The sequence below is a fragment of the Stenotrophomonas sp. BR163 genome, assembly GCF_047520985.2.
Taxonomy (GTDB): domain Bacteria; phylum Pseudomonadota; class Gammaproteobacteria; order Xanthomonadales; family Xanthomonadaceae; genus Stenotrophomonas; species Stenotrophomonas sepilia.
In genome coordinates, this window is sequence record NZ_JAXBRE020000002.1 from 1 (window position 1) to 56,693 (window position 56,693).

The 56,693-nt window shown below is 66.4% G+C and carries 48 protein-coding genes and 4 pseudogenes; 28 read left to right on the forward strand and 24 right to left on the reverse strand.

What is annotated here, in order from left to right:
* Positions 1 to 41 precede the first annotated feature (41 nt).
* On the reverse strand, positions 42 to 1,022 hold the full coding sequence (gene moaA / locus ACM0PY_RS01350; protein ID WP_235646684.1) for a GTP 3',8-cyclase MoaA: 981 nt from the start codon (positions 1,020 to 1,022) through the stop codon (positions 42 to 44).
* Positions 1,023 to 1,436: 414 nt separating this feature from the next.
* Between moaA and ACM0PY_RS01355 the strand changes: the two are divergent.
* A pseudogene (locus tag ACM0PY_RS01355) lies at positions 1,437 to 1,673 on the forward strand (hypothetical protein); the annotation flags it as partial.
* 19 nt (positions 1,674 to 1,692) lie between these two features.
* Here ACM0PY_RS01355 and ACM0PY_RS01360 read toward each other — a convergent pair.
* The 4 genes and pseudogenes from ACM0PY_RS01360 to ACM0PY_RS01375 form a co-directional block, all read right to left on the reverse strand.
* On the reverse strand, positions 1,693 to 2,079 hold the full coding sequence (locus ACM0PY_RS01360; protein ID WP_134972021.1) for a hypothetical protein: 387 nt from the start codon (positions 2,077 to 2,079) through the stop codon (positions 1,693 to 1,695).
* Positions 2,080 to 2,320: 241 nt separating this feature from the next.
* Positions 2,321 to 2,710 carry a hypothetical protein gene (locus tag ACM0PY_RS01365; RefSeq protein ID WP_069138359.1) on the reverse strand — a complete coding sequence of 130 codons (390 nt, stop codon included), beginning with the start codon at positions 2,708 to 2,710 and terminating at the stop codon, positions 2,321 to 2,323.
* 494 nt (positions 2,711 to 3,204) lie between these two features.
* The gene (locus ACM0PY_RS01370) at positions 3,205 to 3,420 is read right to left on the reverse strand and encodes a hypothetical protein (RefSeq protein WP_049413534.1); all 216 of its coding nucleotides are present in this window, start codon (positions 3,418 to 3,420) and stop codon (positions 3,205 to 3,207) included.
* 439 nt (positions 3,421 to 3,859) lie between these two features.
* A pseudogene (locus ACM0PY_RS01375) lies at positions 3,860 to 8,169 on the reverse strand (RHS repeat-associated core domain-containing protein); the annotation flags it as partial.
* 278 nt (positions 8,170 to 8,447) lie between these two features.
* On the opposite strand from ACM0PY_RS01375, the pseudogene ACM0PY_RS01380 reads away from it, so the two are divergent.
* Positions 8,448 to 8,576, forward strand: a pseudogene (locus ACM0PY_RS01380) (alpha/beta fold hydrolase); the annotation flags it as partial.
* A gap of 35 nt (positions 8,577 to 8,611) precedes the next feature.
* Here the strand turns inward: ACM0PY_RS01380 and ACM0PY_RS01385 are convergent.
* On the reverse strand, positions 8,612 to 9,406 hold the full coding sequence (locus ACM0PY_RS01385) for an AraC family transcriptional regulator (protein ID WP_180886188.1): 795 nt from the start codon (positions 9,404 to 9,406) through the stop codon (positions 8,612 to 8,614).
* 70 nt (positions 9,407 to 9,476) lie between these two features.
* Here ACM0PY_RS01385 and ACM0PY_RS01390 point away from each other — a divergent pair, with 70 nt between their 5' ends.
* From ACM0PY_RS01390 to ACM0PY_RS01435, 10 genes and pseudogenes are all read left to right on the forward strand, one after another.
* Positions 9,477 to 11,447 (forward strand): FUSC family protein, encoded by a 1,971-nt coding sequence (locus ACM0PY_RS01390; protein ID WP_258013460.1) that lies wholly within the window; start codon positions 9,477 to 9,479, stop codon positions 11,445 to 11,447.
* A 4-nt stretch (positions 11,448 to 11,451) separates the two neighbouring features.
* Positions 11,452 to 11,661, forward strand: a complete 210-nt coding sequence (locus ACM0PY_RS01395; protein ID WP_005416886.1) for a DUF1656 domain-containing protein — start codon at positions 11,452 to 11,454, stop codon at positions 11,659 to 11,661.
* A 1-nt stretch (position 11,662) separates the two neighbouring features.
* A complete protein-coding gene (locus ACM0PY_RS01400; protein WP_180886157.1) occupies positions 11,663 to 12,547 on the forward strand; it encodes an HlyD family secretion protein in 885 nt (294 codons plus the stop codon).
* Positions 12,544 to 13,980 (forward strand): efflux transporter outer membrane subunit, encoded by a 1,437-nt coding sequence (locus ACM0PY_RS01405; protein ID WP_180886159.1) that lies wholly within the window; start codon positions 12,544 to 12,546, stop codon positions 13,978 to 13,980. Before ACM0PY_RS01400 ends, ACM0PY_RS01405 begins: the two co-directional genes overlap by 4 nt.
* Before the next feature lie 135 nt (positions 13,981 to 14,115).
* Positions 14,116 to 14,463 carry an RcnB family protein gene (locus ACM0PY_RS01410; RefSeq protein WP_021204235.1) on the forward strand — a complete coding sequence of 116 codons (348 nt, stop codon included), beginning with the start codon at positions 14,116 to 14,118 and terminating at the stop codon, positions 14,461 to 14,463.
* A 72-nt stretch (positions 14,464 to 14,535) separates the two neighbouring features.
* Positions 14,536 to 14,757: pseudogene (locus ACM0PY_RS01415) on the forward strand (nuclear transport factor 2 family protein); the annotation flags it as partial.
* 117 nt (positions 14,758 to 14,874) lie between these two features.
* Positions 14,875 to 15,549 carry a response regulator transcription factor gene (locus tag ACM0PY_RS01420; protein ID WP_019659910.1) on the forward strand — a complete coding sequence of 225 codons (675 nt, stop codon included), beginning with the start codon at positions 14,875 to 14,877 and terminating at the stop codon, positions 15,547 to 15,549.
* The gene (locus tag ACM0PY_RS01425) at positions 15,546 to 16,778 is read left to right on the forward strand and encodes a HAMP domain-containing sensor histidine kinase (protein ID WP_134972030.1); all 1,233 of its coding nucleotides are present in this window, start codon (positions 15,546 to 15,548) and stop codon (positions 16,776 to 16,778) included. The genes ACM0PY_RS01420 and ACM0PY_RS01425 overlap by 4 nt, the downstream gene beginning before the upstream one ends.
* Before the next feature lie 59 nt (positions 16,779 to 16,837).
* Complete coding sequence (locus tag ACM0PY_RS01430) at positions 16,838 to 17,224, forward strand: diacylglycerol kinase (RefSeq protein ID WP_134972032.1); 387 nt, start codon at positions 16,838 to 16,840, stop codon at positions 17,222 to 17,224.
* Positions 17,225 to 17,297: 73 nt separating this feature from the next.
* On the forward strand, positions 17,298 to 19,109 hold the full coding sequence (locus tag ACM0PY_RS01435) for a phosphoethanolamine--lipid A transferase (RefSeq protein ID WP_180886161.1): 1,812 nt from the start codon (positions 17,298 to 17,300) through the stop codon (positions 19,107 to 19,109).
* On the opposite strand, the gene ACM0PY_RS01440 is transcribed toward ACM0PY_RS01435, so the two are convergent.
* Positions 19,013 to 19,609 carry a M14 family metallopeptidase gene (locus ACM0PY_RS01440; RefSeq protein WP_414609415.1) on the reverse strand — a complete coding sequence of 199 codons (597 nt, stop codon included), beginning with the start codon at positions 19,607 to 19,609 and terminating at the stop codon, positions 19,013 to 19,015. The two genes, ACM0PY_RS01435 and ACM0PY_RS01440, sit on opposite strands and share 97 nt — an antisense overlap.
* 146 nt (positions 19,610 to 19,755) lie before the next feature.
* Here ACM0PY_RS01440 and ACM0PY_RS01445 point away from each other — a divergent pair, with 146 nt between their 5' ends.
* The 5 genes from ACM0PY_RS01445 (at position 19,756) to ACM0PY_RS01465 (ending at position 24,396) form a co-directional block, all read left to right on the forward strand.
* Entirely contained in the window at positions 19,756 to 20,409 is a 654-nt protein-coding gene (locus ACM0PY_RS01445; protein WP_180886163.1) for a DUF3348 family protein, read from the forward strand.
* A 10-nt stretch (positions 20,410 to 20,419) separates the two neighbouring features.
* Entirely contained in the window at positions 20,420 to 22,684 is a 2,265-nt protein-coding gene (locus ACM0PY_RS01450) for a DUF802 domain-containing protein (protein ID WP_180886165.1), read from the forward strand.
* Complete coding sequence (locus tag ACM0PY_RS01455) at positions 22,681 to 23,319, forward strand: OmpA family protein (protein ID WP_005409939.1); 639 nt, start codon at positions 22,681 to 22,683, stop codon at positions 23,317 to 23,319. Before ACM0PY_RS01450 ends, ACM0PY_RS01455 begins: the two co-directional genes overlap by 4 nt.
* On the forward strand, positions 23,309 to 23,686 hold the full coding sequence (locus ACM0PY_RS01460; protein ID WP_180886167.1) for a DUF2894 domain-containing protein: 378 nt from the start codon (positions 23,309 to 23,311) through the stop codon (positions 23,684 to 23,686). The genes ACM0PY_RS01455 and ACM0PY_RS01460 overlap by 11 nt, the downstream gene beginning before the upstream one ends.
* Positions 23,687 to 23,931: 245 nt before the next feature.
* The gene (locus ACM0PY_RS01465; RefSeq protein WP_134971896.1) at positions 23,932 to 24,396 is read left to right on the forward strand and encodes a YrhA family protein; all 465 of its coding nucleotides are present in this window, start codon (positions 23,932 to 23,934) and stop codon (positions 24,394 to 24,396) included.
* A 101-nt stretch (positions 24,397 to 24,497) separates the two neighbouring features.
* Here ACM0PY_RS01465 and ACM0PY_RS01470 read toward each other — a convergent pair whose 3' ends face one another.
* From ACM0PY_RS01470 to ACM0PY_RS01510, 9 genes are all read right to left on the reverse strand, one after another.
* Positions 24,498 to 25,256: a 2,3-dihydro-2,3-dihydroxybenzoate dehydrogenase gene (locus ACM0PY_RS01470; RefSeq protein WP_180886169.1), complete on the reverse strand. Its 759-nt coding sequence runs from the start codon at positions 25,254 to 25,256 to the stop codon at positions 24,498 to 24,500.
* Positions 25,257 to 25,267: 11 nt separating this feature from the next.
* Entirely contained in the window at positions 25,268 to 29,137 is a 3,870-nt protein-coding gene (locus tag ACM0PY_RS01475) for an enterobactin synthase subunit F (RefSeq protein ID WP_180886171.1), read from the reverse strand.
* Entirely contained in the window at positions 29,134 to 29,391 is a 258-nt protein-coding gene (locus tag ACM0PY_RS01480) for a phosphopantetheine-binding protein (protein WP_019659922.1), read from the reverse strand. The genes ACM0PY_RS01475 and ACM0PY_RS01480 overlap by 4 nt, the downstream gene beginning before the upstream one ends.
* On the reverse strand, positions 29,391 to 30,023 hold the full coding sequence (locus ACM0PY_RS01485; RefSeq protein ID WP_049465418.1) for an isochorismatase family protein: 633 nt from the start codon (positions 30,021 to 30,023) through the stop codon (positions 29,391 to 29,393). Before ACM0PY_RS01485 ends, ACM0PY_RS01480 begins: the two co-directional genes overlap by 1 nt.
* Positions 30,023 to 31,675 (reverse strand): (2,3-dihydroxybenzoyl)adenylate synthase, encoded by a 1,653-nt coding sequence (locus ACM0PY_RS01490; protein ID WP_414609414.1) that lies wholly within the window; start codon positions 31,673 to 31,675, stop codon positions 30,023 to 30,025. The genes ACM0PY_RS01485 and ACM0PY_RS01490 overlap by 1 nt, the downstream gene beginning before the upstream one ends.
* Positions 31,672 to 32,865, reverse strand: a complete 1,194-nt coding sequence (locus ACM0PY_RS01495; protein WP_180886175.1) for an isochorismate synthase — start codon at positions 32,863 to 32,865, stop codon at positions 31,672 to 31,674. Before ACM0PY_RS01495 ends, ACM0PY_RS01490 begins: the two co-directional genes overlap by 4 nt.
* Positions 32,862 to 34,058: an MFS transporter gene (locus tag ACM0PY_RS01500; RefSeq protein WP_180886177.1), complete on the reverse strand. Its 1,197-nt coding sequence runs from the start codon at positions 34,056 to 34,058 to the stop codon at positions 32,862 to 32,864. The genes ACM0PY_RS01495 and ACM0PY_RS01500 overlap by 4 nt, the downstream gene beginning before the upstream one ends.
* 154 nt (positions 34,059 to 34,212) lie before the next feature.
* Positions 34,213 to 34,524 (reverse strand): DUF3817 domain-containing protein, encoded by a 312-nt coding sequence (locus tag ACM0PY_RS01505; protein ID WP_032129991.1) that lies wholly within the window; start codon positions 34,522 to 34,524, stop codon positions 34,213 to 34,215.
* Positions 34,525 to 34,649: 125 nt separating this feature from the next.
* A complete protein-coding gene (locus tag ACM0PY_RS01510; RefSeq protein WP_180886179.1) occupies positions 34,650 to 35,585 on the reverse strand; it encodes a TIGR03571 family LLM class oxidoreductase in 936 nt (311 codons plus the stop codon).
* A 66-nt stretch (positions 35,586 to 35,651) separates the two neighbouring features.
* Here ACM0PY_RS01510 and ACM0PY_RS01515 point away from each other — a divergent pair, with 66 nt between their 5' ends.
* From ACM0PY_RS01515 to ACM0PY_RS01535, 5 genes are all read left to right on the forward strand, one after another.
* Complete coding sequence (locus ACM0PY_RS01515) at positions 35,652 to 36,101, forward strand: GNAT family N-acetyltransferase (protein WP_180886181.1); 450 nt, start codon at positions 35,652 to 35,654, stop codon at positions 36,099 to 36,101.
* Positions 36,102 to 36,197: 96 nt separating this feature from the next.
* Positions 36,198 to 37,718 (forward strand): thioredoxin family protein, encoded by a 1,521-nt coding sequence (locus ACM0PY_RS01520; protein ID WP_180886183.1) that lies wholly within the window; start codon positions 36,198 to 36,200, stop codon positions 37,716 to 37,718.
* Positions 37,719 to 37,899: 181 nt separating this feature from the next.
* Positions 37,900 to 38,529, forward strand: coding sequence for a superoxide dismutase (locus ACM0PY_RS01525; protein WP_180885347.1), 630 nt, complete (start codon positions 37,900 to 37,902; stop codon positions 38,527 to 38,529).
* Positions 38,526 to 39,104, forward strand: a complete 579-nt coding sequence (locus ACM0PY_RS01530; protein ID WP_180885349.1) for a flavin reductase family protein — start codon at positions 38,526 to 38,528, stop codon at positions 39,102 to 39,104. The genes ACM0PY_RS01525 and ACM0PY_RS01530 overlap by 4 nt, the downstream gene beginning before the upstream one ends.
* Entirely contained in the window at positions 39,101 to 39,436 is a 336-nt protein-coding gene (locus ACM0PY_RS01535) for a tetratricopeptide repeat protein (protein ID WP_053498539.1), read from the forward strand. Before ACM0PY_RS01530 ends, ACM0PY_RS01535 begins: the two co-directional genes overlap by 4 nt.
* Positions 39,437 to 39,441: 5 nt before the next feature.
* Here ACM0PY_RS01535 and ACM0PY_RS01540 read toward each other — a convergent pair whose 3' ends face one another.
* The gene (locus ACM0PY_RS01540) at positions 39,442 to 40,590 is read right to left on the reverse strand and encodes a fatty acid desaturase family protein (RefSeq protein ID WP_005416924.1); all 1,149 of its coding nucleotides are present in this window, start codon (positions 40,588 to 40,590) and stop codon (positions 39,442 to 39,444) included.
* An 11-nt stretch (positions 40,591 to 40,601) separates the two neighbouring features.
* Positions 40,602 to 41,672 carry a ferredoxin reductase gene (locus ACM0PY_RS01545; RefSeq protein ID WP_180885351.1) on the reverse strand — a complete coding sequence of 357 codons (1,071 nt, stop codon included), beginning with the start codon at positions 41,670 to 41,672 and terminating at the stop codon, positions 40,602 to 40,604.
* Positions 41,673 to 41,764: 92 nt separating this feature from the next.
* Here ACM0PY_RS01545 and fabR point away from each other — a divergent pair, with 92 nt between their 5' ends.
* From fabR to ACM0PY_RS01560, 3 genes are all read left to right on the forward strand, one after another.
* Complete coding sequence (fabR, locus tag ACM0PY_RS01550; protein WP_180885353.1) at positions 41,765 to 42,421, forward strand: HTH-type transcriptional repressor FabR; 657 nt, start codon at positions 41,765 to 41,767, stop codon at positions 42,419 to 42,421.
* Between the two features lie 277 nt (positions 42,422 to 42,698).
* Complete coding sequence (locus tag ACM0PY_RS01555; RefSeq protein ID WP_180885355.1) at positions 42,699 to 44,858, forward strand: TonB-dependent receptor plug domain-containing protein; 2,160 nt, start codon at positions 42,699 to 42,701, stop codon at positions 44,856 to 44,858.
* Positions 44,848 to 45,396 (forward strand): thioredoxin-like domain-containing protein, encoded by a 549-nt coding sequence (locus tag ACM0PY_RS01560; protein ID WP_180885357.1) that lies wholly within the window; start codon positions 44,848 to 44,850, stop codon positions 45,394 to 45,396. The genes ACM0PY_RS01555 and ACM0PY_RS01560 overlap by 11 nt, the downstream gene beginning before the upstream one ends.
* A gap of 78 nt (positions 45,397 to 45,474) precedes the next feature.
* Here the strand turns inward: ACM0PY_RS01560 and mntR are convergent, their stop codons facing one another.
* Entirely contained in the window at positions 45,475 to 45,939 is a 465-nt protein-coding gene (mntR, locus tag ACM0PY_RS01565) for a manganese-binding transcriptional regulator MntR (RefSeq protein WP_180885359.1), read from the reverse strand.
* 117 nt (positions 45,940 to 46,056) lie between these two features.
* Between mntR and ACM0PY_RS01570 the strand changes: the two genes are divergently transcribed.
* On the forward strand, positions 46,057 to 47,388 hold the full coding sequence (locus ACM0PY_RS01570) for an Nramp family divalent metal transporter (RefSeq protein WP_180885361.1): 1,332 nt from the start codon (positions 46,057 to 46,059) through the stop codon (positions 47,386 to 47,388).
* A 118-nt stretch (positions 47,389 to 47,506) separates the two neighbouring features.
* Here ACM0PY_RS01570 and ACM0PY_RS01575 read toward each other — a convergent pair whose 3' ends face one another.
* The 4 genes from ACM0PY_RS01575 to ACM0PY_RS01590 all read right to left on the reverse strand — a co-directional run bounded on the left by ACM0PY_RS01575 (position 47,507) and on the right by ACM0PY_RS01590 (position 51,813).
* Positions 47,507 to 47,833 (reverse strand): thioredoxin family protein, encoded by a 327-nt coding sequence (locus tag ACM0PY_RS01575; RefSeq protein WP_058982346.1) that lies wholly within the window; start codon positions 47,831 to 47,833, stop codon positions 47,507 to 47,509.
* Positions 47,805 to 48,272, reverse strand: a complete 468-nt coding sequence (locus tag ACM0PY_RS01580; RefSeq protein WP_180885363.1) for a flavodoxin — start codon at positions 48,270 to 48,272, stop codon at positions 47,805 to 47,807. Before ACM0PY_RS01580 ends, ACM0PY_RS01575 begins: the two co-directional genes overlap by 29 nt.
* Positions 48,273 to 48,297: 25 nt before the next feature.
* Positions 48,298 to 49,338, reverse strand: a complete 1,041-nt coding sequence (locus ACM0PY_RS01585; protein WP_061479853.1) for a ribonucleotide-diphosphate reductase subunit beta — start codon at positions 49,336 to 49,338, stop codon at positions 48,298 to 48,300.
* Positions 49,339 to 49,449: 111 nt separating this feature from the next.
* Positions 49,450 to 51,813 (reverse strand): ribonucleoside-diphosphate reductase subunit alpha, encoded by a 2,364-nt coding sequence (locus ACM0PY_RS01590; RefSeq protein ID WP_180885365.1) that lies wholly within the window; start codon positions 51,811 to 51,813, stop codon positions 49,450 to 49,452.
* 431 nt (positions 51,814 to 52,244) lie between these two features.
* Between ACM0PY_RS01590 and ACM0PY_RS01595 the strand changes: the two genes are divergently transcribed.
* Both ACM0PY_RS01595 and ACM0PY_RS01600 read left to right on the forward strand, forming a co-directional pair.
* Positions 52,245 to 53,222, forward strand: a complete 978-nt coding sequence (locus tag ACM0PY_RS01595; protein WP_180885367.1) for a zinc-binding dehydrogenase — start codon at positions 52,245 to 52,247, stop codon at positions 53,220 to 53,222.
* A 233-nt stretch (positions 53,223 to 53,455) separates the two neighbouring features.
* Positions 53,456 to 56,083 carry a TonB-dependent receptor gene (locus tag ACM0PY_RS01600; protein WP_180885369.1) on the forward strand — a complete coding sequence of 876 codons (2,628 nt, stop codon included), beginning with the start codon at positions 53,456 to 53,458 and terminating at the stop codon, positions 56,081 to 56,083.
* Between the two features lie 85 nt (positions 56,084 to 56,168).
* Here ACM0PY_RS01600 and ACM0PY_RS01605 read toward each other — a convergent pair.
* Positions 56,169 to 56,693 (reverse strand): TonB-dependent receptor domain-containing protein (locus ACM0PY_RS01605; RefSeq protein WP_495493231.1); only part of this gene is annotated, 525 nt, incomplete at its 5' end.

Below are 56,693 nucleotides of genomic sequence, written 5' to 3' on the forward strand. Positions count from 1 at the left end.
CATGTGGAAGGCCGCATTCAATTCCCCACTCATCGTGTTGCTCATCCTCCGATCGAGGCCAGGTGCGGGGTCAGCCCGGTCTGGCCCTGGTGCAGTCCATGCCCGGCCGCTTTCAGGCCAAGCTGGGGGATGATGCGTGCCAGCAGCGCGTCGTGGTCCTCGTCGCGCTGCAGCAGCGGGCGCAGCGGCACGCCGAACTCCCCGAACAGGCACAGCCGCAGGTCACCCTTGGCGGTCACCCGCAGGCGGTTGCAGCCCTTGCAGAAGTCACGCGAATACGGGGCGATGATGCCGATGCTGCCGCGATGGTCGGGGTGGCCGAACTCGCGCGCCGGGCCGGCATCGGCGGCGCGCGGGCGCTCGTGCCAGCCAGCGGCCAGCAGCTGCTCGATCACCCGATCGGCGCGCAGGTGGTGGCGCTGGAAATAGGCTTCGTTGTCGCCGGTGCGCATCAGTTCGATGAAGCGCACGCTGAAGGGGCGGTCTCGCAGGTAATCCATCCACTGCGGCAGCTCGTCGTCGTTCAGGCCACGCAGCAGTACCGCGTTGAGCTTGATCGCTTGCAGGCCCAACGCCTGCGCCAGGGCCAGGCCCTGCTGGATTTCCGGCAGGCGGTCGTGCCCGGTGATGGTGTGGAAACGCTCGCGCTGCAGGCTGTCCATGCTCACGTTCAGCGCGGTCAGCCCGGCCCGGTGCCAACCCGGCAAGCGTCGCGGCAGCAGCGTGCCATTGGTGGTGATGGCCACCTTGCGGATGCCCGGCACCGCCGCCACGGTGGCGATGATCTCGTCCAGATCCTTGCGCAGGCTGGGCTCGCCACCGGTCAGGCGGATCTTGCTCATGCCCAGTGCGGCAAAGGCCCGCACCAGGCGGCCGATCTCCTCCACCTGCAGGAAACGCGGGTGGCCATCGGCCTGGTAGCCGTCGGGCAGGCAGTAGCTGCACCGGAAGTTGCAGGCTTCGGTGAGCGACAAGCGCAGGTACGGAAAGCTGCGTCCGAAGCTGTCGGTGAGTTGGCTCATGGCTGTTCCGCCTCCTGGTACCACCCTGCAGCCCTGCCCCTGAACGGGTTGTCGACCCCAGCCCGCAGAGTGCGCTGGGGCGTTGAAAGCGTCAACCCGGGACAGCCCGCAGCTGAATTGGCACCGCCTGTCGTGATAGGCCCTCCCCGCCCGTCCCGTTCGCCGTGACAACCTCGACACCTGTCGCAGATTGCACGTTGCGGGCGGATCACTACGCCAGCCAGCACTGGCGGGGCTTAACAGCGTAGGACAATGTCAAAAGCGTCTCCAATCGAGTGATGTTTGCAACTCATCTGATTGGCATTGCACAGCGCCAGGGGCTCAGATGGCGTGCCACCGGAAAAGGGTGGCCGGGCTTCGAACACCCGAGTTGATGTTGATGTATGCGCTTGCCAGCCGGCGCCACCTTAGCGTGGCGCCGGCTGGCAACCGGAGCGGCATCAGCTGCCCGGGCGCTGCTTGGCCCTGGCCGATGCCGATTGTGCGTTAACCGGGTTGCGGGTGGTGCTGGAAATGCTGCTGGCGGCGGAACGCACCCGGCAGAACGGCGAACCCGGGCAGTACGTGGGCGACCGGGTGATGGAGGGATTGGTCATGGCCTGCCAGTCGTTGTGCGCCCAGGCGGTGGGGCGGTTGCAGCCCGAAGGGTGAATGCCATGCGCAATGCCCTTCAGCGAGAACCGCCTTCCACCCGACATGCCAGCGGCGTAGCGCCCTTCGCCGAGGGAATCGCGAGTACCTTCCAGCGCTCGGCCAAGGTGCGTTCGACGCGAACAGAAAATGACCGTGCCTCGGCGGGCATCTTCCCTTCAGAGAAGCCGATAGCTATCTCGAAACGATCCAATCCGAGGTTCCCCGCCTCCAGTCCTGAGCCATCTTCCCGCTTCACTCCGACGTAGACGACAGGGCGCTTCACGTCCACCTTTGCCCTGGCAAGCTGGCGATCCAATTCAGCGCTGCCATCGAAGTACTGCATTCCTTCGTCCTTGGCGATAGAGCTGAGGGTCTGCTTGAACCGATTCACGCCCTCCTGGTCATGCACGCAGAACTGGATCATCTTGAAGGGCCGCTTTCCTACAGCCCGTGCGCCGCCAGAGAATCCAAGTCCGACTCCAATCAGAAGTAGTGCTGTCAGGATCCTCATCATCAAGGCCCCAATTTGCAGAGTGTGGCAGCCAACGTCGCCGCAGGGCCAAAAATCATGACCCCAAGGACATCTCCGCTCGGTCTTCTCAGGCGCCTTCCGCCGGATGAGGGAGACCTTGTCGGGGGTGAGGAATCTGGGCACGGAATGTCCTTCAGCGCACTGCACCCGCCATCGGCAGATGCTCGATCCGCCATGTCCTGGCGTAGATGAGAATTACGCTTCCGGTCGAGGTGGTCTCGATACGGAAACATTTCAGGCCGGACAACGGATAGCCGACCGCCTTCCAACGATCAAGAAGATGAGCAAGCCCCGGCTCGTCGTCCTCGACCCTGGCGAACTCTATTCCCTCCTCCCCCAGTACGCCGAAGTTCATGAGCGCCGAGCACCCGTAGGCTTCCGAGAAGCAGACGGTTGCCTGCCGGCCGTCCGGCCAGCGCACGTGGACCTTTACCTCGTCGCATACGCCAGGTTTGCTCCTGTCAATGTTGATGGCCAGCAACGTGGCGTCACACCATTCGAGCAAGTTGAAATCTTCATTCATCCACTGGAATCCGTCAGATGCATACCACGGAGGTGCGACCCCGGTCGCCCCTTCCTCTCTCTCACCGCTCCTGAAGCTCCCCAAGATTGAGATCCCGGGCATAGGACCGCCGACTACTGATCTGCACCGGCTTGGACGCGAACCTCCGGCCGTCCCTGCATTCAACGGCGAATTGCTAGCTCTGGGGTTCCGGCCCTGCAACGACCATCATGGGGACCGAGAATGTGCTTCCAACCGGTTTCGACGAAACTACACCTTCGCCCTCCCCGAGCATGCTCAGCTCACAATCGAGAGCGCGAACGTCACCCTGACCTGGCGGCACGCTTCCCGAGACGCGCACGATCATATCGCCACCCAATGTTGCACAGCCGGCCAGAACCAGACCGGCCATGACAGCTGCGGCACACCTCACCTTTGGCATCCTCGGATCCTCAGTACGCACTGCGACGTCTCACGCCGATAGCCATTCAGGTACGCATCAACCGAGGCGGAGCTTACCGATTGGCTTTCACTCCTTTAATAATAATTGCCATAAACATGCCGCAGATCAGGAGCGACCCCAGCGCCATTGGCAACATTACAAAATAATCGCCCCTCTCAAGGTGGCCAATCGCATACGCCTTCAATACAAGATAGGACGAGGACCTCAAGAAGATTAGCGCAAAGAACAACAAACCAAGCCAATTAAATATTTTCTTGCGCATATGCATATCATCTCCATTATTTGCAATTGCACCCGGACCCACCCGAAACATCCTTCACCGCCTTCATGGCATCCAGTGCATCCTTGTCAGTGGCTACGCGTTGCAACAGTTTCCGTGTGGCCTTAAGGTGACCGCTGAACGTCAAGCCAAACGACAACAGCTCTCCCGTCTTCGCGCCAACTGGCCCCAGCAACTCCCCGCCCACCTCGGTGTAGATGGATTCTCTTTCCTTTCCATCTTGAGCGGTTTGTATCGCTGACACTCCATCGTACGCCGTTGCTCCACCATTCACCATTACCAGGAATCCGGGGATTGCAACTTCGGGCTGCAGAGACAAAACACCGGCAATGGTTGCTCCTGCGCCATTCACAGCTTCCAAGCCTCCAAAGGTGACGTCTGCCACACCGAACGTCATGCCTAAGTAGTCGACGCACTCGCAGGGACACAAACCAAGTGGATCTATCAAAGACGACGGGACGCCACCTGCGTATCCGTATGTGCTGATCCCGCCCCTGAGTCCAATGCGATCACTCTGCGAATACCGCCCCACTGCAGGGTCGTATTCCCGCTGGTAGTTGTAGAACAGCCCACTCGCATCCGTCGCCTGCTGGCCCGGGAAGCGCAGCGCCAGTTCGAACGCCACACCATCGCCATCTGGATCGGCACTTGGGATCTGGTTGCCGAACACCTCGCTCTTGTTGCTCCACTCCCAGATCGCCACATCACGCACCGGATCGATCACCACGCGCGGCGTGCCCAGATGATCCGGCTGCACGTAGGCAAGTTCCGGCACGCCGGCGCTCGGCACGCTGATCAACGCCACCGGGTAGTTGTCCAGCCAGATGGCCTGCTGCTGCGCCTGGCCCGTGGCCGAGTAATTGCCCAGCCACTGCCCTGCTTCGTCGTACAAGGTGATCCGTGCTGCGCCACCGGCCGGGGTCCGCAGAACGCGTTCACCGCGGTGGTTGTAACCGTAGCTTTCCAGTACGGCATTGCCCTGCTTCACCGCGTTCATGCGGTTGGCGTCGTTGTAGATGAACGTCTTGCCGCCGATGCTGGTGGTGTTGCCCACTGCGTCATGGTTGCGCGCTTCGCCGTCCACGGCGGTCAGCCGGTGACTGGTTGCGGGGTAGGTGTAGCTGGCGGTGCCTACCGAGGTGGTCAGCGCGGTGCGATTGCCGGTGGCGTCGTAGGCATAGGTTTCAATCGGCGTGCCGGTCGCGCCGTCCTGGGTCTGGGTCAGGCGGCCCAGCGCGTCGTAGGCGTACTTGGCGAGTACCGTTGAGCCTGTGCCGTTCTTCAGCTCGGTGATCGAACCGACCGGGTCATAGCCATAGCCGAGCGACAGGCCGCCTGCGGCCGGGTCATGCACCGCCTGCGGGCGGTAATCCAGATCCAACGGACGCTGCAGCTGGCGGCCGTTGCCGTAGGTCCAGCCCGTCGCCGGGCCGAAGGCCGCGTAGGTCACGTTGTTCACCACGATCTGGCGCGCCTGGCCGGGGCGGGTCAGACCGATCTGGCTGATGCGCCCTTGGGTATCGCGCACGTAGTCGGCCACGCTGCCGTCGGGGTAGGTCAACGCACTCAGGCGACCCGACTTGCTGTAAGCATAGCGTAGTGTGCTGGCAACGCCGTTGACGGTCTGCACCTTGCGGGTGACCTGGCCGAAGCGGTCATGGCAGTACTGGGTGCTGCCATTGGCATGCAGCACCTGCCCCAGGCGTCCCTTGGCAAAGCGCTCGTCGGTGGCACAGGCGGCCGGCGCCACGTCATAGCTGTAGCCCACGTCCAGATTGGGGTCCGGGTAGGCAATGCCGATCAGGCGGTTGAGTGCATCGTAGTGATAGGTAGCGGTGACGCCACGTGCGTCGGTGGCCGTCTTGCGGTTGCCGGCGGCGTCCACGGTGTAGTTGCTGGCGCCACTGTCCGGGCTGACTTGCCCGGTCAGATCACCGAAGCCGTTATAGGCATAAGTGGTGTGCAGGCCCTTCGGGTCGGTGACCTGGGTGACCTGGTCCAGCGCGTTGTACTGGCTGCGGATCTCCGCCGCCACGCCGCCGACGTCCTGCAGAGTCTGGGCCAGGCGGTTCAGCGGGTCGTACTGCTGGCTGGTCACACGCTGCAGGGCATCGGTCACGGTCTGCGGGTTGCCGTTGGCATCGTAGGCAAAGCCGGTAGCGTGATTGCCGGCGCCCTTCAGTGCGGTCAACTGGCCGAGCGTGTTGAACGTCCGTGCCAGGGTACGGCGCAGGGTGCCGCCAGTATCCAGCGTGTCTTCCTTGAGGCGATTGCCGGCATTGTCCAGCGTGTAGTTAATCGTGTTGCCCGCGTTGTCCTCGATGTCGGTCAAGCGCAGCGCAGCATCGTAGACGTAGGACACGCTGCTGCCATCCGGCTCGGTGATTCTCTGCACCTGGCCGGTTGGCCAGTAGCTCAGCTGGGTGACCCGATCCTCGGCAGTGGTCGCGCCGCGCACGGTGACCGAGGTTGGCCAGCCGCGGGCATGGTAGGTGTAGTCGGTGACCACGCCGTTGGCATCCTTGACCGACAACGGCCGCCCGAACGCGTCGTAGGCCAGAGTCTCGACCGTCTGGCCCAGCGCATTGGTCACGCTGCGCAGGTCGCCCTTGCGATAGGTGCAGGCACCTCCGATCGCGCACCCTGCATCATCCGCCGAGTAATAGGCATAGGTAACGGCATCGGCCACATCCGTGCGCGGGCCATCCACACTCTTCAGCAGCCCCTCCACCGGGCAGCTGCCTGCCGCTGCCACATCAGCGGCTTCGCAGTACGTGTAGCTGGTGATGCGCGTCTGACCGGAAGCGGTGTCGTCACCGTGTTGGCCGTCGGCTGGCGTCGGGAATTGAAGGCCGTGCGGGTTTCGCGGCTACCGATCCGGGTGGTCAGGACCGCATTGGTTTCGACGTCGCGCGCCGTGGTCACCACACGCTGCTCGGGCAGGCCGAACGCTTCGGTCACGGTATGGATGCTGACGGCACGACCGCTCACCGGATCGGAACCCTGCGCATAGGTGTGCTTGGTCTGGATACCGCGGCGATCGGTGTAGGTATCCAGGCGCCGGCGGAAGTCGACACTCTGGTCGTAGTAGGTCCGGCTGACGGTTCCCTGCGAATCCGTCAGGCCGGTTACCTTGCGCGACGGCGCGGTGTCGCCGCCAGGTGTCAGGGTGTAATCGGTCTGCCGCCCCAGCGCGTCGGTCACCACCGCACCACCATTGGGGCTGTAGGCCAGTGTCACGCCATCGGCACCGCCGGCATGCTGACTGGAGATCACACGACCGATGGAATCGTAGGTAAAGGTGCTGTAGCGGCGACCGTCCTCGGCGGTGATGCCGGTCAGGTGCTGGGGGAAGTCCTGGTTCTCGTAGTGATATGTCCGCACACCACCACCCGCATAGGTCACCGTGGCGACCTGGTTCTGCGGCGTGTAGGTATAGGTGGCGAGCGCAATGCCTTCGACCAGCACCGAACTGATCAGCGCCTCATAATCGTTGGACTGGTAAACGAACTCCAGTGTGCGGCCACTGCTGTGGGTGACCGCCGCAAGGCGATCGCTGTCGTCGTAGATGTAGGTCAGCGACGTGCCATCCTGGAAGCGCTTGGCTGCAAGACGCCCGTCCACGCCGAAGGTAGAGATGGAATCCGCCGAGTACAGTGTCCAGTTGCCGTTCTGGACCAGACGGTCACCACTGTCGTCGTCCACCTCATAGGCTTGCCCGATTTTCTTGAATGCACGCTGGAAACCGGTACTTTCAATGATGCCCACACTGTCAACGCCATCCAGTGCCAGGTGGGCGCCCAGCGAATGGGTCCAGCCATAACCGAAGCCACCGGATGAGGTGGAGATGCCGGAGTGATAGAAGCGCGTCAGCGCGATCCAGCCCAGATCGAAGTCCGGCGCGATCTCGTACTTCTCGCCCGTTTTGACATCACATGGGTTGCCGACATTGCCGTCGCAGGTGCCGCCGTTGGAGGCCGGGTCCTTGTCGGGAATCGGACTCATGTTCGCCGCTGTATCGTTGCGGGACATGGGGCAGTTACCGTTGCCGCCGTCCTTGTCGCACTTCTGCGACTTCGATGTGATGGTCGCAACGAATTCTTCGCTGACGCAGGCGTTGTGCTTGTTGGACCACTGTGTGAGGGGAATCGGGCAGTTCAAGCGCCGGGTACGCGCGACCGCCACCGTTCCGGTGTACGGCGTGCAGGGTGATTCAGCCGTGTTGTTGCCAGCCATGGAAGTCAGATCGTAGTAGCGCGACTCGATGACACCTTCCTGATCGGGCGAAGCTGCAAACCACTCGCCTGACGGAGTTACCGCTGCACCGGGGCACACGGGATTGCTGGCTTGTTCGTCCGCAAGAAAATCGGCAACCATCGCCTCTTCCGTCGGAAATATGTCACGCCCTATGTAGGACCAGTCCGGGTCGGAGGGCTGCGACTTCCCCATCCAGTAGGTGATCGACGTATTGCCGTTCAAGTCCACAACTTTCGACTTGATCTTGTCGACAGACTGCCAGCCGAACTGGAACTCCGGCGGGAATGGACTGGGTGCGGGAAGGCTCTTGATCGCCTGCACCGCCTGCTGCTGGGTCTTGTACTGCGTCGAATTGCCGCCGGGCTGCGAAATGCGCCACGTAATCTTGCTTTCCTGCGCATGCGCCACAGCAGGGGCGAAGCAGCCGAGGGCAACAATCGCCAGCGCGGCACGCGAGAGGGTCTTCAGTCGTTCCAACATCCCTGTTCTCCTTCCTGGACGAACACAGCGCCGGCGGGAACGAGAACGCGGAGCTGAGCCCACGCGTCGTGCATCGGATCGTCCCTGGTCCGGAATGCGGCAGTGCCACATGCCGCCCTTATCGTCGAGGACGCTTGCACATTCAAGTGTGGAGTCGCGTAACCGGTCACAGATTCAAGCATCGGTGGCCATTCAGCGGCCTACGCCGGGCTCCCATGACTTCCTCTACAGGGAGTCCGTGTTCATAGCTCACAAAACTACCAGCACAATCTCCCACACACGCCCTGCTCTTCCCGGGCTTCACGCGCGGCTCGCACCGCTACCTGGCAACCGGCCTCACCCTCCAGCGCGAGGAACCCGCTGCGGTGGTGGCCGCGATTCAATCGGTCTCCGACACCTCGAAGTAGCAGTTCCAGGCAACGGCTTCGCCCGTTGTTCCCCGCTACTGCCCGCGCAGCCGAACCGCGAAATACCGCGCCGGGGAAAGGCCAAGCGCTTTCTTGAACATCGTGATGAAGGCCGTTACCGACTCATAGCCCAGCGTCTCGGAAACGCGTTGTACCGGTGCACCGGCGGCGAGTTCCCGAATGGCGATGAGCAGGTGCAGTTGCTGCCGCCAGCGCCCGAAGGACAGTCCCGTTTCCCGTTCGATGAGCCGGGTCAACGTGCGCTCGCCCAGGGCCAGGCGCACGGCCCACTGGCCGATGGTGCTGCGATCTGCCGGATCCGCCGACAGCGCCGCCGCCAACGCCCGCACCTTCGGGTGAGGGCTGACCGGCAGCGACAGGTGCTCGGCCGGCATCTGTACCAGCTCGTCCAGCAACACCCGCGCCAGCCGGTCGGTGTGGCTGCCATGCGGATAGTCCAGCGGCGCGTCGGCCAGGTGCAGGATCATCTCGCGCAGCATCGGGGAGATCCCCAGCGTCACGCACTGCGCCGGCAGGTCGACGACGCCGGGCTCGACGAACAGGTAGCACAGGCGCGCGTTGGCGGTGGCGCGATTGCTGTGCGGCATGCCGCCCGGGATCCAGACGCCACACTGGGGCGGCACGATCCACAACGCATTGGCCACTTCGCAGGTCACCGCGCCATGCAGCGCAAGAATGAGCTGGCCCTTGCGGTGCTCATGCACGGGAATTTCCGCGTCGTGCTCAGCCACCTGCAGGCGGCTGGCGACCGCCGGGCGATCGGTCTCGTCCGGGTCCAGGTCAAAGCCGGGGAGCGAAATGCGAGCCATTCTCACATTGACCGGTTTTAGCGATTGGCTGTCATTGTAGCGAAATTCGCCAGTGCGGCCGATCACTAGCATGAGCCGCATGCACTCCCCCACCCCTGCCCGTCCCCGCGTGTTCCAGGCATTCGCCAGGTTGAAAAGCCCTACCCTCAGGACCGATCAGGAGGCGGTGCTGTTCTCGCTCAAATGCCTGCTCGCAGCGTCGCTCGGACTGTATGTCTCTCTAAGGATCGGTCTGAATCGCCCGTTCTGGGTGATCGGCACGGTCTATCTGGTATCGCAGCCCCTGTCCGGGGCGACCCTCAGCCGCGGCCTGTTCCGCCTGCTGGGTACCGTGGGCGGGGCCGTCGCCACCGTCGTGCTGGTGCCACGTTTCGCCAATGCCCCCCTGGTGCTGAGCGCCGCACTCGCCACGTGGATGGCGCTGTGCCTGTATCTGGCGATGCTCGACCGCACGCCGCGTGCGTATGCGTTCCTGCTGGCCGGCTATACCACCAGCCTGATTGGGTTTCCTGCGGTGATGGTGCCGGGAGACGTGTTCACCGTCGCCATCACGCGGGTGCAGGAAATCGCCATCGGCATCCTGGCGGCTACGCTGGTACATGGGCTGGTGCTGCCGCGCCGGGTTTCGTCGCGCGTGCACGCACGGGTTGCTGCCGTGTTGGATGATGCGGAACGATGGACACGGGACATGCGCGCCGGTGCATCGGACACGGTGCTGGCGACGGACCGCTCGAAAGTGGCCGCCGACCTGCTCGAGCTGCATGTGCTGTCCATCCACCTGCCCTTCGACAGCGCCCACGGCGTGACCCAGGTGCAGATCCTGCGCGCCGTGCATGACCGGATGCTGGACGTCCTGCTGCTGTCCAGCGCGGTGGAAGATTCCATCGCACGGCTGCGCTCACCACAGGCCAGCGCCATGGATGCAACAGGCTGGCGCGATCTGCTGCGGGCCTGGCTGGTCGCGCAACAGGCCGAGCTCGACCTGGCCCACGCCGACTGCCGCGTGCTGCAGGCACAACTGTACGTTGCCCGCCCCGACTGGCGTCGGCATGTACCTGCCCGCCTTGCGCGACATGTGCAGGGTGCGGTACTTCACCGGGATCATCGGCTTGCCCTGAGCAGCGCGCTGGGCGCGTTCGTCGGCATACTGCTGAGCTGCGTTCTGTGGATCGTTACCGGCTGGTCGGAGGGCGCCACGGCGGTGTCCATCGTCGGCACGGCGTGCGTGCTGTTCGGCACGATCGAAGCGCCGGCACCGCATGTCATGCGCTACCTGGTGGGATCGTGCATCGGCGTGGCCGTCGGCCTGCTCTACGGTCTGCTGATCTTCCCCGCGTTGTCCGATATCACCGGCCTGATTGCCGCGCTCGCGCCGGTGCTGCTGCTGTGCGGATCGTTCCTGGCCCGGCCGCCCTTCATCATGGCCGCCCTGGGCGTGGTACTGACCTTCCCGATCATCGCAGGCTTGGGCGCGACCAATTCGGTCAACATCGTCGGCGCACTCAACAACAGCGTTGCGCTGTTCGTGGGTACGACGGTGGCACTGTGCAGCATGCAGCTGCTCCAGACCGCCGACGCGGGCCGCAACCGCGCACGGTTGGAGCATTCGATCCGTCGGGATATCGCACGACACGCCGCCGGACAAGGTGATGTGACACGCGCCTGGCTCAGCCGCATGCTGGATCGAATCGGGCTGCTCGCTCCCAGGCTGCAGGGCCGTTCCAGCGCGGGACACGACCTGCGGGCATTGTTTGCGGAGGTTCGTGCGGCACGTGCATCCAGCCAACTCCGCGCACTGGGCAGGCGCCTGGACGATCCGCGCACCCAGTCGCTTCACGCCGCGCTGGTCGAGCGCATCGCCGCACATTTCAGGATGCGCACTCGCGCGCCAAGCAGTGGCCACACCCATCTTCTGGAACTGCTGGACCGAATGCGCGAAGCAGTGGTTACCAGCAGTGGGGCTGATCGGGAGCATCTGTCGCACCTGCTCTGCGGGTTGCGCCGCGACCTTCTCGTACCTTTGTTCACCCACCGGCGCTGACCTCATGCTTCCTGATCTTTCGATTGACGGCGTGCTGATTCCCGGCCTGCTTGCGGTGGCCGTCGCCGCGCTGGCGCTGTCGGTACTGACCTCACGTTTCCTCGCCAGCCTCGGTCTGTACCGGTTGTTCGCCGCGTGGCCACTGGTGGGCCTGTCCCTGTTCGTGATCCTGGCGGAGCTGATGATCCGGCTCGCGCCCCTGTTCGAGAAATGATATGAAAAACACGCTTGCTGTCATCGGGCGCTGGAGCGCAACCCTGGTGGTGTTCGCAATTGCCGTCGTCGCTGCACTGGCCATCTGGCATCGCTACGAAACACGCCCGTGGACGCGCGATGGGCGGGTGCGCGCCGACGTGGTGCGCGTTGCGTCGGACATGGGGGGATTGGTCACCCAGGTGCTGGTGCACGACAACCAGCGGGTGAGCGCCGGACAGCTGCTGCTGGTGCTGGACCAGCCGCGCTTCGCTGCCGCACTTGAGAAGGCCGACGCCGCGGCCAGCAGCGCACGCGCCACGCTGGCGCTGGCCCGCCGCGAATCGACGCGGGACAACGCACTGGGCAACCTGGTCGCTTCGGAAACCCGCGAACGCAATGCCGCCAAGGTCGATACCGAGCTGGCCACCCTGGCGCAGGCGCGGGCCGAACAGCGCGTTGCCCGGCTCAATGTGCAACGCACCGAGGTGCGCGCGACCACCGATGGCATCGTCACCAACCTGGACCTGCACGCGGGCGACTACCTGCAGCCGGGGGCACAGGCGCTGGCGCTGATCGACAGCCGTAGCCTGCGCATCGAGGGCTACTTCGAGGAAACCAAGCTGGGCTGCATCACCGAGGGCGATGCCGCCGTGGCCCGGCTGATGGGCGACGACCACGACGTGCGCGGGCACGTGGATACCATCGCCGCCGGCATTGCCGACGATCAGCGCTCAAGCACGCACAACCTGCTCCCCGCCGTGGCGCCGACGTACACCTGGGTGAGGCTGGCACAGCGGATCCCGGTACGCATCCGCATTGATGATGCGCGGCCGGATACCCGCCTGATCGTCGGTCGCACTGCGAGTGTGACCATCACGCCCTCGGCACAGGGAGCCTGCAAGTGAGCCTGCGAACACTACGCGGTGGGCTGCTTGCCCTGCTGCTGCCGATGACGGCCTGCGTCTCCGGCCCCGACTATCACCTGCCTGCGAATGCCGTCGCTGCCTCCACACGCGCGGCACAGGCGTTCGTCTCGGGCAAAGAGGCATCGTTCAGCCACGACGCGCCACCGGATCGATGGTGGCAACTGTATGGCGACCCTCAGCTTGACGCCTACGTACGCGAAGCACTGGCGGCCAATACCGACCTGCGCGCCGCCGATGCCAACCTTCGGCGCGCCAGCGCTACCGTGCTGGAGTACCGCGCGCGCGGGGCCGTGCAAACCGACGTGGATGCATCGGGCACGCTCACCCATGCCGGTGGCTACACCCAGGCGTCGGCCGCGCCGCAGTCGTATGTGCTGGGCCTTCACCTCTCCTATCCACTGGATCTTGCTGGTGGCATCCGACGCGCCATCGAAGCCGCCAACGCGGACGCCGAGGCCGTCGCTGCGGCGCGGGACCAGGTCCGCGTGGTCGTCGCTGCGGCCGTCACCCGTGCCTATCTCCAGGTATGCACCCGAAATCACACGCTCGCTGCAACCCGGCAGGTGCTGGCGGTGCAGCGCGCCACGCTGGAGGCAACCCGACGCCTGGCTGCCGGAGGGCGCGGAACGGACTTCGATGTCAGCCGTGCCGGTGCCGCCGTCAACCGCAGCGCGGCGGGGATACCGCACCTGCTGGCGGAACGCCAGGCCGCACTGTTCGAACTGGCCGCATTGATGGGCAGGCTCCCGGCGGACTATCCCAGGGAGGCCGAAGCCTGCCCAGGCCCCCCGGAGCTGGAGCAGGCGCTGCCGGTCGGTGATGGTTGGCAACTGCTCCAGCGGCGCCCCGACATACGTGCTGCCGAGCGGAGCCTTGCCGCGGCCACGGCGATGATCGGCGTAGAGACCGCGGAACTTTATCCGCGGGTCACCCTGGGCGCGTCCCTGGGCACGGCGGGCATGCGAGGGCAGCTGCTTTCCGCCGACAGTTTCGGGGCGAGCGTCGGGCCGCTGCTGTCATGGCACTGGCCCAACCGCCGCGCCACCAAGGCCCGCATCGCAGCGGCCGGTGCCAATGCAGATACCGCTCTTGCTTCCTTTGACGGCGCGGTGCTGCAGGCACTGCGCCAGACCGAGACTGCGCTTTCTGCCTGCACGCAGGAGCTCGAACGCGAGCGCAGCCTGGCACAGGCGCGTGGGGACGCAGCGCGGGCCGCGGGGCAGGCGCAGCAGCTCTACCGTTTCGGCAGGATCGATTTTCTCGATGTGCTTTCGGCCCAGGCCGCACTGGCAGATGCGGAGTCCGCATTGGCCGCATCGCGCGCGGACCGGGTCGATCGCCAGATGGATCTGTTCCTGTCACTGGGCGGCGGCTGGATCACGACGGATTCGGCGCAGGGCGGGGCCCAGTAACCCCGTGCCTTGACAGTGACTGCAGGCCGCACAGTCTGTTCAGAAAAGTGCCGCCCAAACCCGTATTCATTCACACTGACTGCCCTATATTCCCGCCACAGCGCCGCATGCTGCGGCCATGACGGAGGCACTTCCATGAAGACCACACGTTTGCTTGCCATCGCTTTGACCACCGCCACCGCGTTGGCTGCGGCCCCAGCCTTCGCCGATCCGCCGCACCACGCCCGCGGCAACGGCCCGCCGCCGCATGCAGGTGGCCCGCACAACCGCGATGCGCCGCCGCCGGGCTGGCAGAAGAAGGCCTGGCGTCGTGGCGACCGCCTGCCCTGGGCCGAAGTGGACCGCCGCTACTGGGTGGACGATTACGCGCGTTATGACCTGCGCAATCCGGGTCGCGGCCAGCGCTGGGTGCGCCAGTCCGACACCGAGTACCTGTTGGTGGAGATCGCGACCGGCTTGATCATCGACGCGCTGCATCGTTGAATGCGGAGCGCGCCGGGGCCCTGTAGCCGTGGCCCCGGCGGCGCTTCCACCCTACGAAGGCCGTCATGAACGATGCGAACCACCGGAATCCAGAACGCGCTTCTCGCTGCGTGCCTCGCTGCAGGCCTGCCGGCCCATGCAAGCCAGCGCCCATCATCAGCTGATGTGAATGCCATCGAACAGGTGGTCGAATCGTTCCGCACCTCGTTGATCAACAAGGACAAGCCGACCTACATGAGCCTGTTCTTTTCGGACAAACCGGAAGATATCGGCTGGCAGTTCGTTTCCGAAGATGCCGGCCCATTGAGCGTCGCTTGACGCGGCCGAACCCAGGCCGCGATCCATTCAGCATGCGCATTGGCAATCAGTCAGGGATCGGGCACAGTTCGGCCACGCGCAAGGACGCACGCCATGACCCGCCTGCTGATCATCGAAGACAACCCCGAGCTCGTAGCCAACCTGTACGCTTTCTTTGAGCCTATCGGCTACGTGCTGGACGACGCCCGCGACGGTGCCAGCGGCCTGCGCCGGGCCACGCAGCACGACTACGACGCCATCCTGCTGGACCTGATGCTCCCGCGCCTGGATGGCATGACGCTGTGCCGAAAGCTGCGCCGGGAATTCCAGAACCCGGTGCCGATCCTGATGCTGACCGCGCGCGATCCGGTGGAGGACCGCGTGCAGGGCCTGGCTCTCGGCGCCGATGACTACCTGGTCAAACCGTTCTCGCTGAAGGAACTGGATGCGCGGATCAAGGCCCTGGTGCGACGCGCCCAGGGCCGTCAGGTCGACAGCGTACTGGCGTGGAAGGACTTGCAGGTAGATACGCGCTCGCCACAGGCCTGGCGACAGGGGCGCTGCATCGCGCTGACGCCTACGTCGCACAAACTGCTGATGTGCCTGGTACGCGCGGCCCCGGCCGTGGTGCGCAAGCAGGAGATGGAATACCTGGTCTGGGGCGACGAACCACCGGACAGCGGCGCGCTGCGTACCCACATCCATGAGCTGCGCCTGCAGGTGGACCGCAGCTTCGACACCACGTTGATCGCCACGGTGCACAGCGTCGGCTGGCGCATGCCGGCGTGACCCCTGCCGCTCTCTACCGCCGCCTGGCCCTGCGTACCCGCATCACGATTTCGTTCGTGCTGCTGATGGCCGGCGCGATGGGCTTCATCGTCCTGGCCGAACAGGTGGACTACGACCAGGTCAGGGCCGCGGTCATCGCCCGGACCCAGGACAGTGCCGTGCACAAGCTGCAGGCAGCACTGGCCCGTGGCGAGCGCCCCGCCCTGCCCCCGGGCAGCCAGCTGTACGACAGCCATAGCGTGCCGATGGTGCTGCGCCAGTACGGCCTGGGCTACCACGGCGAAGCAGGACCCGACGAGTGGCACCTGCGTGTATTCAACAGTGGCGGCCAGCGCTATTACCTGCTGCAGGACGCTGCACCCTATGGCTACCTGGAACACCTGATCAATGCCTTTGCCGCGGTGGTCATTTCGATCTGCGTGCTCGGCGCCTTCCTGATCGGTCGCAGGGTGGCATCGCACGTCATCGCGCCTATCACGCAGTTGGCCGATGCCGTGCAGAGCGGGCGGAAGCCCTTTCCCTGTCAGGACGCCCGCGACGAGATCGGTGTACTCGCCCGTGCCTTCGCCCGGCACAGTGATGAGCTCGAACGGTTCCTGCATCGCGAGCAATGCTTCAGCGGCGATGCCAGCCATGAGCTGCGCACGCCCTTGGCCATCATCGGCGGCGCTGCGGAAACCCTTGCCTGCCAGCTTCCGTCCGACAGCCACCTGGTCCCCAGCGCGGAGCGTATCCTGCGCACTACCCAGGAGATGCAGCGCCAGCTGTCCTGCCTGCTGCTGCTCTCACGTACCCCAGGCTCCGTGCCGCGCGACAAGGTGGCCCTGCGCCCATTGATCGAATCCTGCATGGAGCGCTGCCAACCGTGGATTTCCGGCAAGCCGGTGATCGTTGCGTTTGATGCCCGGCATGATGCCGTGCTGGACACCAATGCGGAACTGGTGCACAGCGTCATCTGGAACCTGCTGCGCAACGCCTGCCAGTACACCGAAAGGGGCGAAGTGAGGATCACCCTCCACGACACCGCACTCACCTTCGCCGACACCGGACCCGGCCTGCCCTCCAGTATCGACCCACAGCAGTTCCAGCGCTTCGTGCCCGGCAGCCCGCACAGAGGCGAGGGACTGGGGCTGTCCATCGTGCAGCGCATCGTCGAGCACCTGGGTTGGAGGATGACGGTGCGTTCCTCGCAGCAGGGCTGCCGGTTCAGCCTGGAGTGGCCCATCTGACGGTTTCCTGACGCGCGCCTGCACATGCTGGGGATTGCTCACTTCACGGCGGAAACGGCATGCAGCCCCCCAAGGACAGCGGCAAGTACCCGCACGGCAAGAGCGGCCTGAGCCGCATCTTCCACACCCTCATCCATTCGCGCGATGGTTTCATCGCCACCTTCCGCGGCGAGGCGGCCTTTCGCCAACTGCTGCTGCTGCACGCGCTGTTGATCACTGCGGCGTTCGTGCTGGACATCAGTACAACCGAGCGCGCGTTGGTGCTGGCGGTCTGCTTCATCAGCCTGCTGGTGGAACTGCTCAACTCGGCAATCGAGGCCGTGGTTGATCGCATCTCGCTGGAGCAGCACCCGCTGTCGAAGAACGCCAAGGACATGGGCAGCGCCGCACAGACCACCGCGTTGTTGATGGTCGGCGCGGTGTGGGGCGTGATCCTGCTGGGCTAGGCCGGCAATCCTGACAACTTCCTGATAAGGCCGTTTCGATACTGCGCGCACTCCTGTTCCGCGGACCCTGCTCGTGCGTCAATGCCTCCGTTTTCCACGGCCCCATCCGATCATCCTGGTCTGGGCCGCAGCGTTTTTCTTCACCACGATTGGAAACATCGCCCTCTGGAAGTCGCTGTGGGAACTGACCGATCTCAACGGTGTGCGCAGCATCCTGTTCCTGGCCAGCCTGCCGCTGGTGTTGTTCTGCCTGTTCAATCTGCTGCTGACGCCATTGCTGGCACTACCCTTCGTGCGCAGGCCGCTGCTGGCCGTACTCATCGTCACCAGCGCCGCCTGCAGCTATTTCATGCTGCACTACAACGTGCTGATCGATCGCAGCATGGTGCAGAACGTGTTCGAGACCAATCAGGCCGAACTGAACGCCTATCTCTCGCTGCCGCTGCTGTTGACCCTGCTGGCGCTGGGCGCGATGCCCGCTGCAGGGCTTGCCCTGGTGCGCACCGCCAGCGGAGCGGGTTCGATACGGTCGCTGCTGGTGTGGCCGGCCAACGTTCTGGCGTCACTGGTAATGCTGCTGGTGATCGGCTTTGCGTTCTACAAGGACTACTCCTCACTGCTGCGCAATAACCGCTACATCCGCGACCAGGTACTGCCGTTGAACGTAATGCGCCATACCCACGGTTACCTGAAAAGCCTCCATAGCACCCGCCAGCAACCGCTGCGCCCGATCGGCACGGACGCGCGGCGCATACCCGGCCCGCGCCCGAAGCTGGTGGTCATGGTCGTCGGCGAGACCGCGCGGTCACAGAACTTCCAGCTCAACGGCTACCCACGCGCAACCAATCCCCGGCTCTCACGCACGGAAGGCGTCATCAGCTTCAGTGATGTCTCCTCGTGCGGAACCGCAACGGCCATCTCGGTGCCGTGCATGTTCTCGCAGATGACCCGCCAGCAATACGACAACGTTCGCGCGGCGACCGAGGAGAACGTGCTCGACATCCTGCAGCGTACCGGCGTCAGCGTGCTCTGGCGCAACAACAACAATGGCGGCTGCAAGGGCGTGTGCGAGCGCGTGCCGACCGAGGACATGCCTGCGCTGAAGGTGGCGGGCCAGTGCGTCAACACCGACGGCACCTGCTACGACGACGTGCTGCTGCACCAGCTTGGCACACGCATCGACGCGATCAACGGCGACGGCCTGGTCGTGCTGCATCAGCTGGGCAGCCACGGCCCGACCTACTTCGAGCGCTATCCGGCTGCCTCGCGGGCCTTCAGCCCGACCTGCGACAGCAACCAGATCCAGCATTGCAGCAACGAGGCGCTGGTCAACACCTATGACAACACCCTGGTGCATACCGACCGGGTGCTGGCGGAGACCATCGACCTGCTGCAAGGCTATTCGGACCGGCGCGACGTTGCGCTGATCTATGTGTCCGACCACGGCGAGTCGCTCGGCGAACGCGGCATGTACCTGCATGGTACGCCCTACTTCATCGCCCCGCGCGAACAGACCCAGGTGCCGATGGTGATGTGGTTCTCATCGGACTTCGGCCGCAACGCGGGCCTGGACATGGCCTGCCTGCGTGGGAATGCGCTGCACCGGGCGCACAGCCACGACAACATCTTCCACTCGCTGCTGGGCCTGTTCGGGGTCAGCAGCACGGTGTACCAGCGTAATCTGGATGTGTTTGCCGGATGCCGCCCGTCGGGTTCGCCGGCTGTGGCCGCCACGCCGGCGAAGAAGCGGCACCGGCTGATGCCGGTCACCGCCCGCAACGTGGCGCGCTACTGCGCCGCCAGGGCGAAATCCAGGCCCGCACACACCGCCGCCACCTGGGCGTCGTTGCATTCCTGCGGGTTGGTGCGCGGGCTGTCCGGGTAGACCTCGGTGGTGGTGGCAAAGCGTGCGTCGGTGAAGCCGGCGCAGGCGCCGATCGAACGCGACTCGCCCCAGACCACGCCCGGCGACTGCAGCGGCAGGCCGACCAGGTTGCCGTCGGCATCGGCCGGGGCGATGTGGGTGATGGGCGCCACTGCGGCAATCAGGGCCTTCTGGAACTCGGCCTGCTGTTCCAGGAACTGCAGGGCGCCGTGCACGCCGCTGGTTTCGTAGCCATGCACGCCGCCGGTGATCAGCGCGGTCGGCAGCGTCGGGTTCCAGTCGTGGTTGACCACGGCGAACAGCGGGTAATGGTCCGGTGCATAGTCCAGCTGGCCGTACTGGATCACGTCGAAAACGCTGTCGTCCAGGCGCTCAAGGGCGGCCACCACGTCATCGTGGTAGCTGCGCTGGCGCTGCTGGCGGGCCCGCCACTGTGCGCGTTCCGCGTCGCCCCAGGGCTGTCCGGGGGTGCCGATCGGGTAGAACTGCGCAACAGTCATGGGGGTACTCCAGGGGTCGAACGGGTGGATGCAGCCGGACATTCTAAGCCTTGTCGCGCCTGCGGGTACCGCCACCCAGGCCCCGCCTTCATCCAGCCGGGGTCATCTGGTTGTAAAATCAACGGTTTTTGGCCCCTCACCCCTTGATGGCGAACGCAGCGCAGCCGGTCCTGGGTGGACCGGAGTTCTTCCGCCTGCTCGCCCGTCTCAGCGACGGCGCGATGCCGGCCAGCAGTCCCGCCCTGACCGATCGCCTCGGCCAGTGGGTGGACTGGAGCCGTGCCGTGGCCCTGTCCGGCGCGTTGGGCGGACGCCTGCCCGAGCCCGGCGAAGCTGCCGAGGGGGCCGAGGATGTACTGGCCGACTGCGCCCAGGCCCATGCCAGCCTGCTGGCCTCGATCCGCGAGGACGCCGAGGCCGAGCGCCTGCTGGACCTGGCCGAGGCCGCTGCCGCACCCAACTTCGCTTCGCTGCGCCAGCGCTACCGGGTGCTGCAGCAGGCCATCCAGACCGCCACCGGGCGCCTGCGCGGCCGCCTGCGCGACCAGCTGGTACAGGTCTCGCCGGAGCTGGCGCGACTGGCCGAGGTTGATGCGGTGATGGAACAGACACTCACCCCGCGCGAACACAGCCTGCTGGCCACCGCGCCGGCGGTGCTCGGCGCCCGTTTTGAACGCGTGCATGGCCAGCCCGGCTGGCGCGCGGCCTTCCGCCATGACATGCGCACGCTGCTGCTCGCCGAGCTGCAGCTGCGCTTCCACCCGATCGAAGGGCTGCAAGACGCCCTGCGCTCCCACTGACCGGAACACCATGTCCAGAACTGCTCTCCATGTCGTTGTTTTCCTTGTCGGCCTGCTGGCCGTGTGCTGGATCGGCATTGGCTACGTTTCGGTGCATCCGCTGGGTGCAGCGGTGGCGGCAATCATCGCGGCCTGCTACATCGCCGGCGGCGTGGAGCTGTACCGCTACCGCCAGGCCAGCAACGGCCTGCGCGCCGCACTGAACGACCTGTCCAGCGCAAAGGAAGGCCTGGCCCCCTGGCTGGAGCGCGTGCCGATGGGCCTGCGCAACGCCGTGCGCCTGCGCGTGGAAGGCGAGCGCACTGCCCTGCCCGCGCCGGTGCTGACCCCGTACCTGGTCGGGCTGCTGGTGCTGCTCGGCATGCTCGGCACCCTGCTGGGCATGATGGATACCCTGCGCGGCACCGGACTGGCCCTGCAGAGCGCGACCGACATGACCGCGATCCGCGGCTCGCTGGCCTCGCCGGTGCAGGGCTTGGCGGTGGCCTTCGGTACCTCGATCGCCGGCGTGGCCAGCTCGGCGATGCTCGGCCTGTTGGCCGCGCTGCTGCGCCGCGACCGCCTGCAGGCCGTGCAGCAGCTGGACCGCGCCATTGCCGGCGACCTGCACCCGTATTCGCAGGCCTGGCAGCGCGCCGAATCGCTGCGCCTGCTGCAGTCACAGTCCGCCGCGCTGCCGGCGCTGGTCGACCGCCTGCAGGCGATGACCAGCACCTTTGAACAGCACAGTGCGGCCGCCAATGAGCGCCTGCTGGCAGGCCAGGCCGAGTTCCTGACGCAGAGCCAGGCGCTGCAGGAACGCCTGGCCCTGTCGCTGCAGCAGTCGCTGCGCGAAGGTGCCGAAGCCAGTGCCGCGGCCATCGGTGGCGCGCTGCAGCCGATGGCTGAAACCACCCTGGCCGGTCTGGCTCACCATGGCGAAGCGTTGCATGCCCGTGTCGAGCGGGCCGTGCAACAGCAGCTGGCGGGCCTGAGCGACGGTTTCGAACGCAGCCGGGTCGCCACCGAAGCCAGCTGGGCCAAGGTGGTGAGTGAACAGTCCCAGGCGCAGCAGGCGCTGGTGAGTGATCTGCGCCAGCACCTGCAGGCCTTCAGCGATGGCCAGGGCACGCACGCCGAAGCATTCGTCGCGCGTATCGGCGAGCGCCTGCAGGCCGATGCCAACGGCAACGCCGAGGCCTGGCGCGCCGCCATCGAGCAGCAGCAGGCACTGAACAGCGCGCTGATCGAGCGCCAGCAGCAGGCGCTGCTGGCGGCCGGCCAGCAGCTGGACGAGCACGCGCAGGCACTGCTGCAGGCACTGGAACAGCGCCACAGCGCCAGCCAGTCGCTGCTGCAGGACCACGAACAGCAGCGCTCGCAACAGTGGCAGGCCGCCCAGGCCGCCGCCGCGACTGCGCATGCCCAACTGCAGGCCAGCCTGGACAGCCGCGAGCAGCAGCGCCAGGCACGCTGGGACGCGGTCAGCGCCGAGTTGCAGCAGGCCCACGCCGCCCTGCAGGCGCAACTGCAGGCCGGTGACGAACAGCGCCTGCAGCGCTGGAGCGATGCCCTGCAGCACGTTTCCACCGAGCTGGCCGAGCGCCTGCGGGCCAATGGCGAACGCCTGGCTGCACAGCAGCAACAGGTCTGCGACGCGCTGGCGGCCACCGCACAGCAGATCGGCGAGAACGGTCGCGCGCAGGCCAGTGCCACGCTGGCCGAAGTGTCCACCCTGCTGCAGACCGCCGCGGCCGCGCCGAAGGCTGCGGCCGACGTCATCAACGAGCTGCGCAGTACGCTGTCCGAAAGCCTGGTGCGCGACAACGCGATGCTGGAAGAGCGCGGCCGCCTGCTGGCCACCGTGCAGACTCTGCTCGATGCGATCAACCACGCATCGCACGAACAGCGCACCGCGGTGGACGCACTGGTTGGCGGTTCGGCCGAGCTGCTGGAGCGTGTCGGCAACCGCTTTACCGATCATATCGCCGCCGAGACCGGCAAGCTGGATGGCATTGCGGCAGCACTTACCGGCAGCGCGGGTGACGTCGGCCAGCTGGCCGGCGCCTTCGGTGAAGCGGTCGCGCAGTTCGGCAGTGCCGCCACCGAGCTTTCCGGCCGCCTGGAACAGATCGGTGGTGCACTGGATGCCTCGCTGGCCCGAAGCGATGAGCAGCTGGCTTACTACGTAGCACAGGCGCGCGAGGTGGTCGACCTCAGCCTGCTGTCGCAGAAGCAGGTGATGGAAGAACTGCAGCAGCTGGCCGCGCGCCGCGGCAAGGCCGGTAGCGCATGAGCGACGAGCTGGAGGTCGATGGCGGCTCGCACGCACCGATCTGGGCCGCCTTCGGCGACCTGATGTCGGTGCTGCTGGGTGCGTTCGTGCTGATACTGGTCGGTGTGGTCGCGGTGCAGCTGGAGCTGTCGCAGCGGCTGGACCAGGAAGTGAAGCAGCGCCAGGCCGAAGCCAAGCGCCTGCAGACGCTGGAACAGGCGCTGGCCGGCCCGCTGGCCGCCGGTCGCGTGACCCTGGTCGATGGACGCATCGGCATCAGCGGCAGCGTGCTGTTCGCGCTGAACTCCGACCAGCTGCAGCCGGAAGGCCAGGAGCTGCTGCGCAGTCTGGCCGCACCGCTGGCCGCCTATCTGGGCAGCCGCGAAGAGATCCTGATGGTCAGCGGCTTTACCGATGATGCGCCGGTGCGCGAAGGCAACCGCCGCTTCGCCGACAACTGGGAGCTGTCCGCGCAGCGTTCGCTGACCGTGACCCGCACCCTGATCGCCGATGGCGTACCGGCTGACGCCGTGTTCGCCGCCGCGTTCGGCAGCGAGCAGCCGGTCAGTTCCAACGCCAATGAGGAAGGCCGCGCGCGCAACCGTCGCGTGGAGATCGCGCCGATTCCCAAGCCCAAGGCCCCGGATGCCAAGTAAGCCGCCCGCGCTGGAAGGCCTGCGCGCATTGGTGCGTGACCTCAATGCGGGGTCGCGCTCGCTGCCGTATTACCCACAAGTGCCGATGCTGCAGCAGGTGCAGCGCGAGTGGTCGGAGCTGCGCAGCGAACTGCAGGTGCGCCGCTCGCTGCGCGCCGAGGCCCCGGCCGATGGCGGCCCGCTGAACTCGGCGGTACTGGTGCAACGCATGCTCGACACGATGCAGGCCACCAGCCCCGGCTACCTGCGCCACTTCATCGACTATGTGGACACCTTGTCCTGGCTGCAGGCGCTGCAGGACAGCGCCGCCAGCGGTGCAGATACCGCGAAGCCGAAGCGGACACGCAAGCCGCGCAACGCAAGTTGATCGCACATTGACGCCGACCTCGTTCGGCGCTCCTGGACAGACAATCCTGTTCCGCGCTCCTGGTAGAAGCCAACCTTGGTTGGCACCAATCGACTCCCAGCAGCGCTGCTGTCCAATCGCTACCGCGAGCCAACCACGTCAATGGTTGACCAACTTGAACAGCTTGGGGCGACTGCCATTGACGTCGAATGACGAATTCCACAGTGTCTGACTGCCCTCATTGCACACGAATTCAATCTCAACAAATGCAGCCTTCAGTAGAAGCCAGACTTCTCAAGCTCCGCGCGAATCTCAACGAAGCCGAGATGTACCTTGGCCCTCCACTTGGACGTTCTGACGTCGACGCGCTCCAGAGCTTGGTGCTTTCTACGCTAGGTATCACCCTGCCGGAGTCCTATCTGTGCTTTCTTTCACGCCACGATGGCTTGGCGGCAGCAGGAGTCTTCCTCTACTCGAGCACTTCACGCTCATACCGCGATGGCGGGTCAGCGCTTGCTTTGGTGGAAATGAACCTTCTCGCTTGCGACCAGGGATCCATGGGCGGCTATGTAGAACTCGGAGAGAGCGATATGGATTGCTACGTCTTTGAATTCGCAACAGGCCGGTACCAGGTCCGTGACAAAGTAGCGTTCGACAATGTCTACGAAGAATTCACTTCATTAGATGGCCTACTCGGTCACATCATCGGTCTGATCGAACAGCATTGCTGAACAAACAGATTCAAGAATGCCCATGCCACGCCGGGTTGGCATTCACAGCTACACCGGCTGCCTTCTGAATCAGCCGAGTCATGGGTTCGGCTCTGAGGACCTCAGCCGCGCAGGGTGGCGCCACCGTCCACGTACAGGTCGCTCATCGCTACGTGCCCGGCCTGCTCGGAGAGCAGGAACATCACCGACTGCGCGATGTCTTCCGGCGTAGCGAGTTTGCGCAGTGGAATGCCGGCCTTGTAGGTCTCAAGGCTGCCGACGATCACCCGTTCGGCGCCGTGCTCGTCCTGCCACATGCCGGTCTGCATCGGGGTCAGCGTGGACCCCGGGGCGACGATGTTGCAGCGGATGCCCAACGGCGCCAGCTCCAGCCCGAGGCAGCGGGTGAACATCGTGGCGGCGGCCTTGGACGCGGCATACGCCGCCATGCCGTGCCGCGGCACGCCAGCCGCATTCGAGCTGACGGTAACGATTGCGCCCTGCCGGCGCGGTGACATCACCCGCGCCAGCGCACGACCGACATGGAACACGCCATCGGCATTGACCGCGAATACACGGCGCCAGTCGTCGTCGCCGGTCTCGGTGACACCGCCCACATGCAGTACGCCGGCCACGCTGGCGGCCAACATGATCGGTCCGATGCTGGACTCGACCTGGTCCACCAGGGCGTCCACCGCGGCGCTGTCGGTTACATCGAGTGCAAACGACGTCACCCGGGTATCTGACACGCGCGGCGCCTCGCGATCGGTCGCCACTACGGTGCAACCGGCCTCGGCCAGCAACCGTACCAGTGCCTCACCGATGCCCCCGGCGGCACCGGTCACCAGTGCCACGCGGCCTTCAAAACCGGTCAACTGCATGTTGCGATCTCCTATTGCTCGTCCCATTGGCGCAACCGCGCCGACAACCACGGTGCCAGCTGCGCCACCGCGTCGCGGCCGGTCAGCTCGGCGTGCAGGAACGGCAGTTCCAACGCCTGCACCTTGCGCGCGTGGGTCCGCCACAACGCCGACTGCAACTGCGGCCGCACCTGGTGATCCCGGCCGGCACGCACATGCACCAGCGTGCCATCGAACGGCCGGTGGATATGTTCACGGATCAGTCGATTGGTGCCGGTCACGGCGCGCACCACGCCATCGAGCACCACATCCGGCAGACTGCCCAGTGCACTGCCACCACGCCGCAGGAACGCGAGAATGCGTTCACGGCTGTCCAGTTCCAGATGCGCATCCGGGTCATGACCGGCAATCGCCAGCAGTGCCCGCAATGCAGCGATGGCATCGGGTTCCGGCTCGGCCCGCCAGCACTCGCTGGGATAGGCGTCCAGCAGTACCAGTTCGCCGACCTCGCGCCCGATCTCATGCAGTCGCACCGCCATCGACTGCGCGAGGATGCCACCCACCGACCAGCCCAGCAGATGCACCGCCCCCTTCGGCTGCAGTGCGACCACGCGCTGTACGTAGTCGTTGGCCATCGCCTCGATGCTGCTTGGCAGCGGCAGCCGTGCGTCCAGTGCAGGCGACTGCAGGCCGTACACCGGGCGTGCCGGCTGCAGTGCCCGGGCCAGGGTGCGGTAGTTCCAGGCGATGCCGCCGGCCGGGTGCAGCACGAACAGCGGCGTAGGCCCGGCAGCGTCGGTCGCGGCCAGCGCGATCACCGGCCCCAGTGCATGATCGGCCAGCGCGGGTGGCTCGGCAATGCGAACCGCCAGCGCGGCCACGGTGGGCTGGGCAAACAAGGCCCCCAGACCGAGATCGCAGCGCCAGCGCTGTTCGATCGCCAGCAGCAGGTGCACCGCCGACAGCGAGTCACCGCCGAGACTGAAGAAATCCGCATTCACCGCCACCGGCGCTTCTCGCCCGAGTGCCTGGGCAAACAGCGACGCCAGCTCCTGTTCCAACGGCGTGCGCGGCGCCAATCCGACGACCTCATGTTGTGGTGGTTTCGGCAACGCGTTGCGGTCGAGCTTGCCGTTGGCAGTCACCGGCCAGTGGTCCACGCCGACAAACGCCGAGGGCACCATGTAGTCCGGCACACGCGTGGCCAGGTGGCTGCGCAGCATCACGGCATCGGCAAGCGCAGTCGGCACATACGCCACCAGACGCGCGTCGCCGGGCGCATCGTGGCGCAGCAGCACTTCCACCCGCTCCATGCCCAGCAGTTCGCGCAAAGCCGCCTCGATCTCACCCAACTCGATGCGCAGGCCGCGCAGTTTCACCTGATGGTCGCTGCGGCCCAGGTACTCCACCGCGCCATCGCTGCGCCAGCGCGCTATGTCGCCGGTGCGGTAGATGCGCTCGCCCGCCAAGAAAGGATCGGCAAGGAAGCGTTCGGCAGTCAGGTCCTCGCGACCGAGATAGCCGCGCGCCAGCTGCACACCGCCCAGATAAAGGTCACCGGCCACACCGACCGGCACCGGCTGCATCCGCGCGTCCAGCACGTAAAGTCGGGTATTCCAGACCGGGAAGCCGATCGGCACCGGCCGCGATCGATCCTGCGCCGACGCCGGCCAGTAGCTGACGTCCACCGCGGCTTCGGTCGGGCCATACAGGTTGTGCAGCTCGGCGTGCATGCGCGCGTGGAAGCGGTCGCGCAACGCGGCGTCCAGCGCCTCGCCACTGGTGAATACCCGTCGCAGCTGCAGGCCTTCGGAGGCCGGTGCAGCGAGGAAGGCATCGAGCATCGACGGCACGAAATGCGCCGTGGTGATGCCATGGCCACGGATCAAGCGGGCCAGTTCAGTGGGGTCGCGATGCGCATCGGGCCCGGCAATCACCAGCGTTGCCCCGCACAGCAACGGCAGGAAGAACTCCCAGACCGACACATCGAAGGTGGCCGGGGTCTTCTGCAGCACGCGGTCATCGGCGCGGATGCCGTAGTGCTCGCGCATCCACAGCAGGCGGTTGACGATGGCGCGGTGTTCGATGACCACGCCCTTCGGCTCGCCGGTCGAACCGGAGGTATAGATCACATAGGCCGCATCGCTGGGCGCCGGATCGGCCCAGGGCGCAGCGAAGCTCAGCGCGGCCCACTGCTCCGGCGCGAGCAACGGTACGCCGGCCGTGCACGCCGAAATCTCCGCCGCAGCCAGAACGCACACCGGCTGCGCCGAGGCGAAGATGCGCGCCAGCCGCTCGTCGGGATGGGCAAGGTCCAGCGGAAGATAGGCCGCGCCTGCGCGCAGCACCGCGACCAGCGCGATCACCAGCTCCAGCGAGCGCGGCAATGCCACCGCCACCACGCTGCCCGGGCCGACATCCATCACCCGCAGCTGTGCCGCCAGCGCGAAACTGCGCGCTTCCAGCGTCGCGTAGTCCAGCGTAGTGTCGCCGAACACCAGCGCCGGCGCGTGCGGATCCCGATCCATGCCCTGCTGCAGCAGCTCGACCAGGGTCGTCTCCGGCAGCGCGTGCGCGGTGGCGTTGAAACCCTGCAGCACCTGCTGCGCCTCCATGGGCGTCGCCAGGGGTACGGCGGCGATATCGTCAGCCTGCAGCGCCGCCGATACGAAATGCAGCAGCCGCGCCGCGTGCGCCTCGACATCCTCGCGGCTGTACAGCGCGGGATTGGCCTCGATTTCCAGATCCAGCAGCGCCTGGCCATCGCCACGGAAGCCTAGCGTCAGGTCATCCACCGGCCCGGTGCACAGCACCTCCAGCGTCGCCTGCACGCCGGGCAGCGCCAGCGCCTTGTAGAACGGCTGCACATTCACCAGCGGGCCGTGCAGGCGCTGCTGCGCGCCGACCAGGCCCAGGTCCCGGCGCAGCTGCTCGCCCCGGTAACGGCCGTGTTTGCGGCCCTGGCTGAGCTGCCGGCCCAGGCTGCGGGTATAGGCTTCGACGCTACCCTCGCCGGCCGCCACGCGCAGCGGCAACACATTCATCACCATCGCCGGCACCCGCGCCGACGCGTTGCCCAACCGCCCCATGTAGGGCATGCCCAGCACCACTTCATCGGCGCCACTCATCCGCCGCAGGTACTCGGCCGACAACGCGGCCAGCACATCCGGCCAGGGCTGCAGCCAACGCACCGATGCCTGCAGCAACTGCTCACGCAATGCCGCATCGAGCGGCTGCACCCAGCGCAGCGCGTCGTCACTGGCCGCGAGCGTGCCGGCCAGGCCTGCACCTGCCGGTGCGCCCTGCATGTGCTCACGCCACCACTGCCCGGCCTGCACGCGGCGCGGATCGGCACGAAACGCGGCATCATCGGCCAGCACGCCCGCCAGCCCCGGCAGTGACTCACCGGTACGACCGGCATACAACGCGCACACCCGATCAGTGAACAGCGCCATGCCGTAGCCATCGGCCGCCAGATGATGCACGCGCAGGTACCAGACCCAGCGCAGGCCACCCAGATCGAACAGTACCTGCTGGCTGATCCGGTCGCGGGCGGGATCGACCGGGCTCAGCCGGTCGGCGTGCATCAGGTTGCGTGCCGCAGCGGCGGGATCCGCCTCGGTAGAAACATCGCGCACCGAAAGCAACGGCACGTGTGCCGGGTCATGCCACTGTAGTGGCTGGCCATCGGCCCCTTCGGCAAAGCGCAATGCGAAAGCCTCGGCCTCGCGCGCAGCCTGGTCTGCGGCTGCGACGAACGCGGCCACGTCCAGCGGGCCGTCGATCCATACCGCGTGCGCGGTATTGAATGACGGATTGTCCGGTGCCAGCCGCTGTGCGAACCACAGCCCCGCCTGGGCCTCGGTCAACGCCACCGGCGTGGCCAGCGCTGCGGCGTTCATGCGTTCTGCGCGGCCTGCAGTTGCTGCACCACACCCCACCACTGGCGCAGCGTGGTGTGCTCGGCCAACTGCGAGAACTCCAGCGGCAGGCCAGTGTTGCCCCAGGCCAGGACCAGGCCGAGCATGCGCATCGAGTCCAGATCCAGGTCGATCAGGTTGTCGTCGTCACCGATCTCGGCCGGCGTGCACTCCAGCACGCGCGCCACGTCGGCGCGCATCCGCTCCAGATCCAGCGCCTCACCCATGGCAGCCATCACAGCACCTCCAGCAGCTGATCGGTGGTCATCGGCACACCACAGGTGCGCGCGATCCAGTGCAGCGCCTGATCGTGATCGGCACGCGAGAAGTCCGCCACCGCATCGGCGGCGATGAAGGCCTCGATGTCACGCTGGAAGGCCTCGACGACGGTCGCGGTACAGCCGATATGGGCGTACACGCCGGTCACCAGCAGCTGGTCACGCCCACGTACCCGCATCAGCGTCTCCAGGTTGCTGCGCTGGAAGGCGCTATAGCGATGCTTGACCAGCACATGCTCGCCCGGCTGCGGCGCCAGCGCCTCGATGATCGGCTCATGATCGGCGCTGCGACGCATGCCCGGTCCCCAAAGGTCGGCCTGCAGGCCACGATCACGCCGGTCCTGGTCGCCATGCTGGGCGGTGTAGAACACCGGAATGCCCTGCGCGCGGCAGTGCGCCAGCAGGCGCACGATGTTGTCCACCGCCGGCCGCAAGGGCGTGCTGCCGGCGTCGAATGCCGCCAGGAAGTAGCGTTGCATGTCGTGCACCAGCAAAGCCACACGATCGCGCTGCGGGCGCCACGGGCCACGCGCCTGCGGTAGTTCGGCGGCGGTCGGCAAGGGATAGTCGGTGATACGGGGCAGCGCCATCAGCGCGTTCCTCCTGTCTGTTGCAGATGACGCGAACGCAGCTGCGCGCGCAATTCGCGGCGGCTGATCTTGCCGACCGCCGTGGTATTGAAACTGTCGACGAACACGATCTGGTCGGGCACCTTGAACGCCGCCAGGCCGCGCCCGCGCATCCAGGCCTTCAGTGCCGGCGCCTTGAACGGTTCGCCCTGCGGGATCACAAAGGCGCAGCTGCGCTCGCCCAGGTACTCGTCGGCAATCGAGACCACGGCCGCATCGAACACGCCGGGATGTGCCAGCAAGTGGTCCTCGATCTCTTCAGCAGAGATTTTCTCGCCCGCCCGGTTGATGTGGTCACCCGCACGCCCCTGTACCACCAGGTAGCCTCCGGGCAGCTGCTGCACGCGGTCACCGGTACGGTAGAAGCCGTCGTCGGTGAACGAGCGCGCATTGGCCACCGCATCGTTGTGGTAGCCACGGATGGTGTACGGGCCACGGGTGAGCAGATGCCCCACCTCGCCTTCGGCCACCGGCTGGTCATGGTCATCGACCACGCGCACTTCGTCGTCCGGACTGATCGGCCGGCCCTGGCAAGCCACGATCAGGTCCTCCGGATCATCCAGCCGCGTGTAGTTGACCAGGCCTTCGGCCATGCCGAACACCTGCTGCAGCGTGCAGCCAAGGCCGTCGATCACCCGCCGTGCGGCTTCCGGCACCAGTTTGGCACCGCCCACCTGCAGTACCTGCAGGCTCGACAGGTCATACTTGCTGGTGGCGGCGGCCTGCGCCCACAGCAGCGCCAGCGGCGGCACCAGGCCGCAGCAGGTCACCTTTTCGCGGGCGATCAGCGGGAAGGCCGCATCCGGCCCGGGGCCGGGGCTGAGCACCACGCGGGCACCGGCATACAACGCGCCGAAGAAGCCGGGCGAGCTCATCGGGAAATTGTGGGCGGCCGGCAGCGCGACCAGGTAGACGCTGTCGCGGTCGATGCCGCAGATTTCATTGCTGGCACGGAACGAATAGATGTAGTCGTCATGCGTGCGTGGAATCAGCTTGGACAGCCCGGTGCTCCCACCGGAAATCTGCAGGAACGCCACCGACTGCGGGTCCGGATCGGGCGGCAGCTGGCTGCGGTCACCCTGCAGCGCCTCCAGCGCGATGAACTCCGCCGCATCGCCGTCGATCACCACATGGCGCACTGCCGGGGCCTCGGCCTGTAGTGCCCGCGCCAGCCCGCGATGATCGAAGCCATCGTGCGGTGCCGTGGTGATGTAGGCACTGGCTTCGGCCTTGTTGGCGAAGTGCGCCAGCTCGGTGATGCGGTGCGCCGGCAGCGCGTACACCGGCACCAGGCCGGCCCGGAACAGGCCGCAGACCGTGGTGATGAAGCCTGCGGTGTTGCCCAGCTGCACCAGCACCCGTTCGCCAGGCTGCAGGCCGAGCGCCAGCAGGCCTGCACCGATCCGCCCGGCCTCGTGCCACAGCTGCGCATAGCTCAGGCGCACGTCGCCAGCGACCACCGCGATGTCATCGGCATAGCGTTCTGCACGTTCGCGCAGGAACGCCGGAAAGGTCTCGCCACGCCAATGACCGGCCTCGCGATAGCGCGCCATCAGGTCATCCGGCCACACCTGCTGCAGTGGCAGGTGGGAAGCGTCAGTGGAGGCAGTCATGCGGCAGGCTCGATCGCAGGCGCGGATTCATGGACACCCAACGCATTCAGCAGGGCAGCGAACTTCGCAGCGGTCTCGGCCACCTCGGCCTCGGGCTGCGAGTCGGCAACGATGCCGGCGCCGGCGAACAGGCGCAGCTGCATTCCCTGCAGGCGTGCGCAGCGGATTGCCACATACCAGTCGCCGTCACCCTGCGCGTCCAACCAGCCCACGGCGCCGGCATAGAAGCCGCGCGGTACCGGTTCCAGTTCGCGTATGCGCTGCAGCGCCGCCAACCGCGGCGTACCGCAGACCGCCGGCGTGGGATGCAGCTGCGCCAGCAGCGCGGCCGCCGATGTCTGCGGATCCTTCAGGGTGGCATGGATGCGGGTACCCAGATGCCACATGCTGGCGGTGGCATGCAGCGCCGGCCGCGGCTGTGCATCGATGTGGCTGCAGTACGGCGCCAGGCCGTCGACGATGGCCTCGACCACATGGCGGTGCTCGTCGTGGTCCTTGGTCGAGGCCAGCAGCGCCTGCGCGGCCTGCTCGTCCTCGGCAGCATCGGTGCTGCGCCGCGCGGAGCCCGCCAGCGGGTGCGACAACAGCTCGGCGCCGCGCTTGCGCAGCAGCAATTCCGGGGTTGCCCCCACCAGCCAGGCTGGCGCCTGACCCGGCGCCACCGGTAACGGCACAGCGTAGGTTGCCACCGAGGGATCCGCACCAAGGCGTGCCAGCAGCACATCCGGAGGCAGTGCCTCGCGGGTGCGGGCCAGCAGGCTGCGCGCCAGCACCACCTTGTGCAGGTTCTGCTCGGGCGCACGCAAGGCCTGCACTGCCGCAGCGACTGCAGCGGCATAGTCCTGCGGCACAGGCTCGGCCAGCAGGGCGCCGTCCATCGGCGGTGCGGCCTGCGGCTGCAATGGCAGTGCAGGCAGCAGGCGCTCGGGCTGGAAAAGCGCGTCGTCGGCACGCGGCTCGAACGGCACCGCGCCAACCAGCAGGCCCGGGCCGCCGCGCTGCTGGGCAAAGAACACCGAAACGCGTTCCGCCAACGTCGCCAGCGCACCGGCCGGCAGCGTGGCGCGGCAACCGCGTGCGTGCACGTGCTGGCCAGCGTGCTGCAGCAGGAACAGCGACGCGTCTTCGCTGCTCTCCTGCGGCGCGGGCGCCGCCTCCGGCCACGCACCCTGCATCAGGGAATCGTTCACGGGGTCTCCTTCATCCGATGCGCTGCAGCCAGCGCGCACAGCAACAGCAGCAACGCGCCGACCAGCAGGTATGGCAGGCTGGGCCCGCCGCGATACAACAGCGTGCCGAGCATCGGCCCGGCCACCATGCCCAGCCCCTGCGCGGCAGCGACCGTGCCTGCCGAAGCGCCCTGCTCATGCGCTTCCACCGCGTCGGCGGCCAGCGCCTGAAACGAGGGGAACACGAAGCCCATGCCGAGCGCGGCAAGCGCGTACGCCGCCGGCAACTGCCAGCCCTGCTGCACGCCCGCCACCGAAGCAAAGCCAATGCCAGAAATCAGCGCGCCGAGGACGATCCAGCGGCGTGGATGGACCTCCAGCTTCATCACCAGCGCCTGCGCCAGGATCAGGCCGACGCCAACGGCGGTGAGTGCAATGCCGGCCATGCGTGCGCCCGCGGCCGCATCCAGTCCCAGCCGGTCAATCGCGAAAAAGCCGACGGTGACCTGCGCGATGGTGACCGATACCATCGCAATGAACGCCGCCAGCTGCGGCAGGCGCAGGCGCGGGTCGAGGCGGCTCATCGCCGCGCGGCGCTGCAGGGAAGCACCTACCACCGGCGGCGTCGCTGGCAGCCGCCAGGCCAGCAATGCCAGTGCCAGCAACGGCAGCAACGCGGCCACGTACAGCGCCAGCGAAAGGTTGGTATAGGCAAGCCAGCCGGCAGCAGCCGGCCCGAGCACCATGCCCAGCGCATTGGCGCTGCCCAGGCGGGCGAGGAACTTCGCACGTCGACCGGTCGGCGCCTTGTCGGCGATCAGCGCGGCTGCGGTAGGAGGCACGGCGGCGTAGAAAAGGCCGATCAGGCCGCGCGCAGCGACCAGCACCAGCACTGACACCAGCACCGGCGGCACCGCCTGCAGGGCCACGTCGATGAACACCGCCAGCGCGATGTAGACCACGGTGTAGGCACTCATCGCCAGCATCAGCACACGCTTGCGGCCGATGCGGTCGCTGAGCTGGCCCCAGGGGCGCGCGGCCAGCATCCACAACACGCCTGCGGCGGTGACTGACAGCCCGGCATGCCACTCGGACAAACCGAGCATGCGGACCACCGGGCCGATCACGGCGACGAAGGACATCATCGCCATGGTGCCGATCAGGGCAGCCAACACCAGCGCCGGCAAGCCGGGAACGACGGGACGTGCGTGCATGAAACACCAGCCGTAACAGGGAAGGATTGGCCGGACGCGCCTGCGCGCCCCACCCGGCACCGACCCTGCTAAGGGCCAGATGCCGCCCTTAAATGATAACGGCTCGTATTTGCATTTGATACCCATTCTCTTGAATGGGCCCGCAACAGTGGGTTCAGCGCATTGCACGCAGGCCGAGCAGGCCACGGCGCTTGAACCACCACTCCAACGGCAGCGTCACCAGCGGCGGGATGGCTGCCAGCAGGGCCAGGGCACTGGCCCACCACGGCCAGCGCAGGCGCACGGCAGCAAACAGGGTGACTGCCACATAGACCAGGAAGGCCACGCCGTGCAGCGGCCCGAACAGCTTCACCAGCGCCACGTTGGCCATCGGGCCGTACTTCATCCACATGCCGATGAGCAGGCCGGCCCAGGTCACGGCCTCGATAAAAGCGACCGCGGCGAACAGGCGTCCGGTCGGGTGCATGGGGGAAGGTTGGGTCACGTGGGGATCCGGCATCGGGGTATCAAATGCGAATGATACGCAGATGCGAACCCCATGTAGAGTCGAGCCGTGCTCGACTGCTGGAGCGTGTCCATCAAGGTGGACACCTACCGGAGCAAATGCGGCAGAACCTGCTCCCCGATCTCACGCAGCACCGCGTCCATCAGCCGCCCGTTGTCGACGAGGTTGAGCATCACGTGCGCCACGCCCTGCGCATGCACGCGCAGCAGATAGTCACGCAGGCCATCGCGGCCGACCTTCAGGCCCAGCGGCAGCGACTCGGCTGGCGCCTGCGGATCGGCCTGCAGGTCCAGCAGCATCGACTGCACGAACGGCTTGCCTGGTCCGCCGCGCTGCGCCAGCGCCTGCTGCCACAGGCCGATGCGCCCTTCCTGCGCGGCCTCTTCGCGGTGATAGGTGGCCCAGCCTTCGGCCTCACGCGCGATCCACTGCAGGCTCTGCCGCGCAGTACCCACCACCAGCATCGGAATGCGCGTTGCCGGCGCCGGCAGCACATCGAAGCCACCGGTCGCCTGCAGTACGGCGGTCCGCTCATCGGCCGCCGGTGACAGCGCCGCGCGCAGCAGCGACCAGCGCTCACGGAACGTTGCCGCCCTGCCCTCCAGATCCTCGCCGAACGCAGCGAATTCTTCCGGGCGATCACCCGAACCCAGCCCCAGCACGAAGCGTCCGCCGCTGATCCGGTCCAGGCTCAGGGCCGACTTCGCCACCTGCAGCGGCTGCCGCAATGGCAGCACGATGGCCGCGCTGCCGATCACGATACGCTCGGTCGCAGCGGCCAGCATGCCCAGCCACAGGAACGGTTCATCCAGCGCGCTCGCTACCGCGTCCGGACCCTGCGGCACCATCAACGGCACGTCGCGCGCCCACAACGCGGCAAAGCCGAGTTCGTCGGCCAACCGCGCGATGCGCCGCGCCTCATGCGGATCGGCCAGCCCCTGCGACGCCACCGGCGTCATCAGGCCCAGGCTCAAGCCCTGCCCTGGAAACAACGCAGCGTACGCGGGATTGAAATCACTCATGCCTGCAGCTTAGCGTGCAGGCACGGGGCAGCGATGACGCGCAGCCCGCCACGGGAAGAACACTGCATGCCGAACATCCGCCCTGCCCGCGTCGATGACCTGCCCGCGATCAGCGCGGTGTGCCTGGCCGCGTTCACTGCGGCGGTGGCGCCCTCGCTCAGCGCAGCCGGCATCGCCACGTTCGGCAATGTCGCCGCCGCCGATGCGTTCGGTGAACGCCTCGGCGGCGACAACCATATCCTGGTGGCCGAGCAGGACGGCCGTATCGTCGGCGTGGTCGAGCTGAAGGACGGCCGCCACCTGGCGATGCTGTTCGTCGATCCCGCCTGCCAGGGACAGGGCATCGGCCATGCCCTGTTCGAGGCGGTGCTGCCGCAGGTACGCGAGCCGGTCCTGACCGTGCGCGCATCGCTCAATGCCGTGCCGACCTATCTGCGCTATGGCTTCGTGATTGACGGTGAGGCCGGCGAGTTCAACGGACTGGTCTACCAGCAGATGGTGCGGGCGGCCGCCTGAAGGCAGCGGGTGTCATGCCCAGCTGCCCAGCCGATATAAGCAAACTGAATCAGCACACTCCCCGGCCATTCCTACAATGGACTGTCCCCCTTCGAGATGCCGCCGATGCGCGTCGCGCTTTCCGTGTTGCTGCTGGCTTCGGCGCTGAGCGCCTGCACCCCGGCCCCGGTTTCCACCGCCAACTCCGCCGAGGCACCTGCGCCGGCCAAGGGAATCGCGTGGCGCCAGGGTGACGTCGATGATGCCTTCGCCGAAGCCGCAGACAGCGGCAAGCCGGTGCTGCTGTACTGGGGCGCGGTCTGGTGCCCGCCGTGCAACCAGCTCAAGGCCGGCCTGTTCAAGGACCCGGCCTTCATCGCGTTGACCGGCAAGTTCGTGCCGGTCTACCTGGATGGCGACGAGGAAGGTGCGCAGGCCTGGGGCGAACGCTTCGGGGTGCGCGGCTACCCGACCCTGATCGTACTGGACCCACAGCGCAATGAACTTACCCGCGTGGCCGGTGGCAACGACGCCGCCGAACTGACCCGGGCATTGACCGTCGCCGCCGGGCGCCGTAGCGCAATCGCCGCCACCCTGGCCACAGCCCTGACCACGCCGGACAGACTGGCCGCCGAAGACTGGCAGGTGCTGGGCGACTACGGCTGGGAAGTCGACGCCAACCGCCTGGCCGGCGAGCGCAAGAGTCAGGACGTGTTACGCCAGCTGTCCAGGTCGGCACCGGATGCCGCCCTGCAGCGCCGCTTCGCCTTGCTGGCCTTGGCATCAGCGGACAAGCCCGATGCCTCGCCCACCGAAGTACGCGAGCTGCTGCAGGCCGTGCTGGCGCAGCCGGCCGAAGTCCGCCGCAACCGTGAGTTGCTGGGCTATGCAGGCGCACAGCTGGTCACGCAGGCCAGTACTGGGCCGGCCACCCGCAACACGCTGGGCCAGCAGCTGCTGGTCGCGCTGGAACGCGCAGATGCCGAGCGCGGCGACCGCGCCGACGACGCATTGTCGCGGGCGCTGATCGAAGTATCGCTTGCCCGCCAGCAACAACCGAAGGGCGCACTGCCCGCGGCCCTGGTCGACCGGGTCAAGCAGCGCGTGGCCGCTGCCGATGCAGCCGCCACCGATGCGCATGCGCGCCAGGCAACGATCAGCAGCGCGGCGTACGCATTGCGCGAGGTCGGTGACGACGCGGGTGCCGAGGCACTGTTGTTGGCCGAACTGAAGCGTAGCGAACAGCCGTACTACTACATGCCCGAGTTGGCCGAACTGGCCGAGCAGCGCGGCGATACCGCCGGGGCGCTGGAGTGGTTGAAGCGTGCCTACGACGGTACGGAGGGCCCGGCCACCCGCGTGCAATGGGGCGTGCTGTACGTGGAGGGGTTGCTGAAGCTGGCGCCGAACGACGCGCCGCGCATCGAGCAGGCCACCGCCTCGCTGATCGCCGAACTGGAGGCGCAGCCGTCGGGTTACCACCAGCGCACCCGCCAGCGTTTCGAGCGCCTGGCCGGGCAGCTGAAGGCGTGGAGCGGCAAGCACCAGGGTGCCGAGACACTGGCGCGGCTGCAGCAGAGGATGCAGCAAGCGTGCGGCGATCAGGTAGATGGCGCGTGCAAGGACTGGTTGAGTTGAGGTAGTGAAAGGTAGTGCCGGCCGCTGGCCGGCATTCAGGGCGGGTCGGGTTGCCGGCCAGCGGCCGGCACTACCATGCCTCGATGTCCATCGCTTCTGCCCTTGACCTCAACCAATGTTGAGGTGCGATAACGATCTCCCCACGGCCAGCCCCCTGGCCTTCCCCACGGAGATTGCTTCGATGTCGTACTCGCTTCCCCCGCTCCCCTACGCCTATGACGCCCTCGAGCCGCACTTCGATGCGCGCACGATGGAGATCCACCACAGCAAGCACCACCAGACCTACGTCAACAACCTCAATGCCGCCATCGAGCAGGCCGGCATCGCCGAGCAACCGGTCGAGGCGCTGATCGCCAACCTCGATGCCGTGCCCGAGGCGCAGCGTGGCGCGGTGCGCAACAACGGCGGCGGCCACGCCAACCACAGCCTGTTCTGGACCGTGCTCAGCCCCAACGGTGGTGCACCCGATGATGAACTGGCCGCCGCCATCGACCGTGACCTTGGCGGCTTCGATGCCTTCAAGGATGCGTTCAGCAAGGCCGCGCAGACCCGCTTCGGCAGCGGCTGGGCCTGGCTGACCCGCGATCGCGATGGTCGCCTGCAGGTGGAAAGCAGCGCCAACCAGGACAGCCCGCTGATGGGTGCAGCCGTCGGCCTGTCCGGCAACACCCCGATCCTGGCACTGGATGTCTGGGAACACGCCTACTACCTGCACTACCAGAACCGCCGCCCGGACTACATCGGCGCCTTCTTCAACATCATCAACTGGGCCGAGGTCGGCCGGCGCTATCGCCAGGCCAGGGCCTCATGAGCGGCGAGACACTGCCCTACGCCGGGCCGTGGGCAGGAGTGTTCCCCGCGCCGGCCCCGGTGCCATCGGTCGAGATGCCGCCGCGTGCCCTGCGGCGGCTGCTCGGCCATTTCCCGACCGGCGTGGCCATCGTCTGCGCGCGCGATGCACAGGGCAAGCCGGTCGGCCTGACCATCAACTCGTTCGTACCGGTCTCACTGCAGCCGCCGTTGGTGCTGTGGAACCTGGCGTTGCACGCACAGAGCCTGTCCATCTTCCAGCGTGCCACACGCTTTGCGCTCAGCGTGCTGGCGGCCGACCAGGAAGCACTGGCCCGGCGCTTCGCCGATCCACAGGTCCGCAACCGCTTCGACGGCCTGGCATTGCTGGATGACGACGAGGACGCTCCGCCCCGCATCACCGGTGCGGTCGCCCATCTCACCTGTACCCGCCACGCGCAGTGGCCGGTGGGCGATCACCTGCTGCTGGCCGGCCGCATCATCGAAGTGCACGAGAACGGCGGCGCGCCACTGCTGTTCCATCGCGGCCGCTTCCAGCCCGGCCCGGCCGAACTGCTGGTGGAGGTGCGCGGATGAACATCGAAGCTCTGGAATGCATGCTTGCCGCAGGCAAGGACGGCGCACTGCTGCGCTTCGGCCTGGGCAAGGGCTGGCTGGATGCCGGCAACCCGGTACGCGCGGCAACCCACCTGGGCCGCTGCGTGGTGCTTGATCCGCAGTACTCGGCAGCCTGGAAGCTGCTGGGCAAAGCCTGGCTGGCCAGTGGTCAGCCACAGGCGGCCCGTGAGGCATGGCAGCGGGGCTTGAGCGTGGCCGGCAGCAAGGGCGACCAGCAGGCACGCAAGGAAATGCAGGTGTTCCTGCGACGCCTGGACCGCGAGCAGGCGGCCCTGGCGAAGGCGGGCTGAGTCGATCAGCCCGCGTTGGCCGATGCCGGTGCGGACATGATGTCCGGCATCGGCAGGCGGCGCGGCTTGCTCGGGAATGCGTGGCGCAGGATGCGCCAGACCACCTGGCCGAACTGGCGCGGCAGCGAGCCGTTGTTGTAGTGCTGGCCGTAGCGGCGGCAGATGTCCTTCACTTCCTTGGCGATGGCCGCATAGCGATTGGCCGGCAGATCCGGGTAGAAATGGTGCTCGATCTGGTGGCTGAGGTTGCCCGACAGCACGTTGATCAGGAAGCCACCGCTGATGTTGGACGAACCGCGCAGCTGGCGCAGGTACCAGTGGCCGCGCGACTCATTGCGCAGGCACTCTTTGGGGAAGGTTTCCGATTCGGCGGTGAAATGCCCGCAGAAGATGATCACGTAGGTCCAGATGTTGCGCAGGCCGTTGGCAACCAGGTTGCCCAGCATCACGGTGAGGAAGAACGGACCCGCCAGCAGCGGGAAGAACACGTAGTCCTTCAGCACCTGGCGCAGCATCTTGCGCGCCACCGGGCGGGTCTGCAGCCACATCGCACGGGCACTCATGCGGCCCTTCAGCCAGCGGCCAAGGCGAAGGTCCTGCGCGGCCACGCCCCACTGGAACAGCAGTGCGAAGATCGGCGCGATGATCGGCTGCAGCAGGTAGAACGGCTTCCAGCGCTGTTCCGGGAAGATGCGCAGCAGGCCGTAGCCGATGTCATCGTCCATGCCACGCACATTGGTGTAGGTGTGGTGGCGGAAATTGTGGGTCTTGCGCCAGTTGTCGGCGGTGGCAACGATGTCCCACTCGTAAGTGTTGCCATTGAGCTTGGGATCACCGGTCCAGTCGAACTGGCCGTGCATCACGTTGTGGCCCAGCTCCATGTTCTCCAGGATCTTCGACAGCGCCAGCAGCAGCGTGCCGGTGATCGCGGCCGGCCACAGCAGCGGCATCCAGAACAGCGGCGAAAACGCCGCCAGGAACAGCAGGCCACGGCCACCCACGCCGAACCAGCGCACGGCGGCGGCCACGCGGCGGATGTAGCGGGTATCGGAGGCGCCGAGGCTGCCGATCACACGGTCGCGGATCGCGTCGAGTTCCTCGCCGAAGGCATGCATCTCGGCAGTACTCAGGGCACGGTCGGTGGCGCGGGTCATGGCAGGCGTCCTCAGAGATCCAGGGTCAGGTCGGTGGTCGGTGCGCTCACGCAGATCCGTACCGGCTGTGCCGATTCGGACTGCAGGTCGCCGGTGCGCAGGTGGCGGGTGGCGCCACTGACGCGGTCACAGCTGCAGGTGTTGCAGATGCCCATGCGGCAGCCATGCTTGGGCTTGATGCCATGGGCTTCGAGGCTTTCCAGCAACGAGCGGCCGCGCGGCACGCTGAGCTGGCGGCCACTGCGGGCAAGGGTCAGCGACACTTCGCCTTCGCTGCTGGCATCACGCAACGGCGCCGGCGGAGTGAACGCTTCCGCCTGGAAACCCGCAACCTGGTGCGCCAGGCGTTCGCGCGCAGCGGCAACGAATCCATCCGGGCCACAGGCCAGCACGTGGCGCTGCGCCAACGGGGTGTCATCGCCGGCCACCCGCAGATCGTGGGAATCGATGCGTGCGGCAGGCACATCGCCTTCGCGGGTGGTCAGCAGGTGCACACGCAGGTTCGGCTGGCGCGCGGCCAGTGCCTGCAGCTCATCGCGGAACTGCAGCTGGGCGGCACTGCGCTCCCAGTAGAACAGGTCCACCGGCGCGGCCAGCGGGCGCTGGCAGGCTTCGCGCAGCAGGCTGCGCATCGGCGTGATGCCACTACCGGCCGCCAGCAGCAATACCGGAGCCGCGGCCGGCAGCTGGAATTCTCCGAACGCAGCCTCCAGGCGGAACAGCTCGCCCGGCTGCGCATGGCTGACCAGATGCTGGCTGACTCGGCCGCCCTCGACCGCCTTGACGGTAATCGCCAGTTCGCGCGGTCCCAGCGCAGTGGGGCTGTAGCTGCGCTGCCACAGGCGTCCTTCGATCTCCACGCCCAGGGTGACGTGCTGGCCCGCGCGCATGCCGGCCCAGTGCCGGTTGGTGCGCAGGACCAGGGTCGCCGCGCCCTCGCCGGCCGGCTCGCGCCGGACCAGGCGGGCCACCGGCTCACGCAGGGTCCACAGGGGATTGAGCTGGCCCGCCCAGAAATCGAACAGCGACGGCGAGACCCAGCGGTACGGAGAGAACAGGGATGGACGGACGACAGCGCTCATAGGCGCACTATACGGGCGCACATACACCTGTGTATACATGTGTATATTGAACCGAATTGGGTATGATTCAGCCTCGCCCCACCGGAACCGCCATGGCCGCCGCCACCGTCTTGTCGACGCCTGAAGATGCCAACAGCCCGGCCCGCCGTACGGTGAGCCGCGAGGATCTGCTGGCCGCCGCCCTGAAACTGATCGGGCCGCACCGCAGCCTGTCCACGCTCAGCCTGCGCGAAGTGGCACGCGAGGCCGGCATCGCGCCGAACAGCTTCTACCGGCAGTTCCGCGACATGGACGAACTGGCCGTAGCGCTGATCGACGCGGCCGGCCGCTCGCTGCGCACCATCATCGGCCAGGCGCGCCAGCGTGCCACCTCCACCGCCACCAGCGTGGTGCGGGTCTCGGTGGAGACCTTCATGGAACAGCTGCGCGCCGACGACAAGCTGCTGCATGTGCTGTTGCGCGAAGGCGCGGTCGGCTCGGACGACTTCAAGCACGCAGTCGAACGCGAGCTGCATTATTTCGAGGAAGAGCTGCAGCACGACCTGGTGCGCCTGGCCGCACTGGATGGCGCGGTGCTGCACGCTCCGGAACTGGTGGCCAAGGCCATCACCCGGCTGGTGTTCGCGATGGGCGCCACCGCCATGGACCTGCCGCCGGAGAAGGATCCGGAGCTGGTCGAACAGATCTCCACGATGATCCGCATGATCATCGTCGGCGCCCGCACGCCCGCTGCGTTCCGCCGCGGCTGACGATCCGCTCCTCGAGCGGATCCCTTTACAAGGGAAGCGGCTCTGACCCCGTCCCCACTACCCCCACGACTACTCCATCTTCCGCATATGACCACCGGCAGGGTGGTCGCTGTCAGATGTAATGTTATAACGCTTGCATGATCTGACTCGGCCGGCGCTCCACCCGAGATTGCTGCAGCTTCGTTATATAGCATTTGCTATATTAATAAGTCATTGCTTTCATATGCGTCAGCCAGGTCGCCCTCGCCGCCTTTCTTCCCACAAGGACGACGCCCTCATGCGCTTTATGCCCCACCGCTTCCGACGGTTGCCCCTGGCCGCCGCCATTGCCCTGACGATGCCGCTGCCTGCACTGGCCGCCACCTCGAAGCCCACCGAGCTGGACCGCGTGCAGGTCAAGGTCAGCACCGCCACCCGCAGCGAACGCCTGCTATCCGATGTCCCGATCCGCACCGAAGTGCTGCGCAAGGAAGACATCGCGCTGCGCGCGGCCACCGACTTCTCGCGCGCCGCCGAGCTGATCAACGGCCTACGCGTGGAAAGCAACTGCCAGAACTGCAACACCAGCGAAGTGCAGCTGCTGGGCCTGCCCGGTGCCTACAACCAGCTGTTGTTCGATGGCATCCCGCTGTTGTCCACGCTGGGCAGCGTGTACGGCCTGGAACAGATCCCGGCCGGGTTCGTCGACCGCATCGAAGTGGTCAAGGGCGGCGGCTCGGCGCTGTACGGCCCGGGTGCGGTGGCCGGTGTGATCAACCTGATTCCGCCGCTGCCGCCGCGCAGCGGCGGCCATGTGCAAGCCGGCGTGGATGTCCTGAAGGGCACACCGCAGAAGAATGCCGACGTGCGCCTGGACCTGGTGGCGAAAGATGCCGACGCCGGGCTTTCAGTGATTGCCCAGCGCAACTGGAACAGCGGCATCGACTACAACGGTGACGGCTACACCGAGATCACCCGCAAGAACCTCAAGGTCGGCGGGCTGCAGGCCTGGTACGCGCCCACGCCGGGCACGCGGCTGCGCCTGGACCTGCAGGTGACCGATGAAACCCGGCGTGGCGGCAATCGACTGGATCAGCCCGAATACCTGGCCAACATCGCCGAATCGCTGGATACGAAATACCGGCGCGGCAGCGTGTCGTGGGATCAGGAAATCAATGCCGACGTCGATTTCCGCCTGGCCTACGCCTTCGCCGACATCGACCGCGACAGTTTCTACGGTGGTCTTGGCGACGTGGTTACCGATCCGTCTGCACCCGGCTATGACCCGTCGCAGCTGGATCCCAACGTGGCCGGCAGCGCGGCCTCGCGTTCGTGGCGCCAATACGGCCGCACCCACAACCCGCTGCACTACATCGACAGCCAGTTGAACTGGCGGCTGGGCGCGCACGCGCTGGCCTTCGGTGTGCAGTACAAGCACGAGGCGCTGCGCGACGGCAACCGGACCGGTGACGGGCAGCGCCTGGCGGTGCTGGAAGATGCAACCTTCCACAACCTGGGCGCCTTCATCCAGGACGAATGGAGCCTGCGTGACAACGTCGACCTGGTACTGGGCGCACGCGTGGACAAGAGCTCGGAACTGGACAGCGCGGTGTTCTCGCCGCGCATCGCCCTGGCCTGGCAGGCCACGCCCAACCTGAAATGGCGCGCCGGCATCGCCACCGGCTTCCGTGCGCCGGAGATCTTCGTCGAGGACGTGCACGTCGATACGCTGGGTGGCGAGCAGGTGCGCGTGCGCAACACCGATGGCCTGAAGGAAGAGCGCGCGTTGACCACCCTGTTCGGCTTCGACTGGCGCTCGGACCCGGCCAATCCAGTGTGGAGCTGGGATGCTACCGCCTCCTATGCACGCATCCGCGACACCTTCGCGCTGGGCGAGATCCAGCGCGGCGATGACGGACAACTGAGCCAGCTGCGCTACAACGCATCCGGCTCCAACGTGCTGGGGGCGGAAACCAACCTCGGCTGGCAACCGTCGCCGCAATGGCGCCTGACCGCCGGTGCCTCGTGGTACCGCTCGCGCTTCCGCGAACCGCAGCGCATCTTCGACGACAGTGGCGACGGTGGCGACACCGTGATCGAAAGCCGCGATTACCTGAAGACACCGCGCTGGACCGGCCTGGCGCAGCTCAGCTGGATGCCGGCCGAACCGTGGGAAACCTTCGTCGCGCTGCGCCATACCGGGCCGATGTCGGTGCTGAACAACCGGCTGGGCGAGCTGCACCGCACACGCTCGTTCCTGGTCACCGACCTTGGTGCGCGCTGGCACCGGCATCTGGGCACGCAGGCGCAGCAGGAAGTGTCGGTAGCTGCGGGCGTCAAGAACGTATTCGACCAGCGCCAGAAAGATCTGGAAATGGGCGCGCTGCGTGACAGCGACTATGTCTACGGGCCGCGCTTTGCACGTTCGTGGTACGTCAACCTGCGCTATGCGTTCTGAAGCCCTGCGAGCGTTGTTGCTGGCCTGTGCCATGCTGCTGGCCGCACCGGCGATGGCTGCGGACCTGCACGCGCAGGTTTCCGCCTCGCTGATGCGGCCGGAGCAGCGATCGCTACGGCCGATGCAGTGGTCGTCGCCGCCGAAACTGGTGGCGCTGTACTTCGGCGCCGACTGGTGTGCACCGTGCCATGCCTTCGTACCCACGCTGCGCAGCGTGCGTGATGCCCTGCGCCAAGCCGGCGCCGATACCGAAGTGGTGTACGTCAGTCTGGATGAGAGCGAGGCTGCATTGCGCCGCTACATGCACGCGCAGGAGATGCCGTGGCCGGTACTGGACCCGCGCCGCGCCGCGCGCATGCCGGCACTGCAGGCATTGGCCGGATTGGCACCACCGAACCTGGTGCTGATCGATGCGGATGGGACCGTGCTGGCCAATGGCTGGCAAGGCCGGCGTTACCAAGGCCTGCAGCCGGTGTTGAAGGAATGGACGAAACGGGCGTGCGCGCAGCAGCAGGCGCGCTGCCCGCCTGGATTGTAGATCCACGCCATGCGTGGATGCTCCCTGTCATCGCGCGAACAGCAGCCGAGCATGGCTCGGCTCTACAGGAAACGTGGCTCAGCCGCCCTCGGCCCTGCGCACGAATGCCTCGAACAGAGCCAGCGTCTGCTCGCTCACGTGATGCTCGATGCCCTCGGCATCGCGTCGCGCGGTATCTGCATCCACCCCCAGCGCCAGCAGGAAACGCTCCACGGTCTGGTGGCGCTGGCGGCTGGCATGGGCCAGCGCCTCGCCTTCCGGGGTCAGGAACACGCCGCGGTACGGTCGCTGCACCACCCAGCCATCGCGGGCCAGGCGCCGCAGCATCTTCGCCACGGTGGGCTGGGCCACGCCCAGACGCGTCGCGATGTCGACCTGGCGGGCCTCGCCGCCGTCGGCCAGCAAGTCCGAGATCAGCTCGACATAGTCCTCCACCAGCTCCATCCGGTGCGCCTCGCGCACTTGACGGAAGCTCTCGACCTGGCGCTCGGCCTCGATCAGAGGGGTGCTCTTCAGCGATGTCGAATCGTCGGTATTGCCCACGCCTGCGCCTGTCCTTTCGGGGTGATCCGGTGTTGAACCTGAATTCTGGACCAGTAACGCGATAAAGACGATTGTTTCACGTTGCTAATGACTATAGCAGAAGCTATATTCAGCCCCATGAACTCCCTGGCGCCCCGCGACCCTTCGGCCTCCACTCCGGCCAGCCTGGGCGCGCTCAACGCCTCGGTGGCGGTACCCGACAAGGGTCACTGGTGGTTCCGCCTGCTGGCCTTCCTCGGCCCGGGCTACATGATCTCGGTCGGCTACATGGACCCGGGCAACTGGGCAACCGACCTCGCCGGCGGTTCGCGCTTTGGTTACCTGCTGCTGTCGGTCATCCTCATTTCCAACCTGATGGCGGTGATCCTGCAGGCGCTGTCGGCACGGCTTGGCATCGCCACCGGCATGGACCTCGCGCAGGCCTGCCGCGCCCGCTACCCGAAGCCGGTGAACCTGGCACTTTGGGCGCTGTGCGAGGCGGCGATCATCGCCTGCGACCTGGCCGAAGTGATCGGCACCGCGATCGCGCTGAAGCTGCTGTTCGACCTGCCACTGCTCTGGGGCGCGGTGATCACTGCGCTGGATACGCTGCTGGTTCTGCTGCTGATGAACCGCGGCTTCCGTGCGCTAGAAGCGTTCGTGATCGCGCTGCTGATGGTGATCTTCGCCTGCTTCGTGGTGCAGATCGCGATGGCTGCCCCGCCAGTGATGGCGGTGCTGGGCGGATTCATTCCGCGCGCACAGGTGGTGACCGATCCGAACGCGCTGTACATTGCGATCGGCATCATCGGTGCCACGGTGATGCCGCATAACCTGTACCTGCATTCGTCCATCGTGCAGACCCGCGCCTACCCGCGCACGGATGAAGGCCGCCGCAGCGCACTGCGCTGGGCGGTCACCGACAGCACCCTTGCGTTGACGCTCGCATTGTTCATCAACGCCAGCATCCTGATCCTGGCGGCGGCCGTGTTCCATGCCAATGGCCGATTCGACGTGGAAGACATCGAGCAGGCGCACCAGCTGCTGGCGCCGATGCTGGGCTTGGGCGCGGCGGCGACGTTGTTTGCGATCGCGTTGCTGGCGTCGGGCCTGAATTCGACAGTCACCGCGACGCTGGCCGGCCAGATCGTGATGGAAGGCTTCCTGCACCTGCGAATGCCGCCGTGGCTGCGACGGCTGATCACACGTGCGCTGGCGATCATTCCGGTGGTGGTGGTGATCCTGCTGTTCGGCGACCAGGGCGCGGTGAAGCTGCTGGTGCTGAGCCAGGTGGTGCTGTCGATGCAGCTGCCATTCGCGATCATCCCGCTGGTACGGATCGTGACCGACAAGGTGACGATGGGCGCGCTGGTGGCCCCGCGCTGGCTGGGCGCGATCGCTTGGGTGATCGCGCTGGTGATTGTGGTGCTGAACGTGAAGCTGCTGGTGGATACCTTCAGCGGAGCCTGACGCCAAACCACGGACCCTGCCCCGGTAGATCCACGCCATGCGTGGATGCCCTTGTAGAGTCGAGCCATGCCCGACTCATCGCTCACCGCGCGAACGGCAGCCGAGCATGGGCTCGGCTCTACAAATGCAACGCGATCGCGGCTTCGATCTGCTGCGGCGACTGGAACCCGGCCAGGCGCGTGCGTTCGTCGCCGTCACGGAACAGAGACAGCGTCGGCGTCTGCCGCAGCCCCAGCTCCCTGAAGAACGCCTCACCCAGCACCTCCAGCTGCACGCGCAGCAACGTGGTGCCCTGCCCCGCGACGCTGTTGGCCACCCGGTGCAGCGACATCTCTAGCATCCGGCATCCCGGGCAGTGGTCCTTGTGGAAATCCACCAGCACCCGCGGGTGCTCGGCCAGCAGCTGCTGGAACTGCTCAGGCGTGGTGGCGTCGATGATCTGCATCGTGGTTGCTCCAGTAGTGGGCCAGGACCGCATCGGTCCAGGCGTCGACGGCTTCAGCATGACGCTCGCCATGCGGCATCTGTTCGATCTCCAGCGGCGGGTAGTCGCTGCGGAAATAGCGGATCAGCCGGTGCACGGCGCCACAGTAGTACTCCTGCCCCCACTGCGTTTCGCCGGTACCGAACACCGCCAGCTGGCGTGGCTGCTGACCGCGCTCGGCAATGCCGGCCACCCACGCCTTCATCTCCGCTGGCGTGCGCCCGGCGTTGTCGGTCCAGCAGCCCAGCAGCACCAGGTCGGCCTCGTCTGCAGCCAGCGGCGGCGCCTGCCGCAGGTCATCGGCCTCCTGCCAGTGCACCGCATGACCTGCCGCGCGGCAGCGCTCGGCGATCTGCCGGCCGAGCTCACGGGTGTTGCCGCTCAAGGAGGCGACCACCATCAGGATGCTCAGCGCGGCGCCGGACTCAGAGATCGTCGAAGCCGTTGTCGACGTTGGTCTTCTTGTAACTTGCATTGCGCATCTCGAAGAAGTCGGTCTTGGTCTCGGTGAAGTTGTCGGCGTAGGCCTTGATCCACGGCATCACGTTGTCGGTGGTGTCGCTGTACAGGCGCTCGATCCCGAGCATGCCGGCCATCTTGTTGGCGCGGTACTTCACGTAGCGCACCATCTCGTCCACGTCGATGCCATCGATGCCATCCAGCACCTCCGACGACCACTGCGTCTCAAGCTCGATGGCATGTTCGAATGACTGGTGCACATAGGCGGTCAACTCATTGGTCTGCAGCTCGGGGTTTTCACCGATGATGGCGCGGATCAGCTCGCTGATGAACTTGGTATGGGCCAGCTCGTCGCGATTGATGAAGCTGATGATCTTGCCGGTGCCGTTCATGCGGTTCTGCCGCACCATGTTGTAGAAGTAGGCGAAACCGGAATAGAAGTTGATGCCTTCCAGGATCGAGGACTGGATCAGCGACTTGAGCAGGGTCTCGGCGGTCTTCTCGCGCATGAAGTCGTCATACGCGCCCATGATCGGGGCATTGCGCTTGATGATGGTTGGGTGGGTGCGGGCGATCTCGAAGATGCGGTTCTGGTTCGGCAGGTCGGTGATCGAGGCCAGTACGTAGCTGTAGCTCTCGTTATGGATCACTTCCTGCTGGCCGATGATCGCCGCGTTGGCATGCGCGGCCGGATCAGTGATGTACTCGGCCACGTTGTAGATGAAGCGCGTCTGCGGCGAATCCAGCGTGGCCAGCAGGCCGATGATCGAGTCGTAAGCGTTCTTCTCGCGCCCGGACAGCTCACCGTACTGGCGCGCATCCAGCTTCATGTCCACTTCGTCGGGAATCCAGAAGTTGGTCGACAGTTCCTTGTAGGCCCGATAGAACGACGGGTACGGGATATCGTTCCAGTTGAGGATGCCGCTGGTCTGGCCGTTGATGATGCCGGTGCTGCGGTTGGGATGGCGTGGTTCGAGTATCTTGATGCGATCGAGGGGGGTTGCCATGGTCGTCTACCTTCGTGTTGCGTGCGTTGCGGATGTAGAGCCGAGCCCGCGCTCGGCTGCTCTTCGCGTCTGAGCCGAGCGCGGGGCTCGGCTCTACAGCGGTCGCAGCGGTCAGCTTGAGCACCACTCGCATTCGCTGATGTCGATGTCGTTGGAGCGCACGTAGTAGGTGGTCTTCAGGCCTTCGCGCCAGGCGCTCAGGTGCAGCTCCAGCAGCGTGCTCGCACGGATGGTGCTGGGCACGTACAGGTTGAAACTGATCGACTGGTCGACATGGCGCTGGCGGCGCGCGTTCTGGCGCACGCTGGCGAACTGGTCGACCTTGTAGGCGCCCTTCTCGTAGTACGGCCAGGTCTCCAGCGACAGGCCCGGCGCCGCCACCGGCCGCCGGAAGTCCTTCTTTTCCTCGTAGTAGAACGCGCTGTAGATCGGGTCGATGGAGGCCGTGGAGCCTGCAATCTGCGCGGTGCTCATGTTCGGCGCAACTGCAAGCAGCCAACCGTTGCGCAGGCCATGCGTGGCGACTTCGCGGGCCAGGCTGTCCCAGGCCGCGCCGCTGTAGCCCCGGTCACGGAAGTAGCGTCCGTTGTGCCAATCGCTGCCGGCGAACATGGGGTAGCTGCCCTTCTCCCGCGCCAGTTGCGCGCTGGCCTGGATGGTCAGGAAGTTGATGCGTTCGTAGAGACGGTCGGCCAATGCTTCGGCATCCGGAGATTCCCACTGGATCGCCTGCTGCGCCAGCAGGTGGTGCCAACCGAACGTGCCCAGGCCGATGGCACGGTACTTGTGGTTGGTGATCGTGGCCTGCGGCACCGGCAACGCGTTGAGGTCGATCACGTTGTCGAGCATGCGCACCTGGATCGGGATCAGGCGCTCCAGCACATCGGTGGCCAGCAGGTCATCAGGTGCACTGATCGCCCGGCCGAGGTTGATCGAGGACAGGTTGCAGACCACGAAGTCACCGGCACGGCGCGTGGTGACGATCTGGTCGCCGCTGACGATCTCCTGGATCATCCGCGTCGGGCTCATGTTCTGCAGGATCTCGGTGCACAGGTTGCTGGAATAGATCATGCCCGCGTGCTTGTTCGGGTTCCTGCGATTGACCTCGTCGCGGTAGAACAGGAACGGGTTGCCGGTCTCCAGCTGGCTGAGCATGATCCGCTTGAACAGATCGATGGCCTTCACCGTTCGGCGGCTGATGCGCTCATCGGCCACCAGCTCGGCATAGCGGTCGCGGAAGCTGCCCGAACCGCGCTTCTCATCGTAGAAGTCCTGCAGGTACCAGCCCTTGGCCTGCTTCACCTCGTGCGGGTCGAACAGGTACCAGTCGGCGCGGCGTTCGACCGCTTCCATGAACAGGTCGGGCACGCACACCGAGGTGAACACATCGTGCGCGCGCAGGCGCTGGTCACCGTTGTTGAGGCGCAGGTCCATGAAGGCTTCGATGTCGCGATGCCAGATGTCCAGGTACACCGCCACCGCGCCCTTGCGCTGGCCAAGCTGATCAACCGACACCGCCGTGTTGTTGAGCTGCTTGATCCACGGCACCACGCCGCCGGAAGAGTTGGGCACGCCCCGGATCGGCGCACCGCTGCTGCGCACGTACCCCAGGTAGGCACCGACGCCGCCGCCATGCTTGGACACGCGGGCGATATCGGTGTTGGAGTCATAGATGCCCTGCAGGCTGTCGTCCACCGTGTCGATGAAGCAGCTGGACAGCTGGCCGCCCACCTTGCCGGCGTTGGCCAGGGTCGGCGTAGCCACCGTCATGTACAGGTTGGACAGCGCCCAGTACGCCTCGCCGACCAGCTGCATGCGGCGTTCGCGCGGCTTTTCCTCCTGCATCAGGTACAGCGCAATGGTCAGCCAGCGCTCCTGCGGCAGCTCATAGACCTCGCGGCTGCGGTCGCTGGCCAGATAGCGCGTGGCCAGCAGGTACAGGCCGTTGTAGGCGAACAGGCGGTCGCGCTCCGGGTCGATCATCTCGCCGGCCTGCTGCAGCTCTTCCTTCGAATAGCAGCGCAGGATGTCGTTGCTGTAGATGCCGCGGTCAGCCAGGCTTTCCTGCAGGCCCACGTAGGAGCCGTATTTCAGGCTGACATCGTAGAAGCGGTTGCGGCTGGCACGCTTGTACAGGCGCCGCAGGTAGATGCGCGCAGCAAACTGTTCCCATTCCGGCGCGACCAGGTCCACCCGCGATTCGGCCTCGCGGATCAACAGGTCGACCAGATCATCGGCACTGAGGCTGGGCTTGCGCTCGACCATTGCCTGCACCACGCGGCGGTAGTCGCTCACATCCAGCTGCGGGAACTCGGCATGCACGGCATCGATGCTGCGTTGCAGGCGCTCGGCGTCGAACGGCAGGCGGCGGTTGCCGGCCTCCTTGGTGATCCAGGTCGGCACGCGCTCGCCACCAGCGCGCAAAGCATCGCCGGCGCCGGCCAGATCGGCCGCGCGGAAGGTACTGTCGGTCATGGTGGTAAAACTCCAGGCTCGCACGCGCTTTGGCGGTCGATGCCATGGCGGCCCTGGACGCGATACCGGCGCACGGGGCAAACGGGTGGATTGCCAGGGTGCGGGAACGGAGGTCGTCGGCATCTGCCTGCGCCTGCGGCCGGTATCCGGGCCGTGGGGGCGACCTGCGTCCGCACGGTGGCGGCCGCGTCGACACGGCAAGCCTTCAGGGGCGGGCCGTGGGACGTTTGCTGCATGTCCGGCGGCGGCGGCTGACCGGGAGTGACGGCCACAACATAGTGGGGATGACTCGAACCGTCAACACAAGATGCGGTAATCACGACATGCCGCGACGATCAGTCGCAGGATGCCGTGTTGCAGCAGCGACGCCTTGTCGACATGCCCTGCGTCCCCAGTTCGGTACAACATCCACTTTACCCGGAACACCGCCCATGCGCGCTGCCCAGTACTCCTCCTTCGGCAACCCGGCCGACGTCCTCGCCATTGCCGATGCCGCCCTGCCCGAGCCCGGTCCCGGCGAGGTGCGCATCCGCACCGTGCTGGCCTCGATCCACAACCACGACCTGCTGACCGTGCGTGGCCTATACGGGTACAAGCCGACACTGCCGGCGATCGGTGGCAGTGAGGCACTGGGCGTGGTCGATGCACTCGGCGATGGTGTCGACGGCCTGCAGATCGGCCAGCGCGTCGCCGCCGCCTCGGTGCACGGTACCTGGGCCGAAGCGTTCATTGCACCGGCACGCATGGTGATTCCGATGCCGGAGGCGATCCCGGACGAGATGGCCGCACAGCTGATCGCCATGCCGCTGAGCGCGCTGATGCTGCTGGAGTTCCTGCACGTCGAGCCGGGCCAGTGGATCGTGCAGAACACCGCCAACGGCGCGGTCGGCAAGTCGCTGGCAATGCTGGCAAAGGCGCGTGGCGTGCATGTGGCCAACCTGGTGCGCAACGCCGCCGCCGTAGCGCAGTTGCAGGCGCTCGGCATCGATCATGTATTCGACACCTCGTTGGACGGGTGGAAGGAACGCGTGCGCGCAGCCACTGGCGAAGCACAGGCGGCGGCCGCGGTGGATTCCATCGGCGGCGACGCCAGTGGCGATCTGGTCGACCTGCTCGGCCACCACGGCACGCTGGTGTCGTTCGGTGTGATGAGTGGCGAACCGATGCACATTCCTGCCGGCGGACTGATCTACAAGGAGGCCACGGTTAAGGGCTTCTGGGGCAGCAAGGTCAGCCAGGCGATGGCGGTGGAGGACAAGCGCCGGCTGGTTGGCGAGTTGCTGAAGCGTGCTGCTGGCGGCGAGCTGACGCTGCCGGTGGAGCAGATCTTCGCGCTGGACGATATCGCCCAAGCGGCGAAGGCGGGCGCCGGTTCGGGCCGTAACGGCAAGGTGCTGCTGCGGCCGTGATGGGCTGGCATTGCCTTCTGTAGAGCCGAGCCATGCTCGGCTGCTTTCCGGTCAGTGTGCGCAGCCGAGCGTAGGCTCGGCTCTACAGGAGCGTGCGGACCAAATGCTCCGCACTCCTCGCTCCGTTCATTAAGAGCCTGTGCTGTATAACTGAATGCGCTTTCGTCATTGGAAGGCGCATGTACCTGCGTGCGGTACTGACGGCTCCTCCCCCGTTTGGCGTTGTCGCTTCCATGTACCGCACCACCCTGAACCTGCTAGCCGGCGCCATTGCACTGAGCCTCACCGCCGGCGCTGCCGGCGCCGCTGAATCGGCCGATACCGGCAAAGACAGCACCACTCTCGGCACCGTGCTGGTGACCGGCTCCAACATCAAGCGCAGTGATACCGCCGGGCCGAACCCAGTGCAGATCGTCAGCCGCGAACAGATCGAGCAGACCGGCCGCTCCACCCTTACCGACGTGCTGCGCAACCTGTCGGCCAATGCCGGCAACAGTTTCGATGAGCAGTACACCGGCAGCTTCGCCGCCGGCTCTGCATCGATCGGCCTGCGTGGCCTGTCGCCGAAGAACACGCTGGTGCTGGTCAACGGCTACCGCATGTCCAACTTCGGCTTCGCACTCAATACCCAGGACACGTTCGTCGACCTCAACGCGCTGCCGATCAGCGCGGTCGAGCGCATCGAAGTGCTCAAGGACGGCGCCTCGGCGGTGTATGGCTCCGATGCCATCGCCGGCGTCATCAACATCATCCTGCGCAGGAACTTCCAGGGTGTAGAAGTGGGTGGCGGCTTCGGTACCGCCACTCAGGGCGGCCTGAACGAACGCAGGGCGAACCTGCTGGCCGGCTTCGGCGACCTCGAACAGCAGGGCTGGAACGTGCTGTTGGGCTTGGACCTGCTCAAGCGTGATCGCCTCGACGCCGACCAGCGCGCCTATACCCGCAGCGGCGATTTCCGCGACAAGCCCGGCGGACGCCTGGCCGGCTGGTCCACCGCCGGTGGCAACTGGCTGTCCAACCCACGCGCACCTCAGCCGTTCGCCAACTGCCCCGACGGCAGCCAGCTGCGCCCGTACAGCGACTTCGGCAGTACCCTGCCCGGCCAGGCCTGCGCCTTCAATGCGCAGCCGTTCAAGACCCTGCAGCCCGGCGCCGAGCGCCTGCAGGCCTCGTTGAGTGCAACCTACCGCTTCAATGACAGCGTCGAAGCGTTCGCCGACGTGCTGTACAGCCACAACAAGGCCGACCAGATCTTCAGCGCGCCGCTGACCGTCGGCCCGGGCCTGCGCGCGTATAAACCGGCCACCGGCACCCTGATCGACGTGCCGGCGGTGCTGCCGGTCGGCCACCCGAACAACCCGGGCAGCACGCCGCTGCCGTTCGAGTACACCTTCTTCGATCTCGGCCCGCGCCTGAAGGACAACACCCAGGTGTTCTACCGTGCACTGGCCGGCGTGCGCGGCAGCGGTGAACGCTGGGACTGGGAAGTCGCGGCGCTGACCTCGCAGAGTGCGCAGCGCGAGTACGTCGACAATTTCGTCAACCGCTACGCGTTCGAACAGATCCTGCGCGATGGCAGCTACAACTTCCTCAACCCGTCCAGCACGCCGGGGGCACTGGATGCACTGCGCCTGCAGACCAAGCGTCCGGGCTGGTACAAGCTGCATTCGTTGAACGTGAAGGCCTCGACCTCGCTGTGGGAGATGCCCGCCGGTACGGTCGGCTTTGCCTGGGGTGCGGAGTTCCGCAAGGAATCGCTGGACGCGCGCACCAGCGCGCAGGTGCTGTCGGGCACCGAACTGCGCCCGGCCATCAACGTGGTCAACGGCGAGCGCCAGGTCAGTGCCGCCTATGCCGAACTGAGCGTGCCACTGCACCGCACGTTGGAGCTGCAGGTGGCCGGCCGAGGCGATCACTATGACGACTTCGGCAAGGCGTTCTCGCCGAAGGTGGCGCTGCGCTGGCAGCCGCTGGACAGCCTGCTGCTGCGCGGCTCGTTCTCGCGCGGTTTCCGCGCACCGTCGCTGCCGGAGATCGCGCCGGGCCAGACCGTCAGCTACGGCTCGGTGATCGATCCGCTGGATCCGCTGCAGCCCGGCGGCAGCCGCGGCGTGACCAACATCCGCACCGGCAACCCGGACCTGAAGGCCGAACGCTCGCGCAACTTCAACGTGGGCGCGGTGTGGTCGCCGGATGGCGATACCAGCATCGGCCTGGACGGGTACCGCATCGAGCAGGACAACCTGGTCAAGCCGGACAGCGCGCAGTTCATCGTCGACAACCCGACGCTGTTCCCCGGCCGCGTGCAGCGTGATGCGCAGGGACGCATCCAGTTCATCACCAACCAGTACGCCAACCAGGGCGAACTGACCACCTCGGGGCTGGACCTGGACGCCAGCCGTACTTTCCGCACCGAGGGCTGGGGCAACTTCACCGTGGCCGGCAGCTGGACCCACCTGCTCAGCTTCAAGCAGCCGCTGGTGGCCGGCCAGGCACCGTATGACGGGGCCGGCAACAACCGCCACGGCGCGCTGCCGCGCACCCGCGGCACCACCTCACTGAACTGGGCGGCGGGCGACTGGAGCAGCACGCTGAGCCTGCAGTACGTAAGCGGCTACGACCAGCGCGTGGCGACGGCGACCAGCAACCCGGGGCTGCGTGACCGCGTCAAGCCCTATCACCAGCTGGACTTGTATGTGGCGTACGAAGGGATTCCCAACACCACGCTGTCGCTGTCGGCGCTGAACCTGACGGACAAGGATCCACCGTTCGATCCGGCTGGCGGTTCCAACGGCTTCGACATCAGCCAGTACAACCTGCGCGGACAGTTCGTCTCGCTGGGTGCGCGCTACCGGTTCTGATAGGCCAGCTGTAGAGCCGAGGCCATGCTCGGCTGCTCTTCGGCAACAGGAAGCCGAGCATGGGCTCGGCTCTACAGCTGGCCTATCAGAACCGGTAGCGCGCACCCAGCGAGACGAACTGTCCGCGCAGGTTGTACTGGCTGATGTCGAAGCCGTTGGAACCGCCAGCCGGATCGAACGGTGGATCCTTGTCCGTCAGGTTCAGCGCCGACAGCGACAGCGTGGTGTTGGGAATCCCTTCGTACGCCACATACAAGTCCAGCTGGTGATAGGGCTTGACGCGGTCACGCAGCCCCGGGTTGCTGGTCGCCGTCGCCACGCGCTGGTCGTAGCCGCTTACGTACTGCAGGCTCAGCGTGCTGCTCCAGTCGCCCGCCGCCCAGTTCAGTGAGGTGGTGCCGCGGGTGCGCGGCAGCGCGCCGTGGCGGTTGTTGCCGGCCCCGTCATACGGTGCCTGGCCGGCCACCAGCGGCTGCTTGAAGCTGAGCAGGTGGGTCCAGCTGCCGGCCACGGTGAAGTTGCCCCAGCCCTCGGTGCGGAAAGTACGGCTGGCGTCCAGGTCCAGCCCCGAGGTGGTCAGTTCGCCCTGGTTGGCGTACTGGTTGGTGAT

Coding starts and splice junctions, on each gene's coding strand:
- fabR (WP_180885353.1), top strand. CDS start 41,765: ATGGCCGCCGCCACCGTCTTGTCGACGCCTGAAGATGCCAACAGCCCG.
- ACM0PY_RS01535 (WP_053498539.1), top strand. CDS start 39,101: ATGAACATCGAAGCTCTGGAATGCATGCTTGCCGCAGGCAAGGACGGC.
- ACM0PY_RS01580 (WP_180885363.1), bottom strand. CDS start 48,272: ATGGTGGTCGCCTCCTTGAGCGGCAACACCCGTGAGCTCGGCCGGCAG.
- ACM0PY_RS01430 (WP_134972032.1), top strand. CDS start 16,838: ATGCAGCCCCCCAAGGACAGCGGCAAGTACCCGCACGGCAAGAGCGGC.
- ACM0PY_RS01420 (WP_019659910.1), top strand. CDS start 14,875: ATGACCCGCCTGCTGATCATCGAAGACAACCCCGAGCTCGTAGCCAAC.
- ACM0PY_RS01480 (WP_019659922.1), bottom strand. CDS start 29,391: ATGGCTGCCATGGGTGAGGCGCTGGATCTGGAGCGGATGCGCGCCGAC.
- ACM0PY_RS01450 (WP_180886165.1), top strand. CDS start 20,420: ATGTCCAGAACTGCTCTCCATGTCGTTGTTTTCCTTGTCGGCCTGCTG.
- ACM0PY_RS01395 (WP_005416886.1), top strand. CDS start 11,452: ATGCTTCCTGATCTTTCGATTGACGGCGTGCTGATTCCCGGCCTGCTT.
- ACM0PY_RS01440 (WP_414609415.1), bottom strand. CDS start 19,609: ATGACTGTTGCGCAGTTCTACCCGATCGGCACCCCCGGACAGCCCTGG.
- ACM0PY_RS01560 (WP_180885357.1), top strand. CDS start 44,848: ATGCGTTCTGAAGCCCTGCGAGCGTTGTTGCTGGCCTGTGCCATGCTG.
- ACM0PY_RS01540 (WP_005416924.1), bottom strand. CDS start 40,590: ATGACCCGCGCCACCGACCGTGCCCTGAGTACTGCCGAGATGCATGCC.
- ACM0PY_RS01485 (WP_049465418.1), bottom strand. CDS start 30,023: ATGGCGCTGCCCCGTATCACCGACTATCCCTTGCCGACCGCCGCCGAA.
- ACM0PY_RS01370 (WP_049413534.1), bottom strand. CDS start 3,420: ATGCATATGCGCAAGAAAATATTTAATTGGCTTGGTTTGTTGTTCTTT.
- ACM0PY_RS01590 (WP_180885365.1), bottom strand. CDS start 51,813: ATGACCGACAGTACCTTCCGCGCGGCCGATCTGGCCGGCGCCGGCGAT.
- ACM0PY_RS01475 (WP_180886171.1), bottom strand. CDS start 29,137: ATGAACGCCGCAGCGCTGGCCACGCCGGTGGCGTTGACCGAGGCCCAG.
- ACM0PY_RS01460 (WP_180886167.1), top strand. CDS start 23,309: ATGCCAAGTAAGCCGCCCGCGCTGGAAGGCCTGCGCGCATTGGTGCGT.
- ACM0PY_RS01545 (WP_180885351.1), bottom strand. CDS start 41,672: ATGAGCGCTGTCGTCCGTCCATCCCTGTTCTCTCCGTACCGCTGGGTC.
- ACM0PY_RS01465 (WP_134971896.1), top strand. CDS start 23,932: ATGCAGCCTTCAGTAGAAGCCAGACTTCTCAAGCTCCGCGCGAATCTC.
- ACM0PY_RS01445 (WP_180886163.1), top strand. CDS start 19,756: ATGGCGAACGCAGCGCAGCCGGTCCTGGGTGGACCGGAGTTCTTCCGC.
- ACM0PY_RS01525 (WP_180885347.1), top strand. CDS start 37,900: ATGTCGTACTCGCTTCCCCCGCTCCCCTACGCCTATGACGCCCTCGAG.
- ACM0PY_RS01530 (WP_180885349.1), top strand. CDS start 38,526: ATGAGCGGCGAGACACTGCCCTACGCCGGGCCGTGGGCAGGAGTGTTC.
- ACM0PY_RS01500 (WP_180886177.1), bottom strand. CDS start 34,058: ATGCACGCACGTCCCGTCGTTCCCGGCTTGCCGGCGCTGGTGTTGGCT.
- ACM0PY_RS01505 (WP_032129991.1), bottom strand. CDS start 34,524: ATGCACCCGACCGGACGCCTGTTCGCCGCGGTCGCTTTTATCGAGGCC.
- ACM0PY_RS01520 (WP_180886183.1), top strand. CDS start 36,198: ATGCCGCCGATGCGCGTCGCGCTTTCCGTGTTGCTGCTGGCTTCGGCG.
- ACM0PY_RS01470 (WP_180886169.1), bottom strand. CDS start 25,256: ATGCAGTTGACCGGTTTTGAAGGCCGCGTGGCACTGGTGACCGGTGCC.
- ACM0PY_RS01510 (WP_180886179.1), bottom strand. CDS start 35,585: ATGAGTGATTTCAATCCCGCGTACGCTGCGTTGTTTCCAGGGCAGGGC.
- moaA (WP_235646684.1), bottom strand. CDS start 1,022: ATGAGCCAACTCACCGACAGCTTCGGACGCAGCTTTCCGTACCTGCGC.
- ACM0PY_RS01365 (WP_069138359.1), bottom strand. CDS start 2,710: ATGAATGAAGATTTCAACTTGCTCGAATGGTGTGACGCCACGTTGCTG.
- ACM0PY_RS01585 (WP_061479853.1), bottom strand. CDS start 49,338: ATGGCAACCCCCCTCGATCGCATCAAGATACTCGAACCACGCCATCCC.
- ACM0PY_RS01600 (WP_180885369.1), top strand. CDS start 53,456: ATGTACCGCACCACCCTGAACCTGCTAGCCGGCGCCATTGCACTGAGC.
- ACM0PY_RS01575 (WP_058982346.1), bottom strand. CDS start 47,833: ATGCAGATCATCGACGCCACCACGCCTGAGCAGTTCCAGCAGCTGCTG.
- ACM0PY_RS01490 (WP_414609414.1), bottom strand. CDS start 31,675: ATGACTGCCTCCACTGACGCTTCCCACCTGCCACTGCAGCAGGTGTGG.
- ACM0PY_RS01400 (WP_180886157.1), top strand. CDS start 11,663: ATGAAAAACACGCTTGCTGTCATCGGGCGCTGGAGCGCAACCCTGGTG.
- ACM0PY_RS01390 (WP_258013460.1), top strand. CDS start 9,477: ATGAGCCGCATGCACTCCCCCACCCCTGCCCGTCCCCGCGTGTTCCAG.
- ACM0PY_RS01455 (WP_005409939.1), top strand. CDS start 22,681: ATGAGCGACGAGCTGGAGGTCGATGGCGGCTCGCACGCACCGATCTGG.
- ACM0PY_RS01385 (WP_180886188.1), bottom strand. CDS start 9,406: ATGGCTCGCATTTCGCTCCCCGGCTTTGACCTGGACCCGGACGAGACC.
- ACM0PY_RS01555 (WP_180885355.1), top strand. CDS start 42,699: ATGCGCTTTATGCCCCACCGCTTCCGACGGTTGCCCCTGGCCGCCGCC.
- ACM0PY_RS01360 (WP_134972021.1), bottom strand. CDS start 2,079: ATGATCCAGTTCTGCGTGCATGACCAGGAGGGCGTGAATCGGTTCAAG.
- ACM0PY_RS01570 (WP_180885361.1), top strand. CDS start 46,057: ATGAACTCCCTGGCGCCCCGCGACCCTTCGGCCTCCACTCCGGCCAGC.
- ACM0PY_RS01515 (WP_180886181.1), top strand. CDS start 35,652: ATGCCGAACATCCGCCCTGCCCGCGTCGATGACCTGCCCGCGATCAGC.
- ACM0PY_RS01595 (WP_180885367.1), top strand. CDS start 52,245: ATGCGCGCTGCCCAGTACTCCTCCTTCGGCAACCCGGCCGACGTCCTC.
- ACM0PY_RS01410 (WP_021204235.1), top strand. CDS start 14,116: ATGAAGACCACACGTTTGCTTGCCATCGCTTTGACCACCGCCACCGCG.